Genomic DNA, 57,671 nt, shown 5'->3' with positions numbered 1-57,671 from the left:
CAACACCACGTCGCTGAACGCGCAGTTCGAGTTGTCCCAGGCCATACGCCGGCTGATGCTGGCGAACGATGAGGACCGTGTCGAACTGCAGCGCATCGTTGGCCTCCACAGTGGCGATCCCGATGCCCAGGCCTTGCTGGTGCAGATCCTCGCCGAAGGTTTTTCGCAGAACGATTACGCTGCCGCCAAAGCGCTGCGCGACCATGGGATTGCCCGGCACTGGGACAGCCACGACCTGCAGTTCCTGAGCTTTCTTGCCGAGCGGCTCAACCCGATCCAGGAAATGGCCTCGATGGCTGACCTGGAAAACATCAGCTTGAGTGCCGATGGCGAGTTGTGGATCCACAAGACCCTGCACGCCCTGGATATGGACCCGAGCAAGGTCGAAGCGCAGATCATGGGCAACGAGCAGATGGTTGGTGGCGTCGTCTCGGCGGACAAGAAAGTCGCCATGGTCGTCGCCGAACTGGGCACCAAACAGGACGACGCTCAGGCCCAGTTGCGTGCCTATCACCAGGTCCGCGAGATCATCGCGAAGTACCAGGCCGCTCACCCGGAGTTCACCGATGAGGTATTCATCGCCGGCATGCCGATCTTCATTGCGGCCCAGCAGGAGATCATCGATCACGACCTGGCGATGCTGTTCCCGATCGTGTTCCTGTTGGTGACTTCTCTGCTGGTTTTCTTCTTTCGCAAACCACTTGGCGTGGTGCTGCCGCTGTTCAATATCCTCTTCTGCACCATCTGGACCCTTGGCCTGATGGCGCTGCTGCGTGTACCGATGGACTTGCTCACCAGTGTGTTGCCGGTGTTCCTGTTCACCATCTGTTGTGCCGACGCGATCCACGTCATGGCCGAGTATTACGAACAGCTCAATTCGGGCAAGTCTTTCCGCGAAGCCAACCGAGAAACCCAGCGCCTGATGGTCACGCCCGTCGTTCTGACAACGGTCACGACTATTGCGACGTTCTTGATTTCCACCACCAACAACATTGTCAGCATCCGCAACTTTGGCGTGTTCATGTCCATCGGCCTGACGGCGGCGCTGATCATTTCGTTGCTACTGATCCCGGCGTGGATTTCGATCTGGGGCAAAGATGCCGTCCCGCGCAAAGTGCAACTCAAAGAGTCGCTGATCTCCCACTATCTGGTAGTGTTCTGTGCCTGGCTGATTCGCTGGCGCAAGCCGGTATTGCTGGTGACCCTGCCGTTGTTGGCGATGATGACGGTGTTCACGTTCAAGGTGGATATCGAAGACTCGGGCATTGCCTACTTCAAGAAGGACAGCCCGGTGCGGATGTCCGACGAGTTCATCAACCGGGCCGGAGTCGCGGGTACGTCGCCGGGCTGGATCGCTTTCGACACCAAGACTCCGCGTGGCGCGCTGACCACTGAAACCGTGCAGTTCCTGGAACGTCTGGACCAGTTCATCAGGGCCCAGCCGAACGTGAGTTACACCTATTCGGTGGCGACCTATATCAAGCGCATGAACCTCGTGCTCAATGACATGAACCCTGCTTTCCTGCGGGTGCCGCAGGCGGTGGAGCAGGTGACGGTGGTCGATGATGACGGGAAACCGGAGACCTTCGAAGTCGATGGCAACTCGCTCATCGAACAACACATCATGATGTTCGAGAACGGTGGCGGCACCGACTTGCAGAACGTGCTCAATGCCGATTACTCGAAGGCGGTGACGCTGTTCACCATGACCTCCTCTGTGGCGGGCGATTACCAGGCGATGCTCGATAAACTGGACGCCTGGCTGGCGATCAACAAACCGGCCAACCTGCAAGTCACCCATGCCGGTACGCCGTACATATGGACCGGGGTGTTGCAGGAAATCACCCAGGGTCAGGTGCTGAGCTTCTCGCTGGCGTTGCTGGCCGTGACCTTGATGATGATGTTCTGGCTCAAGTCAGTACGCCTGGGCATCCTCGGCATGCTGACGTTGCTGACCACGTCGGTGACGGTGTACGGCAGCATGTACCTGTTGGATATCGAGTTGAACATCGGTACCACACTGGTGACGTTCCTGGTGGTGGGCGTCGTGGATTACGCCGTTCACCTGCTGTCACGGATCAAGATGCTGGTGCAGAAGGGCGCCGAGATCGACGAGGCCATCCTGGCGGCCATGCAGGGCGTCGGGCGTTCGACGGTGGTCAATGTCGTGATCTTCTCGATGGGCTTTGTCGCGCTGCTGTTCTCCGCCTACAAACCCGTCATTGACCTGGGTGTACTGGTGATACTGGCGCTGTCATCCAGTGGCTTCATGACCATTTTGTTGGTCACGCTGATTTCGCCGTGGTTCTTTGCCTCGATTGTGCCGCAGCCAGCAGTGCAAGAGGGCGAGCAGCCGCGGGGTGAGGCTGTGCCAGGCTAAATCGCCGGGGCGCCTGCGTGTTGAAAACGGCACGGGGCGCCATGGCCGTTCAGCGGCGGCGGTGCGGATTCAGCGGGCTTTTTCCAGGTGTTCGAACTGGCATTGCATCTGAGCATCTTTGAGGCTCAGCTCAAACTCGACCAAGCCGTCATGCACTTTCTGCAACGCCTGGATCTGCCCCATCAATTCCTGCTTTTTGTTATCGATGGCCTGCATGGCCAGATCCCAGGGCAGCTCCTGGCCGCGATGATCCTGCAGAATGGCCTGCATTTCCTTGAGCTTGAAACCGAGTTGCTGAGCGCATTTGATGAAGGTCAGCAGCTCTACGCTTTGCTGGCTGTAGATGCGGTACTTGCCTTCGCGTTGCGGGGGGGGCAACAGGCCGATTTCTTCGTAATGTCGAATGCTTTTGACGGTGGTGCCCGACAGCTGGGCGGCTTTGCCGATGTACATGAAAATCCCTTTTTGACGCATCAGAAGCGAAAAGATGTCGCGCGCTCGCACAGGCGCGCGACATCTTTGCACAAGCGTCAGGGGGTTGGAAGCCAGTTTGGACAAGGTGTCGCAGCAGGTAGGCTCGGCTGGGCAGTGCAGGGGCACGGCACGACCGGGGCCGATCAGCGGCTGGCGACTGCCTGGACTTGTTTGAGCCAGGCTTCACGCTGTTCCGGCTTGGAGCCCAATACCGGACCGAAGGTCAGGGTTTTCAGGGGCTTTATGCCGCAGAACTCCAGGGTGGTCTTGCGCATTTGGTGCAGGCCCGGCATGCGATACACCCATCGGTAGTACCACGGCGGCGTGTCCATGGTCACCAAAAGGTGAGCCGTGCGACCCTTGAGCAGCTTATCCGGGAAGGGCGAGCCCTTGCGGTACTTGAAGGCAAAACCGGGCAGAAACACGCGGTCGAAGAACCCCTTGAGCAACGCCGGAATGCCGCCCCACCAGATCGGGTACACAAATGTCAGGTGTTCGGCCCAGGTAATGTCGTTCTGTGCGGCGATCAAATCGGGCTCAAGCAACTGGACCTGGTTATAGCCATCGTGCAAGACCGGATCGAAAACCAGGGTGTCCAGGCGCAGCAAGCGCACCTCATGGCCTGCTTGCGTGGCGGCCTCGACGTAACGTTCGGACACAGCGCCGCAAAAGCTGTCGTTCGAAGGGTGGCCGAGGATTACGAGCATGCGTTTGCTCTTCATGACAAACTCCAGGTAATGAAGTGCCAAGGGTAAAGTCTGCCCCTTACGGTAGAGTCAAGCGTTGCCGGTTAGCGGTAGAGACAAACAGTTCAGCAGCGCTCGGGTGTAGCCCGGCAAACCGTCGAATGAGTGGGCAGGAACGTAATGTTTCAGGGTCCCCGAAGAATATTTGGACAGGGCTCTGGGGCGGCATTTTTGCTTGATGGAAGCAGAAATGTACCCCCAGAAATACCCTTCGATACCCTCATCAGAATGCGCGATCGAGAACGGCGATTTCTGACAGCTTTCGAACAGGCCCTCGCTGGACTTTAGTGTACCTCCACGGTTGTGTGGCCGATAACGGGGCAGGGCTGGGGCCGTTTGGGAATGCTTTCACGAAGGGGTGCTTTCGACCCGAAGCTGCCTTTCGCTGAGGGCAGCAAAGGGAAAAAATATGACACAGCGAAACTTCATCCTAACGGCATTCTATGCAGACTTTGTTGAAGCCATGCAGGGAATGAAGGCCAATGCTCATCTGTGCTTCCGTTATGCGGCCTGTATCGAACAGCGCCAGATTCTAAAATTTGAGATTGGTTACCGATGCGCATATAGCATGGCATAAAGGCGTAGATTCGTGGCTACGCCTAATGCATGGATTAACTAGGGCACAATGTTAGCTCCTGACCAGCGCGATCATTTCGATTTCTACTTCAGCCCCCAGGGGCAGAGCTGCGACACCTATTGCAGCACGAGCGGGATACGGCGCGGCGAAAAACTCAGCCATAACCGAGTTTACCAGCGCAAAACATGAAAGATCAGTTAAAAAAACGTTTACTTTAACCACGTCTTTCATCTCGGCGCCGGACTCTAAAATAAGCGTCTCGGCATTCTTGAAAGCTTGGCGGATCTGCGCTTCGATGCCCGAAACCAGCTGCATGGTGCTGGCATCCAAAGGCAACTGACCAGAGAGGTACAGCATGTCGCCGGCCTTGACGGCATGAGAATATGCGCCGACGGCTCCAGGTGCGTTTTCTGACACTAAATGCTTTAGCATAAAACCCTCAGATTGGACATGTTTACTATCTTTCATCGCTATATTGAAACTTTGGCATTTCCCAGTGGAAGCGAATAGCCAAAAGCCGGAGAGCAAAACCTCCTAGGAAGGTGAGGAGAATCGCTTGATTATGTGAAAACCCTAAGCAGTCACAGGCGAAGTAGAACCAAGAAGCAACGAATGCAACACCCGCATAGAGCTCACGCCTGAACACCAGTGGAATATCATTGCAAAAGATATCGCGAAGTACGCCACCAAAAACACCTGTCACAACGCCACTCAAGGAAGCAATTAATAATCCATGCCCCATATCGAGAGCGGTCTGGCATCCGATCAAAGTAAAGGCAATAAGGCCAATTGCATCCAGAACCAGAAATAGAGATCTCAAGCGTCTCATTAATGGTGCGATCATGACCGTGAAAAGTGCTGCAATACTGGTGAGAATCAGATACTCGGGGTGTTTCACCCAAGTAAGCGGATAATGACCGAGTAAAATGTCTCGTACCGACCCACCGCCTAGCGCTGTTACACAAGCCACCAGTATTACGCCAAACCAATCCATGCCTCTCCGCCCAGCAGACAACGCCCCTGTCATCGCTTCTGCGGTGATCGCCATTAGATATATGTAAAGAAGCATAGGTAGTACCTGAGTGTTCAGGTGGATAACTCTACCTTCTGACTTCATTCAAAAACATCGACATTCAATAAGCCACGCTTATCACCCTATAAGCACAGAATATTGATTCGTTCTAGGTCGGGGAATAGCCTCTGCCCACCCCTTCGAAACGAATGAAAAAAATGAAAACCCAACCGTTTAAAAGCCTCGTGCCAGCCATTCACCGGGCGTCCACAGTCGTCTTTGACAACTTCGCCGACTTTGCAAACCGTCGCGAGCGTCAGCCTGATGGCTTCAGCTACGGCCTGACCGGAACCCCGACGAACCGTGAGCTGGAGCAGGCAATCTCTAGGCTGCACGGTGCAGCACATACCGTGGCTTTGCCTTCTGGGCAGGCCGCCCTGGTACTTGTCCTGCTGAGCTTCCTGAAGGCTGGCGATCACGTGATCGCACCAGACAACTGCTATGGGCCCACTCGCGAGTTCCTCGCCAACAACATTCGCTCGTTCGGTATCGACGTCACTTTCCTCCCAGATGGATCGCCACAGGCCATCGAGGACTTTGTCAAGCCCAACACCAAGCTGATTCTCGTGGAATCTCCTGGGTCGATCACCATGGAGATGCAGGACGTTCACAGCATCGTGCGGACTGCGAAGAAGCATTCCATCCTCACGCTGATCGATAACTCCTGGGCGAGCCCCCTTAACTTCCAGCCCATTACGCATGGGGTCGACCTGGTTGTCGAGGCGCTTTCGAAGGTAATCAGCGGGCACTCCGACCTCCTGATGGGAAGCGTCACGACCAACGACACAGAGCTCTACAAACGCATGCGTCTGCAGCAAGACCTACTGGGTATGTACGTGAGTCCGGATGATTGCTATCTGACCCTACGGGGCCTGGAGACTTATCCACTGAGGCTCGAGCACCAGAGCAAGAGCACACTCGCTATCGCCAACTGGCTGGAATCCCACCCGCTGGTTGAAAAGGTGTACTACCCGGCATTGGAAAGTGCTGAAGATCACCAGTTGTACAAAACCCTGTTCAACGGCCCAGGATCGCTGTTTTCCTTCTCGCTCAAATCAGACGAGCGTATTGGCAACTTCTTTGATGCCCTTCGCACCTTTGCAATTGGTGCAAGTTGGGGCGGTACACATAGCCTCGCTGCATATTATCCACAGCAAGTTATGGCTGGTCGGCAACACAATAAAATCAACACTTCATTGATTCGGCTATCTATCGGCCTGGAGCCAGTAGATTTGCTCTTGGAGGATTTGGAAAAGGCACTCAATCAAGCTCAGTAAGCTTTACCAAAAAGCTTTGATCATATGACCACAAAAAGAACAAGAGACGACATAAAATGACCGAAATTACGATGCAGGCGGTAAAACCTGAAATCCGTAAGAAAAGCTTCACGAAAGATGATTTTCTTTGGGTTCTCGGCATCTATGGCTGCGCCGTCGGGGGAGGTTCGTTGTTCTGGCCTATCAGCCTTGGGCTGTCGGGCTTTTGGGCAATGCTTATTCTGACGCTAATCGCATTCCCGATTACCTACTACAGCTATCGAGTGCTTTGCCAGTATATTTCAAGTGGTACCGTAACAGCCGAATCCACCAGTAATATCGTCGACACTACGAGGGAATTGCTCGGGGATCGCGCCGTTAGAGTGCTGAGTATTGCGTACTTCATGATGATTTTCCCATCACTTGTCGTCTACGCGATCACCATGTCAAACACCTTCATCGACTTCTTCAATACTCAGCTCGGTATCCCTGGGTTGAACCGCCCGCTGGTCGTAATCGGAGTTACGTTAACGGCGCTTCTGATCGCTCAAGGCAAAACAACCTTCGTTGTTAAAGCCATCGGGCTCATCGTATTCCCGTTCATTTTCTCCCTCATCTTCTTTGGCCTGATGGGTATTCCACACTGGAACACATCGTTCATGGTCACGGCGCATGACTATGGTGGAGTGAGCGGCATCATGGGCTCGGTGTGGTCGTCGTTGCCGATGGTGATCTACGCATTCAGCTTCACACCAATCGTTTCGAGCTTCGTTGCGCACTACAAGAAGCATTATGGCTCTGAAGCTCAGCAGCGAATCGGACGTACCTTGCTGATCGCAATCGTTGTGGTCGTGGTGACTGTGGTGTTCTTTGCATGGAGCTGCATTTTCGCCCTCTCGCCACAGGAACTTCAGGCAGCTCGTGGCGAGAACCTGACAGCCTTGTCCTACATGGCGAGAAAATTTGATAATCCGTGGCTGGCAATCAGCTCCCAGATCATCATCTTCTTCGCAGCCTTGAAGGCGTACCTGGCTCAGTACCTGGCTACCCGAGAAAGCCTGAAGGGCATTGCGAAAAACTACTTCGGCAGCAGCACCGAGTTTGTCGACGGTGGGGTGATGAAGGCCATTATCCTGACGCTGGTCTTCGCGATTACCGTGATCCCCGCCATTCCAAACCTCGACATCATCATGTTGATCAAATACTTCATGGTGCCGGTCAGCGTATTTGTGGTGTACTTCCTGCCACAGTATGCGTTTTACAAGTCGCCAAAACTCCAACACCTGCGAGGCGGATTGGTTAACTACTTCGTACTGACCATCGGCCTGCTTTGTCTGTTCAACGGCGTACAGAATATCATCAAATACCTCCTGCACTAAACCCAGCAAAAGGAAACGGACTTCCTTTTCAATCCAACACGCTGAATCCAAGTAGATTATCCAAGCGCTTGATATCGCCTTCCAATTGGATCCTCAGTAGACGTATCAGCTCCTTTGCTTCCAAAGACAGCCTTGAATCTTTCCGAAAAATCAACTTTGACGTAAAACGCACTTCTTTATCAAGCAACCTTGCTTCTAGTTTGTCAGGCAGGTAGCTAGACGCCACAATAGGATGCGCCAAGCCGACGCCAACGCCTTGAGCCACCAGCTCACAAACCGTCAGGGCATAGGGGGTTTGTACGGCAATATCAAGTTGCTTTGCCGCAGCGCCCATATGTGCTTCAAGCTCTAGGCGCGTGTGATCCTCAGCGTTCATGGCCACGAATGGGTACTTTAGCAAATCAGATGTCGTTAGCTCCTTAACGTGTCCACCTATAAGGCCAGGTGGTGAAACAATTAATCCTCTAGCACTGCAGAAGTTGTACTGCTCACAATCTTTCGTTTCGATTTCGTTTGCAATTATGCCGAAGTCAATCTCACCAGAGTGTACCCGTTGGTAAGCGCTGGCTGAGCTGCATACCTCAAAGAACACCGGCACATCAAACTTCTGACGAAAGCGTGCAATGGCCATTGGAGCCAAGAAATTTCCATACGCGGGATGCACAGCAAGACGTAGACTCGACTTTACACTGCTTTTCAGCGACCGAAGTTTGTGATCAATCATCGCCAAGCCGTTGAAGAAAGTCTCAACCTCCTCCATTAAGGCATGTGCTTCGCGGGTAGGAACCAAACGCCCGCGATTACGCTCAAACAACACAACATCGTACTTGCTTTCAAGCTTCTTTATTTGCTGACTTACAGCTGGCTGGGTAATCTCCAGCATTTTCGAGGCCATGCTTGTACTTCCGGCAAGCATTACGGCACGAAAAACCTCAAGCTCCCGATACATGTTGATTTTCATCGCTCATTCCTTTAAGAGGCGATTACAGTAAACGCTGAATGCATGACAGGGTTGGCGACTCTATAATGGAAAAACATATTAAGCTCAAGCAGCTATCAGTTTTTCAGCGGCATGGCTAATTTTAGGTGAAAAGCAGTTACTGGGGTTAGTGAAATATTTTCGTGCTGATCAATTTCGGTTCCCTAAACACATAAAAACTTAGTTCGATTGCTAGTCAAAAGTGGTGGAGTACCTCAAGTGAACGGTGGATATTGATCAGGCGTCAGGCATACGGAAGGTTACACACACCTCCAACGTCCGTTATGGGTGAATTCTGGCAGTGCTGAACGGCTGCAATGGGTCAAAAGCGGTCGGACGCGATCAGCTACCTGCGACCTGTAGCCGGTCAGCGGCGACACAGGCGGGGACGTTGTAATCGACCACTCGCTTGACGCTTACCAATACCCTCATAGGTTCTCCAGTCATTGATGTTGGGGCGGCGGGCAGGGGGGGCAACGACCGCAGCGCAGTATTGGCGGGTGGGGATCGTCCGTTTCGAGTAGCGGGGTGAATCAGGGGGAGCCGGGCTGGGAGGCGCAGGCATCGAGGTCTTCGAGGAACGCCTGCAGGATGGGTGGGCGCGATACACCGCGGCGGGTGACCACATCGAACGGCGAGCAGAGGTCCAGCAGGCTGGCACCCAGGCGACGCATGTCGCCCGTCTTGATCCATTGCTCGGCGAAGTGCACTGGCAAGAAGCCGATATAGGCGCCGGAAATGATCAGGATCGCCGCTGCCTCGATGTTCTCCACGGTCGCATCGGCCTTGGTGATGCCCAACTGCTCCAGGTCGTACTGCTGCATGTAGCCGCGTACCACGATCCGGCTCTGGCGCACGTCCTCCATCAGCCGACCGTTGCTCGCGTTGCTGGCGAACAGCGGGTGGCGCCGGCCACAGTAGAGTCCCAGGGCCTCGTCATACAGCGGCTGGTAGGACAACCCCGCGACCCGCAATGGGAAGTGGCCGATGGCCAGGTGCAGCCTGCCGTCGAGCACGCGCTCTTCGAGTTCCGCCGGGGCACCGATATAGATGTGCAGGTGGGCATCGTGCCCACGCGAAACAAAGCGCTGGGTGGTGCGCGGCAGGGGCGAGACGGGGTCGGTCAGGGTGGAGTCGATGATGCCCAGGTTGAGCTTGCCGCTGATGTGCTGCTTGAGCACGTCGGCGTCCATGCAGAAGCTTTCCACGGCACTGAGCAGGCGCAGGGTCGCTTCATGGATGGCCACCCCTTGCTCGGTCAGGCGAAAGCCACTGCGCCCGCGCTGGCAGAGCTTGACCCCCAGGCGGGTTTCCAGGTGCGACATCTGTTCGCTTATGGTCGACTGGCCGGCATTGAGCGCGGCCTGTGCCGCAGAAAAGCCGCCGCACCTGACGATCGTGGTGAATACCCTGAGCAGTTTGAGGTCGACATCGTGCAGCTGGATCACCGTAGCCTCCCGGTCGGGTGTCACATCGCCAGTGCTGATATGAACACCCGTGCATTGTTCTTGTCGCGCAAGCTAACCATGAGTACCTGGCCGCTGCAATGCCTGGTATCGCCGGGTTTAACCACCGGCAGATACTTCGGATACGGCGATGTATGTATCTGCACTTGCGCATTTTTCCTCGGTGGCACGGTTGCCATAGTGGATCGCAACGGTGGTCGAGCAGTCGCCCCGTCTCCTGAAACAGAACAAGAACTGGAGAAACCAGAACATGGCAAAGCACGGTTACGAGTCCGGCCGCCTGAACCTGCCCTTCGTGGGCCATTGCACGTTTGCCAAGGCCCCGGTGTGCACCGACTGGGCGGCGATCGACGCCGATGTGGCAATCCTCGGTGCGCCCAACGACATGGGCACCCAGTGGCGTTCGGGGGCACGTTTCGGACCCCGCGGCATTCGCGAGGCATCGACCCTGTTCTCCTTCGGCCATGCCGGCGCCTACGACTTCGAGGATGACGCCACCTACCTGACCGAAGACCAGGTCCGCATGGTCGACGTTGGCGATGCCGATATCGTGCACACCGACATGGCCAGCAGCAACGCCAACATCGAGTCGGCGGTGCGGCAGATCCTTGCAGCGGGGGCCATGCCGGTGGTGCTGGGCGGTGACCATTCGGTGCACGCCCCGGTCATCAAGGCGTTCGAAGGCCATGGGCCGATCCATATCGTGCACTTCGATGCCCACCTGGATTTCGTCGACGAGCGCCATGGCGTGCGCTACGGGCACGGCAGCCCGCTGCGCCGCGCTTCGGAGCTGGAACACATTGTCGGCATGACCCAGATGGGCATCCGCAACGTGTCGTCTTCCAACCGCGACGACTACGATGCCGCACGTGAGGCCGGTTCGCAGATCCTGTCGGTACGTGACGTGCGCCGCCTGGGCTGCGCGGGCGTGCTGGCGAAAATCCCCGAAGGCCGCAACTACTACATCACCATCGATATCGACGGCTTCGACCCGTCCATCGCCCCGGGCACCGGCACGCCGAGCCATGGCGGATTCTTGTACTACGAAGTGCTGGAGATCATCCAGGCACTGGCGCAGCGCAGCCACGGCCGGATTGTCGGCATGGACCTGGTAGAAGTGGCCCCGGCCTACGACCCCACCGGCATGACCTCGATCCTCGCCGCGCAACTGCTGATGAACAGCATCGGCTTCATCTTCCACGCGCGCGCCAAAGCCCGCTGACCCGGAGACTGTCCTGTGGACCACAAGGTAAAAGACTACTTGCAGGCCTTTGGTGTATCCGAGGCGACCCAGCACTTCCTCGGCAAACCGCAGCGCATGTTCATTGGCGGCGCCTGGCTCGAGGCCAGCGACGGTGGCAGTGCCGAGGTGGTCGAGCCGTCCACCGAGGGTGTGCTGACGCGCATCCCCATGGCCACTGCGGATGACCTTGATCGTGCCGTGCGCGCAGCACGTGCACAGTTCGATGGCGGTGCCTGGAGCCAGCTCAAGCCACTGGAGCGCGAGCGCCTGATCCATCGCCTGGCCGACCTGATCGAGACCCACGGCGACGAACTGGCGCAGATCGAAGCCATCGACATGGGCAAGTCGGTCGCCCAGGCACGCGCGGTCGATATCCAGGGCACGGTCGATACCCTGCGCTATTTCGCCGGCTGGGCCAGCAAGATCCACGGCCGCACGGTCGAGCCTTCGCTGCCAGGGAACTACCTGGCGTACACGCGCAAGGAGGCGGTGGGGGTGGTCGGTGCCATCGTGCCGTGGAACTTCCCGCTGCAGACCATGGCCTGGAAGCTCGGCGCGGCGCTGGCCACCGGTTGCACGGTGGTGGTCAAGCCGGCAGAGCTGACTTCGTTGTCGGCGCTGCGCTTTGCCGAGCTGGTGCAGGCCTCGGGTATTCCCGACGGGGTGGTAAACATCGTGACCGGGCGCGGCAGCGTGGTCGGCGAGGCGATGTCCCGTCACCCGGGCATCGACAAGCTGAGCTTTACCGGTTCGACACCGGTCGGCTGCTCGGTGGGCAAATCGGCGATGGACCAGATGAAACGCCTGACCCTGGAGCTGGGCGGCAAGTCGCCAGTGCTCGTGTTCGCCGATGCGGACATCGAGGCAGCGGCGCAAGCCGTGGCCAACGGGGTGTTCTTCAACTCCGGGCAGGTGTGCGACGCCGGCACCCGTGCGTATGTCGAACGCAGTGTCTACCCGGCGTTCCTCGAAGCGCTGGCCAGGTACACCGCCACCCTGAAGATCGCCCCGGGCCTGGACCCGGACTGTTTCATAAGCCCCATGGTGTCGCTCCAGCAACAGCAGCGGGTGCTGGACTACATCGCCCTGGGCAAGGCCGAAGGCGCGCAGGTGTACTACGGCGGCGAGCCGCTCGACGGCCCGGGCTTCTTCGTGCAGCCCACGATCTTCGCCAACTGCAGCAACGACATGCGCGTGGTTCGCGAGGAGATCTTCGGCCCGGTGCTGGTGACCCAGCCGTTCGACACCCAGGAACAAGCGCTGGCCCTGGCCAACGATTCGGAGTTCGGCCTGGCGGCGGCGATCTACTCCAACGACCTGGGCAAGGTCCATGGGCTGATTCCGCACCTGCGTGCGGGCACGGTGTACGTCAATGCCCACAGCACCCTGGACCCGTCCATGCCGTTCGGTGGCTACAAGCAGTCGGGCTATGGCAAGGACATGGGCGCAGAACAACTGGAGTTCCTGCTGGAGACCAAGGCGGTCTGGATCACCTTGCCCTGAGGTAACAGGGCCGTCCTGCGCCGCTGAAGGTTGGCGAGCGGCGCAGGTTTATCGAATGCATCGAATTTCAAAAACAAGAACCTGTCGAGGTGATGCCGATGAACAGCCAAGTGGATATCGAGCGAGCGCAAGACCTGGAAAGGCGCTTGCGCGCCTATGAAGAACTGGAGAACAAAGCGCACTGGCCGGGCGCATTGACGGTGGCCGACGTGGTGGCACTGGCCCTGCTGACGCTGGTGATGGTTGCCGGCGCGTACTACCTGGGAGGCCAGCCATGAGTGCTTCCCGCGAGCAAGAATTTCGCCTGAGCGCGGAACGTGGCGACACCCCCTTGCTGCCCAATGAGCGGGTTTGGGGTTTCTGGGGGTTTGCCTACGCCAACTCGGCGCTGGCGGTGGCCACCTGGGTGTTCCTGATCGGCGGCGCCACCGCGCTGTTCGTCGGGCCCTTGCAAGGGATTGCCGCAATCATCATCGGCAACATCATCGGCGTGGTCCTCGCCGCGTCGTCCACCTGCCTGCCGTGTGGCAAGTACGGCGTCGAGCAGTTCACCTTCCTGCGCAGCATGTTCGGCCTCAATGGCAGCCGCCTGGTGTACTTCCTCTCGGTGGTGGTGCTGACCATGGGCTGGCTGGCGGTGCTGGGGCTGATGTGCGGGCGGGCGCTGGACAACCTGGAAACCCTGGTACAGCAGAGCCAGCCCAACGGTGATGGCTGGCTGGTAACCGCGGGAGGCTTGCTGGCCATCGTGCTGGCGGCGCTGGTGGCCATGCGCGGGCCGGACATGATCCGCCGGCTGAGCGCGGTGATCGCGCCCAGCCTGATCCTGATCATGCTGGCACTGATGTACTTCATCTCCGGTCGCTACAGCTTCGACGAACTGCTGGCCATGCCGCCTTTGCAGCCACCGTTCGAGAACCCGCACGTCAACTTCATGGTCGCGGTGGAGATCAACATCGCCGCGGGCTTCTCCTGGTGGCCCTACATCGGCAACCTGTCGCGCCTGTGCAGCAACCAGCGCACGGCCTTCTGGCCCAACCTGGTGGGCATCTTCGCTGCGGCGTCGCTGGGCGAGTCAATCAGCCTGTTCGCCGCCACTACCCTGGGCAGCAGCGACCCTACCGCGTGGATGCGCCTGGCCGGCGGCATGGGGTTCGGCGTCATCGCCCTGAGCTTCCTGGCGCTGGCCAACCTGACCGGCATGGTCAACATCCTCTACACCGCGGTGATCGGCTTGCGCCAGCTGGCCGGCGAGCGCCTGCGCAGCGTGGGCTGGGGGGTACTGATCGGGCTGTTCTGCATCATCCCGGTATTGATCGTGATGTTCCTGCCGGGGATCTACGACGGCTTCTTCATCTTCCTGGTGTGGACATCCGCGCTTAACAGCGCCCTGGCCGGCATCGGCATCGCCGATTATTTCTTTTTGCGCAAGCAGCGCCTGAACCTGCGCCAGCTCTACGCCGAACAGAGCGTATCGCCGTTGCGCTACTGCAAAGGCTTCAACCCCATCGCGCTGCTGGCGCTGGTGGCGGGCTTCGCGATCTATGTGGTGGTGTTCAACCCGCAGACGCTGGCCCATACCGACTTCTTCACCTTCGCCACCGCCTCGCTGCCGTCCTGCCTGCTGGCCGGGCTGGTGCACTACGGCCTGACCCGGCTGCTGGCGGCGCGCCTGGGCTGGGGCGGCTACCCAAAGCGCAATGAACACAACATCCAGGCTGCCGGCCTTCGTGTACAGGACTAGAACCATGACCAAGCGATACGACTACATCATCATCGGCGCAGGCTCTGCTGGCTGCGTCCTGGCCAACCGCTTGAGCGAAGACGCCGGTACCTCGGTGCTGGTCCTGGAGTTCGGCGGCAGCGACCGCAGTGTGCTGATCCAGATGCCCAGTGCCTTCTCGTTGCCGATGAACACCAAGAAGTACAACTGGCGCTACGAGACCGTCGCCGAAGCGCACCTGGACAACCGCCGCCTGCATTGCCCGCGGGGCAAGGTGCTGGGCGGCTCGTCCTCGATCAATGGGCTGGTCTACATCCGTGGCCATGCCTGCGACTTCGATGAATGGGAAAGCCTGGGGGCGAAGAACTGGAGCTACCGTAACTGCCTGCCGTACTTCAAGCGTGCCGAGCAGTACAAGTTTGGCGGTGATGACTACCGCGGCGGCATGGGGCCGCTGGCCACCAACAACGGCAACAACATGCAGAACCCGCTGTACGGCGCCTGGGTCGAGGCCGGTGCCGAAGCCGGCTATATCAAGACCGACGACTGCAACGGCTACATGCAGGAAGGCTTTGGTGCCATGCACATGACGGTCAAGGATGGCGTGCGCTGGTCCACGGCCAACGCCTATCTGCGCCCGGCCATGAGCCGGCCGAACCTGACCGTGATCACCCATGCCATGACCCGGCGCATCCTGCTCGATGGCAAGCGGGCGGTTGGCGTGGAATATGATCACGGCGGCCAGACCCACAAGGTCCTGTGCAACCTCGAGGTGCTGGTGGCGTCCGGCCCGATCGGTTCGCCGCACTTGTTGCAACGCTCCGGCATCGGCCCCGAGGCCGTGCTGAAGAAGGCTGGCATCGAGGTGCGCCACCCCTTGCCTGGGGTGGGCGAGAACCTGCAGGACCACTCGGAAATCTACATCCAGTATGCGTGCAAGGAGCCGGTGACCCTCAACGGCAAGATGAACCTGCTGGGCAAGGCGATGATCGGTCTGCGCTGGTTGCTGTTCAAGGACGGTCTGGGCGCCAGCAACCACTTTGAGGCGGGCGGTTTCATCCGCTCATCCAAGGGCCTGCGCTGGCCGGACATCCAGTTCCACTTCCTGCCGGCGGCCATGCGCTATGACGGCGACAAACCGTTCAAGGGCCATGGTTTCATGGTGCTGACCGGGCCCAACAAGCCCAAGAGCCGCGGCCATGTGCGGGCGCTGTCGGCCGACCCGTACCAACATCCGGAAATCCGCTTCAACTACCTCGAGAGCGAGGAAGACCGGGAGGGCTTCCGCCGCTGTGTGCGGCTGACCCGCGAAATCATCGCCCAGCCGGCCATGGACCGTTTCCGCGGTGAGGAGCTGGCACCCGGGCCGCAGGTGCAGACCGATGAGCAGATCGACGCATTCGTGCGCGCCAACATGGAAAGCACCATGCACCCGTGCGGCTCGTGCCGGATGGGCGAGGATGACATGGCAGTGGTCGACTCGACATTGCGTGTGCATGGCCTGCAGGGGCTGCGGGTGATCGACTCCTCGGTGTTCCCGAGCGAGCCCAATGGCAACCTAAACGCGCCGACCATCATGCTGGCCGAACGCGCTGCCGACCTGGTGCGCGGGCGCCAGCCGCTGGCACCGAGCGATGTGCCGGTTGGCCTGGTTGGGGGCTGGGAGGAGCAGCAACGCAGCCGTGCGCCGCTGCGCGAGATGCCTGTCCGCTAAATAGCCGGGCTGACGCATTCGGTGCAGGAGCGCCCGTGTGTCGCGATAGGGCTGCGCAGCAGCCCTAGGATTTCAGCGCAGAAGCGAACATTGCCGGGGGCCGCTTTGCGGCCCTATCGCGACACAAGGCCGCTCCTACAGGGGATCGCGTCAGCCTGGCGGACTGAATGCGCTCCATTGGAATGATTTCGATACAGAATGGGGAGGGGCAGCGCTCAGTGTGCCCAGGGCTGCTCGAACGCCTGATTGGCATGGTTTTCTGGAGTGACTTCTTTACAGCCACGAAAGCCCTGATTGAATAAAACCACGCCAACTAGCGCTATTGGCGTTTGGCACAGAGCTTGCTCTCTACCTTGCACGCGATCGGATTTGAAAGTTGTTCATCCGGTCTCGAGGTTTGAACTTGTGACGTTATAAAAACAATTAGACTAGCAAGGTAGAAAACAATGAATAACTTGCCCCACGGTCACCGCCCGCCTGATGGTGACGCACACGAACTCAAGCGTAACCTGTCCAACCGCCATATCCAGTTGATCGCCATTGGCGGTGCTATCGGCACCGGCCTGTTCATGGGCTCTGGCAAGACCATCAGCCTGGCGGGGCCCTCCATCATCTTTGTCTACATGATCATCGGCTTCATGCTGTTCTTTGTCATGCGGGCAATGGGCGAACTGTTATTGTCCAACTTGAAGTACAAGTCGTTCATCGATTTCTCGGCTGACCTGCTCGGCCCGTGGGCAGGGTTCTTCACCGGCTGGACCTACTGGTTCTGCTGGATTGTCACCGGTATCGCCGACGTGATCGCCATCTCTGCCTATTCGCAGTTCTGGTTCCCCGACATCCCCTTGTGGATACCGGCGTTGGCGTGTGTCGGCCTGTTGCTCAGCTTGAACCTGATGACGGTGAAGATGTTCGGCGAAATGGAGTTCTGGTTCGCCATGATCAAGATCGTCGCCATCTGCGCGCTGGTCTGCACCGGTTTCTACATGGTGGCGGTGGCTTACCAGTCGCCGGCCGGGCATGCGGCATCGCTGGCCAACCTGTGGAATGACGGTGGCATGTTCCCCCATGGCGCCATGGGCTTCTTTGCCGGCTTCCAGATTGCGGTGTTTGCCTTCGTCGGCATCGAACTGGTGGGGACCACCGCCGCCGAAACCAAGAACCCGGAACGCAACCTGCCACGGGCGATCAACTCGATTCCCTTGCGCATCATCGTCTTCTACGTGCTCGCGCTGGTCGCCATCATGGCCGTCACACCCTGGCGTGAAGTGGTGGCCAACAAGAGCCCCTTCGTCGAGCTGTTCGTACTGGCCGGTCTGCCGGCAGCCGCGGGCATTATCAACTTCGTGGTGCTGACCTCGGCCATGTCGTCGGCCAACAGCGGGGTCTTCTCGACCAGCCGCATGCTTTACGGCCTGGCAGTGGATGGCGATGCGCCTGGCAAGTTCGGTGCGCTGTCCCGCCGCGCGGTACCTTCCAACGGCCTGATCTTTTCCTGTGTGTGCCTGACGGGCGGGGCGCTGGTCATCTACCTGGTGCCGAACATGCTCGAGGCCTTCACTCTGATCACCACGGTGTCGGCACTGCTGTTCATGTTCGTCTGGTCGATCATCCTGCTGTCGTACCTGGCGTACCGCAAGCAGCGTGGCCCGTTGCACCAGGCGTCGATGTACAAGATGCCGGGCGGCACGTTCATGTGCCGGGTGTGCCTGGTGTTCTTCGCCTTCATCCTGGCCTTGCTGGCGCTGGAGGCCGACACCCGCAGTGCGTTGTACCTGATGCCGGTCTGGTTTGCCGTGCTGGGCCTGGCCTATCGATCGATCTGGCGGAAAAGGCAGCAGGCCATGCAGCTGTCATTCGATGCCGATTGATCACCTTATTCACGTTTTGCCCAAGGGGGACGGCGCGTTGCGCTGTCCCCCTGTCGTCTTTTTGCCAAGCAGGGAATCTTTATGAGAATCCACGTCAACTTTGTCGACCGTGTTGGTATCACTCAGGAAATCCTCTCGCTGCTTGGGGCGCGCAACCTCAATCTTGATGCGGTGGAGATGATTCCGCCCAACGTCTACATCGATGCCCCAACCTTGTCCCCGGTGGTGCTGGACGAACTCTACGCTGCCCTGATGGACGTGGACGGCGTGCAGGAGGTGGCGCTGGTCGACTTCCTCCCCGGCCACCGCCGGCGCCTGCAGCTGGAGGCATTGCTGGCGGCGATGAGCGACCCGGTGCTGGCTGTGGACCCTGGGGGTCATGTGCTGCTGGCGAACCCGACCCTGGTCGCCCTGGTGGGGCGCGAGCCGGCCGGTGAGCCGTTGAACAGGTTGTTTGCCGAGCCGGACCTGGCCAAGACCCTGATCGACAAGGGCTTCCGCCTGCCAATGTGCGAGGTGGGCTTTCAGGGCCAGGCCCTGCTGCTGGAGGCCACGCCGATCAGCGGTGGCGCCGATGGCCTGGTGGGTGGCCTGCTGACGTTGTACCCACCCAGCCGCATCGGCGAGCGCCTGGCCTCGCTGCTGCATGACAACAGCGAAGGCTTGGGGGCGTTGCTGGGAGAGTCGGCGGCGCTGCAGGCGCTCAAGGCCCGCCTGCACAAGGTGGCGAGCCTGGAGGCGCCGGTACTGATCCAGGGCGAGACCGGTACGGGCAAGGAACTGGTGGCCCGTGCCTGTCACGCGCTGAGTGCCCGGCGCGATGCCTCGTTCCTGGCGCTGAACTGCGCGGCATTGCCCGAGAGCCTGGCCGAAAGCGAGCTGTTCGGCTACGCCGCCGGTGCCTTCACCGGCGCCCAGCGGGGCGGCAAACCGGGCCTGCTGGAACTGGCCGATGGCGGTACGGTGTTTCTCGATGAAGTGGGCGAGATGTCGCCGTACCTGCAGGCCAAGCTGCTGCGTTTTCTCAATGACGGCAGTTTTCGCCGGGTGGGTGGTGGCAGCGAAGTGCAGGTGAATGTGCGGGTGGTCTGCGCCACCCACCGCAACCTGGAAAACATGGTGATCGAGGGCGGCTTTCGCGAAGACCTCTACTATCGCCTCAATGTGCTCAACCTGCAGGTGCCGCCGCTGCGTGAGCGCGGCAAGGACATCCTGCTGCTGGCCGAGCATTTCCTGCGCCAGGCCTGTGCGCAGATCCAGCGCGCCCCGTGCCGGCTGGCGCTGGCCACCCATCCGCTGCTGCTGGGCAATCGCTGGTCCGGCAATGTGCGCCAGTTGCAGAACGTGATCTTCCGTGCGGCGGCCATCAGCGAAGGGGACGTGATCGACTGCGATGACCTGGAGCTGGCTGGCACCGCCCTGAGCAGCCAGCAAGCCGAGGGGCTGGAGATCGTCAGCCTCGAAGCGGCCGTGCAGGCATTTGAAAAATCCTTGCTGGAAAAGCTGTACACGAGCTACCCCTCGACTCGGCAACTGGCGGTGCGCTTGCAGACTTCGCACACGGCGATCGGCCAGCGTTTGCGCAAGTACGGCATCGCCAGTCGGGTCTCGTAGCCGGCCCGGAGCGAATACGCTCCGCTGGAGTGATCATGCTCCAGGCGGGCGTGGTCCCGGGTTCATTGGCCCGTGCTGTCAGGGTTGGCTGCCGGGCCCGGGCCACGGAGCGAATACGCTCCATCGCGCAGGCTTGGGATGGACCGAAATAAAACAGTAAGCCATTGATATATAAGAGTTTTAAAGAGTTGGCATCACCCTTGCTCTGTATCAGTCAGTCCTGCATCAGGACCTATCTGATAACAAGAGAGGAAGATCCATGAGCACGCTGCGTTTTACTCCTGAACACGAATGGCTGCGTCTGGAAGCGACTGGCGAGTTGACCGTCGGCATCACCAGCTATGCCCAGCAGGCCCTGGGTGACGTGGTGTTCGTGCAACTGCCGGAGCCGGGCGAGTACGGAGAGGGCAACGAAGTCGCGGTGCTCGAGTCGGTCAAGGCCGCCAGCAACATCACCATGCCTTTGCGCGGCACCGTGGTGGCCGTCAACCAGGCCCTGGCCGACGACCCCGAGCTGGTCAACACCTCGCCCATGCAGGACGGCTGGTTCTTCCGCATCCAGGCGGCCAACCCGTCGGAGCTCGACGGCCTGATGGACCAGGACGGCTACGACCGCTTCCTGGCCGACAACGCCTGAGCCAGGGGGCAGAGATGACCAATGCATCCATCCCGCTGGGCACTGACAACGAGTTCATCGCCCGCCACATCGGCCCGCGCGAGGGCGATATCGACGCCATGCTGGCGCTGGTCGGCCATGACTCACTTGAAGCCCTGATCGACAGCGTCATCCCCGCCAGCATCAGGGGCACCAGCGTGCTCGAGCTGAGCAAGGGGCAGGGCGAGGCTGAAGCCCTGGCCGCACTCAAGGCCATCGCTGCGAACAACCAGCTGTTCAGCAACCACATCGGCCAGGGTTATTACCCTTGCCACACGCCCACGCCGATCCTGCGCAACCTGCTGGAAAACCCGGCCTGGTACACCGCCTACACGCCGTACCAGCCGGAAATCTCCCAGGGCCGCCTGGAGGCGTTGCTGAACTTCCAGACCCTGGTCAGCGACCTCACCGGCATGCAGATCGCCAACGCCTCGTTGCTCGACGAAGCCACCGCCGCCGCCGAGGCCATGACCTTCTGCAAGCGCCTGGCGAAGAACAAGGCCCCGGCATTCTTCGCGTCCAGCCATTGCCACCCGCAGACCCTCGATGTGCTGCGTACCCGTGCCCAGCCACTGGGTATCGAAGTGGTCATCGCTGATGAAGCGTTGCTGGATGGCCAAGCCCTGGACGGCTATTTCGGCCTGTTGCTGCAGTACCCGGCCAGCACTGGTGCCATCACCGACCACCGCGCCCTGGTACAACGCGCCCATGCGGCGGGTGCGCTGGTGGCTGTGGCCGCCGACCTGCTGGCACTGACCTTGCTGACCCCACCGGGTGAGTTCGATGCCGATGTGGTGCTGGGCAGCGCCCAGCGCTTCGGCGTGCCGCTGGGCTTTGGCGGCCCGCATGCGGCGTACTTCGCCACCCGCGATGCGTTCAAGCGCGACATGCCCGGCCGCCTGGTCGGCGTATCCATCGACCGCTTCGGCAAGCCGGCCCTGCGCCTGGCCATGCAGACCCGTGAGCAACACATCCGCCGCGAAAAGGCCACCAGCAACATCTGCACCGCGCAGGTGCTGCTGGCCAACATCGCCAGCATGTATGCGGTCTACCACGGTCCCCAGGGCCTGGAGCAGATCGCCCGGCGGGTGCACCGCCTGACCGCGATCCTGGTGCAAGGGCTGAAACAGCTCGGGCACAAGGTCGAGCAGGCGCACTTCTTCGACACCATCAGCGTGGTCACCGCGAGGCCTTTGGCCGATGTGCTGGCTGCCGCCAATGCGGCACGCCTGAACCTGCGCCTGATTGACGAACTGCGGGTTGGTGTGTCGCTGGATGAAACCTGCGAACAGGCCAGTGTCGAGGCCCTGTGGCAGGTGTTCGCCGAACCCGGCCAGGCGCTTCCAAGCTTCACCGCGTTGGCCGCCGGCAGCAGCGATTGCCTGCCCGTGCCACTGCTACGCGCGACCCCGTTCCTGCTACACCCGGTGTTCAACCGCTACCATAGCGAAACCGAACTGATGCGCTACCTGCGCCGCCTGGCCGACAAGGACCTGGCCCTGGACCGCAGCATGATCGCGCTCGGCTCGTGCACCATGAAGCTCAATGCCGCCAGCGAGATGGTCCCGATCACCTGGCCCGAGTTCGGCGCCCTGCACCCATTCGCCCCGGCTGAGCAGTCGCAGGGTTACCGCCAGCTGACCGATGAACTGGAGGCCATGCTCTGCGCGGCCACCGGCTATGACGCCATGTCGCTGCAGCCCAATGCCGGTTCCCAGGGTGAGTATGCCGGCCTGCTGGCGATCCGCGCCTACCACGCCAGCCGTGGCGAGGCAGGGCGCGATGTATGCCTGATCCCGTCGTCGGCCCATGGCACCAACCCGGCCACGGCGCAGATGGCCGGCATGCGGGTGGTGGTGGTCAACTGCGACGAGCGTGGCAACGTCGATGTCGCCGACCTGCAGCTCAAGGCCGAGCAGCACAGGGCGCAGCTGGCTGCGCTGATGATCACCTACCCCTCGACCCACGGCGTGTTCGAAGATGCCATCACCCGCATCTGCGACATCATTCACGAGCACGGCGGCCAGGTGTATCTGGATGGCGCCAACATGAACGCCATGGTCGGCCTGTGCGCCCCGGGCAAGTTCGGTGGCGACGTGTCGCACCTGAACCTGCACAAGACCTTCTGTATCCCCCATGGCGGTGGCGGCCCCGGTGTCGGCCCGATTGGCGTCAAGGCGCACCTGGCGCCGTTCCTGCCCGGTCACGCCCATCTGGCGAGCCCGCAGGGCGCGGTCAGCGCGGCGCCTTATGGCAGTGCCAGCATCCTGCCGATCACCTGGATGTACATCCGTATGATGGGCGGGGAAGGGCTCAAGCGCGCCTCGCAGCTGGCTATCCTCAATGCCAACTACATCGCCCGCCGCCTGGAGGAACATTACCCGGTGCTGTACACCGGCGAGAACGGACTGGTCGCCCACGAGTGCATCCTCGACCTGCGCCCGCTCAAGGACAGCAGCGGCATCAGCGTCGAGGACGTGGCCAAGCGCCTGATCGACTTCGGCTTCCATGCCCCGACCATGTCCTTCCCGGTGGCTGGCACGCTGATGGTCGAGCCGACCGAGAGTGAGTCCAAGGAAGAACTGGACCGCTTCTGCGCAGCGATGATCTGCATCCGCGAGGAAATCCGCGCCGTGGAAAACGGCACCCTGGACAAGCTCGACAACCCGCTGAAGAACGCCCCGCATACCGCCACCGAGCTGGTGGGCGAATGGCCCCACGGCTATGCCCGGGAGCTGGCGGTGTACCCGCTGGCCGAACTGCGCGACAGCAAGTACTGGCCGCCGGTGGGGCGCGTGGACAACGTCTACGGCGACCGCAACCTGGCCTGTGCCTGCCCGCCGCTGTCGAGCTATCAAGATGCCTGACCCTGCCGGCCCGGACGCTTCCGGGCCGTGCTTGCCGACCGAACAACAAGGAATCTCACCCATGTTCCACAAGAGCCTGACCCTGTCCGATTTCGACCCTGCACTGTCCGCGGCCATCGGCCGTGAAGTGCAGCGCCAGGAAGACCACATCGAGCTGATCGCTTCGGAAAACTACACCAGCCCCCAGGTGATGCAGGCCCAGGGCACCGAACTGACCAACAAGTACGCCGAAGGCTACCCGGGCAAGCGTTACTACGGGGGCTGCGAGCATGTCGACGTGGTCGAGCAGTTGGCCATCGACCGCGCCAAGCAGTTGTTCGGTGCCGGTTATGCCAACGTCCAGCCACACTCGGGCTCCCAGGCCAACGCGGCGGTCTACCTGGCCCTGCTGCAGGCCGGTGATACCTTGTTGGGCATGAGCCTGGCTCATGGTGGCCACCTGACCCACGGGGCCAAGGTGTCGTCCTCGGGCAAGCTGTACAACGCCGTGCAATACGGCATCGATGCCAACGGCCTGATTGACTACGACGAAGTCGAGCGCCTGGCGGTCGAGCACCAGCCGAAGATGATCGTGGCTGGTTTCTCGGCCTACTCGAAGACCCTCGACTTCCCGCGTTTCCGGCAGATCGCCGACAAGGTCGGGGCCTACCTGTTCGTCGACATGGCCCACGTCGCCGGGCTGGTCGCGGCAGGCCTGTACCCCAACCCGCTGCCGTATGCCGATGTGGTCACCACCACCACCCACAAGACCTTGCGCGGGCCGCGTGGCGGCCTGATTCTGGCCAAGGCCGACCCAGAGCTTGAGAAAAAACTCAACTCGGCGGTGTTCCCAGGCGGGCAGGGCGGGCCGCTGATGCACGTGATCGCGGCCAAGGCGGTGTGCTTCAAGGAGGCCCTGGCGCCTGGTTTCAAGGATTACCAGCGCCAGGTCATCAGCAACGCCCAGGCCATGGCGCAGGTGTTCATGCAGCGCGGTTTCGACGTGGTCTCCGGTGGCACCGACAACCATCTGTTCCTGGTCAGCCTGATCCGCCAGGGCATCACCGGCAAGGATGCCGACGCCGCGCTGGGCCGTGCGCACATCACGGTGAACAAGAACGCGGTGCCCAACGACCCGCAGTCGCCGTTCGTGACCTCGGGCCTGCGCATCGGTACCCCGGCAGTGACTACCCGTGGGCTCAAGGAGGCGGAATGCCGCGCCTTGGCGACCTGGATCTGCGACATCCTCGACCATCTCGGTGATGCCGACGTCGAGGCCCAGGTGGCGCGCCAGGTGGCAGCGCTGTGCAAGCTGTTCCCTGTCTATCCGGCCTGACCTCAGGGCTTGGCGGCTGTCGGCAGTGTGCCGGCAGCCCATATCATCTAAGGCCAGGAGCCAGCCATGACCACAGAACAACTGCAACAAACCCCGCTGCACGACCTGCACCTGGCGCTGGGGGCACGCATGGTGCCATTCGCCGGTTATGCCATGCCGGTCCAGTACCCGCTGGGTGTGCTCAAGGAACACCTGCACACCCGTGAACAGGCTGGTCTGTTCGACGTTTCGCACATGGGCCAGATCCGCCTGCGCGGCGCAGAGGCCGCCAGGGCGTTGGAAGCGCTGGTGCCGGTCGACATCATCGACCTGCCGGTGGGCATGCAGCGCTATGCGCTGTTCACCAATGACGATGGCGGCATCCTCGACGACCTGATGGTGGCCAGGCTGGGTGACGACGAGCTGTTGCTGGTGGTCAACGCCGCCTGCAAGGAGCAGGACCTGACCTACATGCGCCAGCACCTGGAAGGTTATTGCGAGGTCGAGTCGTTGTTTGCCAGCCGGGCCTTGCTGGCCCTGCAAGGCCCGGCGGCGGCCAAGGTACTGGCGCGACTGGCGCCCCAGGTTGCCGGCATGACTTTCATGCAGTTCGCCAATGTGAGGCTGCTGGGTGTCGACTGTTACGTCAGCCGCTCGGGCTACACCGGCGAAGACGGCTACGAAATCTCGGTACCGGTCGAGGCGGCGCCCATGCTTGCCCGTTCGATGCTGGCCGAAGCCGAGGTCCAGCCCATCGGCCTGGGGGCCCGTGATTCGCTACGCCTGGAGGCCGGGCTGTGCCTGTACGGCCATGACATGGCGGTGCACACCACGCCGATCGAGGCCAGCCTGGGCTGGGCGATCTCCAAGGCCCGGCGTGCCGAGGGTGAGCGCGCTGGCGGCTTCCCCGGCGCCGAGCGCATCCTTGCCCAGCAGCACGAAGGCGTGGCCAGCAAGCGCGTGGGCCTGCTGCCTGCAGAGCGCGTGCCGGTGCGTGAAGGGGCAGTGATCGTCGATGCTCGGGAGCAGGTGATCGGCCGGGTCACCAGTGGCGGTTTCGGACCCAGCCTGGGCGCGCCGCTGGCGATGGGCTACCTGCAGAGCGAGCAGGCAGCGCTGGGCACGCAAGTGTTCGCCCAGGTGCGCGGCAAGCAAGTGCCGATGCAGGTGGTGCGCACACCGTTCGTGGCGCAACGTTACTACCGTGGCTAAAGGCCAGACTGTCGGAGCATGAGCATGAGTGAAATCCAGACTGCCCCTAAGCGCCCGCAGCCCTTGCAGGCCGGGGTGAAACTGCGCGGCGCCGACAAGGTGGCGCGCATCCCGGTGAAAATCCTGCCCACCGAGCAGGTGCCGCGCAAACCCGACTGGATTCGCGTGGAGATTCCCACCACGCCGGAAGTGGCACGGGTCAAGGCCCTGCTGCGCAAACACAAGCTGCACAGCGTGTGCGAAGAGGCGTCCTGCCCGAACCTGGGCGAGTGTTTCTCGGGCGGCACGGCGACGTTCATGATCATGGGCGATATCTGTACCCGCCGTTGCCCGTTCTGCGATGTCGGCCATGGCCGGCCCAAGCCACTGGATGCCGATGAGCCGACGAACCTTGCCATCGCCATTGCCGACCTTGGCCTGAAGTATGTGGTGATCACCTCGGTGGACCGTGACGACCTGCGCGATGGCGGTGCCCGCCACTTCGCCGATTGCCTGCGCGAGATCCGCAGGCTGTCGCCGGGTATCCAGCTGGAAACCCTGGTGCCGGATTACCGTGGCCGTATGGACGTTGCTCTGGACATCACTGCGCAAGAGCCGCCAGACGTGTTCAACCACAACCTGGAGACCGTGCCGCGCCTGTACCGGGCGGCACGGCCGGGCTCGGACTTCGAGTGGTCGCTGGACCTGCTGGAGCGCTTCAAGCAACGCCTGCCGGCGGTACCGACAAAGTCCGGCCTGATGCTCGGTCTGGGCGAGACCGATGCCGAGGTGGTCGAGGTGATGCAGCGCATGCGTGAGCATCAGGTTGACATGCTGACCCTGGGGCAGTATCTGCAACCGTCTCGCAGCCACCTGCCGGTGCAGCGCTTCGTGCACCCTGACACCTTCGCCATGCTTGCCGAGCAGGCCTTGGCGATGGGGTTCAGAAACGTGGCCTCCGGGCCGCTGGTGCGCTCGTCTTACCACGCTGACCGGCAACTGCAAGCAGTTTAAGGGTTCAGATCAGCATCATTCGCGGTAAGTGCCTTTTTGCTTGGCGGCGTGAACCGCGAGTGCATCCATGAGTGGGGGCGACAAGCAGTCGTAAGGTTCCAGGCCAAGTTCACGCAGACGCTCGCGAATCGCCGCCATCAGTGCCGGTGGCGTGCCGCTTTCGATCACCGAGGACACGAAAGCGGCAAATGCCAGGATGAGGCCTTAGTTAACCATCACTTCGTCCAGTGCCTGCTCAAGGGTGCTGACCGTGCGCTCGATATTGTGCAGTTTTTCGAGCCCGAACAGACCGATGCGGAAGGTCTGGAAGTCGGCCGGCTCGTCACATTGCAACGGCACTCCGGCGGCTATCTGCAGGCCGTGCTCGACAAATTTCTTACCGCTCTTGATATCGGCATCATCGGTGTAGCTCACCACTACGCCCGGGGCCTGAAAGCCGGCTGCGGCCACGCTCTTGATGCCTTTGCCGGTCAACATGGCGCGCACCCGATCGCCCAGAGCCTGCTGTTCGCCGCGGACCTTGTCGAAACCGTAGGCTCGCATCTCGTCTATTACTTTGCTAAATCGCGCGAGAGAGTCGCTGGGCATGGTCGCATGGTAGGCATGCCCGCCCTGTTCGTAGGCCTGCATGATCTGCAGCCACTTTTTCAGGTCGCAGGCGAAACTGCTGCTTTGCGTCTGCTCGATACGCTCCAGGGCCAGAGCACTGAGCATCACCAGGGCGCAGCAAGGGGAGGCGCTCCAGCCTTTCTGTGGAGCGCTGATCAGCAGGTCGACTGCGCACTTTTGCATATCAACCCATATCGTGCCTGAGGCGATGCAGTCGAGCACGAACAGGCCGCCCACCGCATGTACAGCGTCGCCGACGGCCCGCAGGTAATCGTCGGGCAGGATAATCCCGGATGAGGTTTCAACGTGGGGGGCGAAGACAATCTGCGGCTTGTGCGCCTTTATCGCCGCCAGCACTTCGTCCAGAGGGGGCGGAGCGTAGGCAGCCTGGCGACCAGTGTCGACCGGTCGGGCTTTCAGCACCGTGGTGGCCGCCGGGATGTTGCCCATCTCGAGGATCTGGCTCCAGCGATAACTGAACCAGCCGTTGCGTATCACCAGGCATTGCTGACCGGTGGCAAACTGGCGCGCTACCGATTCCATGCCGAATGTACCGCTACCGGGCACTACCGCAACAGCCTGGGCGTTATAGACCTGTTTCAGGGTACTGGAAATGTTCTTCATCACGCCTTGGAACGTCTGCGACATGTGATTGAGCGAGCGGTCGCTGTACACCACCGAGTACTCGACCAGCCCCTCAGGATCAATGCTGGGATAAAGCTTCGACATGGGTGACTCCTTTGGCAGAGATGTCATTGGTATCGACCCTGTCCTTCGCCTTGTCAAATGCCAAGATTGACCGGGACTGATGAAATCCATGTGATACCGCGGCGCCTGCTTCGCGGCTGAAGCCGCTCCCCCAGGGGGTGTGGCGTTCTTGCCGGCCAAGCGTGAAAGCCCATGCTGGGCCAAGGTTGCAGCAAAGCATCGGCCGCTGGGCCGCCTGGCATCGTGTTGATCTGCGACCGATTGTGGGTGACTTTCGTCAGCTTGTATTGGCTGGTGTGGTGCATTAAGCACCATCGAGGAACGTCTCGGCGTGCCGCTGTTCGTGCGCCAGCACAATGCCCTGTTGGCGAATGATGCCGGGCTTTGTGTGGTGCACTATGCACTGTTGATCCATAGCCTGGGCCATTTGCGCGATGAGGTGTTGGGGATCGTGCTCAGGGGCTGTCAGGATCCCCGAAGAACATTTGGACATCCATATAAATCAAAAGGTTATGAATGGGGAGTTGATTTTGTACCCCAGATGTACCCTTTTTTACAGCAGCTACGAGTGGATTACAGTGCACGCACCGAGGGGAGGGCCGGTGTCAAACGTGCAATCCCTCACCAGTCGCGCAGCTCATGCTTTGGGCTCATCCCAGTCGCTACGCGTTGCAGTAATCAGCGCATCCCAGTCATCAGGAGGGTTGCCGCGGCCGAGCATCTTCTCGAATACGACGTAGGGATCGGATTTGCTGCCTGCGGACCGTAAGGTGTTTTCGTCGTTGACCCATGCATAGACGATGACCTTGGACCTTGAGTCGTAGCGAAAGAACAGCCGAAAGCGCCTGCCGATTTTTGCGCGGCGCCAATGTCTGTAGGCGGTGCCCAGCGTGTTGCCTTGGCGGAACTCATCACGGCCCGGGTCGGCAGGCACAGCCTCCATGATCAGATGGCTCAATGCCCGAAGCAGCTTGACGTTGGCGTTGCTTTCAAAACCTTGCGGATCGTTCTGCTCGGCCCGGGCGGCGGCTTCTTGCAATTTGCGTAGCTGTAAAGTCACACCCTCATGGAACAACAGTGTCCAGCCATGTCGCAGCATCAGATCGCGACCTCACCGTCGATATCTTCGTCCAGGTTTACAGGGTGGTTTGCATTGGCGAGCATGGTTTGCGCCAAGTCTTCCGGCAGGGTGGTGAGGTTGCGTCCGTTTCGGATATCAGCCTCCAGCAAACCCAGGAACGCACCGATGGCAGGGTCTTCGTGGGTGGTTTCTACGCGGCTGACCACGATTTCACCCCCGCGCACGTCGAATGCAATCTTGCCACCTGTGTCAACGCCCAGTAGCTGGCGAACGGATTTTGGCAGTGTGACCTGTCCCTTCGAGGTCAACGTGGCGATTTCGTGGATGGCAGGCATGAGTGTTCTCCCGGATGTATTGATCGGATGGTAAGGAATAATCCTTACTCGGTCAATCTTGGTTTCTGCTGATCAGGCACTAATAGGGTTACCGACCAATGCGGCGAGTGTCGACAGCAAGGGTTTCCTGCCCAACCCTTTCGCAGGTGAAAAGCCATTCTTCATAATCACTGCGCAGAATGCCGAGTAGTACCGGGCGTATCTGAGCGAGGGACAGATGGCAATGCTGCGCCGCTGTCGTCTACGCAGCGCTGCATGCAGAGGCCTATGGTGAGAGGGTTGACGCTCTAAGTCTGATTCCACACATGCTGGAGGCGTTCATGGTAGGAGATCGGGAGGGCTGCGGAGTCGCTACGCACAAGATCAGCGCGCAAACAGGAGCTGTTCCGATCAGCCGAGAACTCCACACTGACTGACGATCTTGCTCCTCAGCAGCAGGCCACTCTGAATCGCCCCGCTGGCTAGGCGGAACTGTTGGGGGGCTGTCACACAGTTTCAGGTCGGGATAGCAAGTTCCACTACGTTGTCGCCTCCAAAAAGACGATTCACCGCTGCGAGAGCTGTATCCGGCATGGCCTGTGTGGCCAGCACGGCGAGTCGCGTCATAGGTCGGGAGATGGATACATAAAAGAGATTACGAGCACGATAGAAGCCCTTTGTGTTCTTTGCATTCAGCGCATTTGTCTCAATTAGCTCGAGTAGTTGTGGCCAGTTATAGTGGTTCCAACCGCCTCCCAGCACTACAAGAACGTTCTCAAACTCGGCGCCCTTGACGCTATGTTGCGTGGCAAAGGATGTCTGCTTTTCGATGAACTTGACCACCTCAACGACCTCTCCGTAAGGAATGTCCCGCAGCTTGCTGTACCGCATAAGTGCGGATGCATCCTCAGGTATGGGGTCGCCGTTTAGTGCTATGAGTTCTTCGTCGCGCCGCAATACGCGGTCTGGTGGCGATGGACGTCTTGTCACCTTCAGGTGGTCAATGACCTGTCCGATCGTGCCTTCTGCACGCAGCTTCTGGAGGGCATCCATGTCGCGACGCCAACTGGCTTTGTCTTCATGTTTGGTTATCGCAGGACCGGAGCCGAATGCCCTGAACATATCGCCGTAGCGAGATGCGCCGTAGGCTGCACATATGGGTTCAACGACTTCTGCAAAGAACTTGATCGCCGGGTCTTCCTTTTTTGCGAATAGATCGTTACGGCCGCTGAATACCTTAGCGAGGTTGGGATAGCCCTGTTCAGCGGCTAGGACGTTGTGGGTAAGCATCAGTACCTTCGTCCTGCTCAGGTCCCAGCCCTCGGCTTGCAGCTGTTGCATCAAATCTTCCCGAGTGCATCGGGCCAGATCAGGTGGCAGATCCTCTTTGGCGTGCGGGTCATTTGTCCGTTGACCCTTGTAAGCGTTGGTGTGAAAGAAGCGCGCCTCGCCCTTTGCCTCGGGGTCATGAACGGCTTGGTGTAGTTCAGGTCGCAGCTTGTTCAGCACATCCACGACTGCGGGAACCGACCGGAAGTTGGAGCCTTTGGCAATTTCTTTGATCGGATATTCCGCGAGCTCGTATTCACTTCGATAAATGGTTTGCCAGTGGTCTCCAAATAGACCAACGAGGGGCCCGGTTGCGGGCTTTAAGAAGTGCTCGGTAATCGCCTCCATGAATTGGCGATGGGTATCTTGATACTCGTCGATAAAAATCACTGGAAACTGCTGGGTCAAGATGCGTCGAAATTTTTCCTTCTGCAGAAGCTTGGCCATCATCTCTGGGATGTCGTCGTGACTCAGCGTGACTCTGTCCATGTCGACGCCGAAGAATCCTAGGTCGTAATCCACGGGCTTTGAGCCGATACCTCCGCCTTGTTCGACTTTCTCTTTCCGATCCTCCATTTCCCCCACGAGGTCACGTAGCGCCTTCTGAAACTGGCGTAGGAATGCCCACGAGAAGCCGTGGATGGTATTGACCAGAATGGCGGGATGATCCTCAATCTCTTGGGCAATCTCATTACGGGCAACTTCGGTGTAGGTGATGCAGGCTACCTTTTGCCCCGCTCGAACCAAGGCTGGGCCTCGCTCCGCAATCAATCGCTTCAGCGCGGTGACCAGGGAATACGTCTTGCCTGCGCCGGCACCAGCTTCAAGGCGAAAGCTGTGACCCGTATCAAGGGCCTCATTGATCTTTCTTTGAGCCTCTTGTGCAGCGATGAGTGCGGGATTCTCGTCAGGTTTAGTCATACTGCCTCCTCCTTGGCTGGCGCTTCCACGTTCTGTGCGGGTGGAGGAGGGGGTTCGGAAAGCCATGCCAGGCCTTCCTGGATATAGCGGGGTACCACCCATTCTTTCTCGCGAATGGCGAACCGCAAGGCCGTATCCGCTTTCGCGAGCCCCTGGGCTATCTCCCACGCTTCATTGGCCTCGTCCTGTTCCTTTAACCACTCAAATCGATCCGGGTTTGCTAGAACGAGCGCGTCTTCATAGCTGCGGGCGCATACGTTCGTACCAGGTTTCTCTGCAATCTGATAGGCAATGCGACGGTAGCCGCTTTGCTTCTCCTCGGCAGTCTTGGCAACAAGCTCGGCAGGAGTGATTTGCCAGTCATCCTTTCCCTCGGTATCTTCGGGGCGAAACCATTCCTTGATAGCCGCGTTCGACGTCCGCTCGCCTTCAGCCACAGGGCACTTGTCCCAAGTCGTAATCGTCTTTCCTTTCTTGTTCTGCTTTTCCACCGGTTTGGTTGAATCCAGATCGGTGACGACCAAGGTCTTGAGTTCGAGAAAGTCGAGGAGTGGATAGAAGATGTGCGCATAAGCTCCGCCGACCTCGACGCAGGTTACGTACTGTCTGGCCAGCTTGTGCTTGTCGTCGAGCGACCTATCAACCAATTCGCACAGCCGAGGCATCAGCAGCCGCTCCGTCGTCCCTTCGACCATAATGGCCTTGTCCGCAAAGTACAGATCGCACTTGGTCAACGTCATGTACTGGTGCAGGAAGTTCTGGTCGTCGGGAGAGATACTGCTCATGCCCTTCTTGAAATCTTTAACCTTGGTCTGACGAGCATTTGTCTGGCCCGGCGACTCATTTAGGAAATACCGTACTGCTTCAAACGATGCGGCATTTGCAACATGCGGAGAATGCGTCGTGATGACGAACTGAACGTTCCACGCAGCCTCTTCGGGGTAGCTCGCCGACAGCTTTCTAATGGCGGCATTCAGTTGGCCGATGAAAACTTCTTGCATCTGCGGATGCAAATGAGCCTCAGGTTCTTCAACGAAGATTAGATGTGTGGCTGGGCGGGTTGCCTTGGCTCGGTAGGCCTTGTGGTAGCTTTCGAGCTGCAACAACATGTAGATCAGATTGCGAGTGCCGAGGCCGTTGTAGCCTTCCGGAAGATGTACCCCGTCTGTGCCGGTGTAGACCACCTTTGTGTGGTCCGACAGCAGGGCCTCAACATTCAATGAGGTCTCGGGCCGGAGCTCGGTATCGTTGAGGCTTGGAAAGCCCAGTACTTCCATGGCCGGCAGCAGCTTCTTCAGCATTTCATCGAAGTTACCTTGAATGCTGCGTTCGATGCCTTCGACTGACGCCTTCAGCTTTGCCGCCAGCTCCTGATCTCCTGCTGCGGCCGTTGGTGCGGAAGCAGTCTTGAATAGCGCGCTGAGCAATTTGCCAATGACATCGGCGTCGCCATGCTTTGCATGGTCGAGAGTTCTTTGTGCGCGAACGAAATTGCACTGCAGTAAAGCCGCTAGTGCGGTCGTACCCTCAAAGTCACGCCGATTGGTATCGTCCGTGGGGTCGATGGCGAACACATGGATGTTGTATGCCTTGGGCAACGTGTCGCGTAATGAGCGGAAGAAGTGTGTTCTTAGCTCGACACCTTCTGGCTCGGCAGGTACATCAAGCAGAGTGTGGAGAGTTGCCAGCGTCGCTTTGTACTCGACGCGCACAATGGCTGTGGTGGAGTCTACGTCCAGGTCAATAACGAAAGGCGCAAGAGGCCCTAAATTCGGGGCGGTGCTGTCGTAGCGGAAGGTTAGAGTAAGAGAGAGCGTCGGGAGTGCTGCGAGTACGTCCTCTGGCTTTGCCGACTTTTCTCTCAGCGTCTTTGCATTGAAGAACCGCTCGCGTTGGGGGGGGCGAAAAGTCTTCCAGACGAAATCGCGCTCCGGTCTCCCCGGTGAAGCGATCAAAAATGTCGGTAAACGATGTCTTCCCGCTATTGTTGCGCCCTACGATTACTGTGGAATTTCCTTCCAGCATGATCTCAACATCCTGGAGGAGTCGAAATCCCTCGACCCTAACCTTCTCGATTCGCATGTTTGCTCCCGATTGATTGCCTCTAGTCGTTTCCTGTTTGCCGCCTGGTCTTAGATGCTCTGTTGATGATCGGGCGGATTACTTTTCCCCATGGCTCAGATCGTCTAAGAGAGTGCTGGCAACCGCTTCCTCTGGAATTGCGAGCCCTTGGGTGTCCATGGCGGTGTGCAGCTCTTTGTCCCATAGAGCCTCGACCCCGTTGAGGGCCAAATCGCGCGGTCGCGTCTGCACTACCATCACCGCTTCGAGGTAGTCTCTGCAGCCGAATCGCCAAGGGACTGCCTGCCAAGTACGCATGACGTGATTGCCGATGACGATCCCTGGCCAGTCGTAGTCGCCATGGTAGTGCAGGCGCGCGCCGGCGGCGGCCAACTGGTCGAGTAGAATTCGCTGCGCAGCGGCGGGCATGCCATCGGTGCAGACTAATGGAGCACTATCGGCACCCAGACGGTCGGCGACGATGGCTACTATGTTCGGGTTTTCACATACGTACACATTCCGTCCGTCTACTGCCCAGGAATACGGCTTGCGAACCAATTGCCGCAGTGAGAGGTAGGCGGGCTCGCCAGGCAGCCAGGTGTGGGCTGTGTCTGGCAGCGCAGGCAAGTTAAGAAAGAGAGCAGGGCGGGCCAGCTCGTTGACGAGAACTCCCGCCCTCGACCAGACCTCCCGCACACGCTCTTCGGCTCCACCGCCAGTCTCGGTTGTTGCCTCATCTTCTTGAGAGCCGCCCGTGCGCTCGTGCAGGCGCCAGGCCGACAGTACCAGGGTCGCAACAGGACGGCCGGGATCCAGCGCATGGGCATCGCCCAGCGTTTCGGCGGCAAGTTGCGAGCGAGGCAGTCCTTCCTCGGGCAGACGGCGGAGCACAGTATCAGTCGCTGCCAGTAGCTGATTGGCGCGCGCGGGATCGCGCCCAAGACGCTTGAGCAGGGGCATGCAGGTTGCCGCGTTTTGCAGCCAGGCGCAGAGGAGAGGGCTGCCTTCGGCCGACGCCGAGGTCGTGAGGGCCGACCATTGTGCCGCTAGCGTTTTACGCAGGCTGGCTTTCGCAACAATGGGGCCATCCAGTTGCGCCAGCGCATCCTGTAGCGAGTTGGCTAGCCCGGCCTCACGCAGTCGTGCATCGAGCTCGGCAATGTCCAGCGTCATCGAGCAAGCTATTCGTGAGGGGCGACCGGTCAGTTGGCAAAGAGCCGAGTACTCTTCCGCGGCAAGGTTGCTCAAGTGAACCGAGGATAGCGACTGCTCGGCATCGGCGAGCTCAAAACGGCGGCGCAGGCGCTGGCGCAGGGCGGCCAGTGCTGGCCCGCCGAGCAGGCGCTGTAGACGTAAGTCGGGGCTGGTCTTCATGCCAAGGGGAACCTGCGATCAGGATCTTCTTCGAGTCGCTTAGCCCGTCCATCCCAGGTCCAGCGCGAGACGAACACCGCATCGATACCTTCGCGACGCTGCAACTGGCAGATCGACACGCCAGGTAGCTCCGCATAGCAGGCCCACTCCCGCTCGCTGGTGATGACGAAATCCAGGTCGAATTCCCGCACCAGGCCCATGCAGTGGGCGCGGGCGGTATCGTCGATACCGGCGAAGGCTTCGTCGAGCAGCATCAAGCGTGGCGCCAAGGGACTGCCGCCGTGGCCGTAGAAACTGGCGATAGCGGCGAACAATGGGACGGTCAGGCCTAACGCGCGTTCGCCACTGGAGGCCGGTCCAGACAGCTTGCGCCATTGACCATCCTGCTGACGCTGGATGCGGAAACGATGCCAATAGCGATAGTCCAGCGCGTGGGCGAGTTGATCGAGAAGACTTCTACCTGCGCTGTCAGCGTCGGCCAGGGCGCGTTCGGCGGCGATCTGCTGTTGCAGCATGGTACCGACCGCACGCCGGTCTTCGGTCGACCAGAGGTCGGCGCTGGTATTGAGCAGGCTCTTGCGTGCGGCCTCCAGGCCTGCCGGTGCGCCTTCCTCGACTGATAGCGGCTCCCATAGCAGGCGGTAGCGTACGCCAGTGGTGGTTGGGCGCTTGTGCAATTCGTTGTTTATCGCCTCGACGCGGTCGTCGGCAGCTCGCATCAGTCGCTGGAGCTCGGCGGCGATTTCTGCCTGGAGGTGATTTTCCAAAACTTCACGCTCACGAGCCGACAACAGTTCGCTGCGCTGGGCAATATCCTCGGCCAACAGTAGCGCGAGGGTATCGGGGCGCTCGGCACGGTTCTGGTACTGGATTGTGACGGTGATGCCCCAATCGTTGGGTTCTGAGATGGCCTGGTGGTTCAAGGCGCTCAGCCCGCGCTGCAGTTCACTTAGGTCTTCGGCGATCTGTTTCTGTACGCGCGCCCAAGTGGCTTCGTCATCGGCGATGTCAGCCAGCGCCTGTTCGATGCGGCGGGCTAGGTTCAGCGCCGGGTCGATGCTCCAATGCTCAGGCAATTGCAGGTCCGGCAATGCGGCGGCCAGCAGGCCGCTGGCGCTGAAATGGCGAAGGCGTTCGACGGCCATGGCGCGCTCGTTGCTACGCTCGCTCAGAGTCTGCTCAGTGCGTTCGACGTGCGCTGCGATCACGGCCAGCCGTTTTTCCGCTTCGCCCAGCGCCGTGCGGCGTGTTTCGGCGTCCTGCTCGGCCTGGGTACGTCCGGCGAGCGCGGTGGCCAGTTTGGCCAGCAATTCTTCCACTTGCTGGCCGATGGACTGGCGTAGTGTCTCCAAGCGGACCCGGGCCTGTTCAGCCTGCTCGTCGGCGACCATCAGGGTTTCCTCAGCCTGTTCCAGCACCCTGCGCGCTTCGCCTTCGCGCTGTTGCTGCTGACACTGATCGGGCCATGCGCGCTGCCACTCGCGTGCCGCCTGGACCAGGTGCGCCTGGACGGTGGCAAAGTGTTCCAAGGCCTCTTCGGTTGCTGGTAGCAGCTCGAGCTCTGCCGGCAGGCTCAGGTCGGTCGCGTCGTGGTGTAACTGCTCGCGTGCCGATTGCCATGCGTCTTTGGCTTCCTGGCTGCGTGTTTCGGCCAGCACCAACAGCTGCCGGATCCGATCGACATCACGAGCGGCCTGCAGCGCGACAGCAATCGCATCGTGCAGTGGGCGCTCGGAGGGTATGCTTTTCCGTTCCCGTTCGGCTTGGCTGCGCTCGGCGGCCAGGGTTTCGTATTGTCGTTCGAGCTTGGCTTGCGCCATGTCGAGTTCGGCAAGGAGGGTGGCGAGTGCTTCCAGCCGTCGTTGTCGTGCCAGTTCCCGTGCACTGCGGCCGATGTAGCCTGCTTCGGTTTTTTGCCAGGCACCTGCCAGCGGCCCCAGACGATAGCGACCATCAGGCGACAACCAGGCTTCGGCATCGCTCGGCTCCTGCGTGCCGTAAGCCACGCCCTCCAACAGTGCAGTCAGCGTTGCTAGTGCGATCGGGCAGGCCTCGGGCAATGCCGGGATCAGTGCAGCGTTCAGGTTGGCACCATTCACTGGCGCGCGCTGGTGCCAGCTGCTATCGAGCAGCGGCGTACCGTCGCTATCGCTCAATACCCCATTTGGCGACAGCCAGGCGTCAAGTAGGCCGCTGGCTTCCAGGGCGGCTTCCAGCCCGGCCCGTTGCGCGGCATCCAGGCTCGGGTGGAAATCCACCAGGTGCCAGAGCGGCGCGCCGTGCCGTTGCAGACGCACACCACTGGCCCGGGTGAGCGGCTCGGCGGGCAGCGCATCTTCGCCGGCGGCCAGGCGGGTGCGCTCGTCCTCGATATCGGCGCGCTGCTTGTCCAGGCTGGTATGGTAACTGTCCAACTCCGCCTGTTGGGCGGCGTGTCGTTGCAGCGTCGTCTGCCAGGCGTTGTCCAGTGCCACTTGCGCCGGGTTTTCGACTTCCGGAAGGGCCACCCACTCGGCCAGTTGTAGCAAGGGCTGCTCAGCATTGAAGCGCAGTTGGATGAGGCTTGTGCAGTGCTCGGACCAGGCTTCGAGCAACGCGCTGCCTGCCTGTTCTGCTTGCTGGTCGGCCCGCTCGCGTTGCGCCAGTGCTATGTCCATTTCACCGCGAATGGTTCGAGCGTGTTCTTGCTTGTCCGCCAGTACCGCTTGGTGTTGGCTAACTTCGGCATGACGCTTACGCAGATGGGCGATGTCCTGGCGCCGACTCCTCACCAGCTCGCGCAGGGCTTCTTCAGCGGCCCTGTACTCGGGCGGATGTGCCGCGAGCGCTTCGGCTTCAAGGCTAAGCAGTGGGTTGATTGCGAGGTCTGCTGTTATAGCGAGTGCTTCGGCCGCGTCCAGCGTACGAGTACGCGACTTTTCCAGCTCATCGCGAGCTTGAATGGCCGCAGCGGTCCGTCGCTGGCTCAGTTCTACTTCGCTATTGAGTTTGCTACGCGCTTCATCGCGCTGTCGGCCTGCCGTGTGAGCTGCATGTTGCCGTTCAGTGGCATTACGCTCTTCCAGGGCAAGACGGTTGGCGTCCTGGTTGGCGGGATCGCTCTGCAGCGTATCTACCAGCTCCCGGGCCGCCGAATACTTCAGCTTCGCGGCTTCGTGCTCCGCAAAAGCCTCACCCTGCGCGTTCTGTGCGCCGGCGAGTTCAGCCTGCGCTTGATTGCGAGCCTCGCTGGCGTTGTCGAAATGGGTTTGAGCCTGGCGTAGTTCTCGTGCCTGGCGCCGCGCCAACATACCGGTATAGATTCGGTAGCGTCGTTCAAACTGGGTGACGGTTTGCTCCAGTAGGCGCGTTTCTTCCAATTGAATGCGGTCTTCCTCCAACTGGTTGAGCGCTTCGGCCACATCGCCCAGCAGCTCGGGTGGTAGCGGTGGCAGCGACTCGCTCAGAGCATTGGAAAGGCCGGTTTCGTCGGGTTTCTTCGACAGTTGTGGCTGGCGCAGCTGGATCAGCGTATCCATCAGCGCGTCGTAGCGCCGTGTCCCTAGCTGGAACAGGCGCTCGTCCACGGCACGGCGATACAGCTGATGGTTTTCGAATAGTTGACCGCGTCCGCCAAGTGCATCGCGCAAGCGTTCGCGAGTAAGAACCTGGCGCTCGGCAGTGGTAAGCCAGAGATCTTCGCCGATACGTGGGTCTAGTGTCGTGCCGTCACCTTCCAGGATGAAAAACCAGCTGTCCACTTGAGCCCGGCCATCGACTGCCGACAAACCGACCCCCAGGGTCAGGTAGCGGGGGCGGCCATCGCGCTCGCGTCGGCCGAACTCTATCCAGCTGTAGCCGATACGGCGGGGATAGTTGCCGACCAGGAGGTTCCAGGCCATCTTCTTGCCGCTATCACCGTCGGGCTCGACGCGCGACGAGCGCAATTGTGCGTCCAGCAGCAACGGTAAGGTCAGCGACAGCACCTTGGATTTCCCGGTGCCGTTATTGCCGCGCAGAAGTAAATGACCATCGTGGAACCAGAACTCCTCACTGTCGTAGTGGAACAGTTCGACGAGGCCAAGACGTAAGGGCTGCCAGCGTTCGCGCAGAGGTTTGGGCAGTGCGGGGCGGGAGGGGGTGATGAATAGGTCGCTGGTCATGCGTCAGGCTCGGTTAGAAACAGGGTTTCGGCCCCTTGGGCGTTGCGCACCTCGGTCTGTCCGAGGGAGAAGCGGGCAATGGCGGGCAACGGATGTACGCCATGCATATCACGCAGCATTAGGCCCAGACGACATAGGCGAGCGATGGCGATTTCCGCCAGCTCGTGTTCGGCGCCTGGCGAGCGCGCCGATTTGCGCCAGTAGCGACCATATCGCCCAGCGGCCTCGTGCAGGAACAGGGCAATCTCGCTTTCTGTCGCTCGCAATGGGGCACGTTTATCCCGCAGACGCCGGGCCAGGTACTCCGCTACCAGCAGCGTTACATGAGCCTCAGTGCCCTCGGCGGGCATGGCTACATCCGTCAGTTGCCCGCTCTCGTCGATCAGGGAAAGGCCTTCGGCGCGTTGCTCGGCGACCAGTCCGGTGGCTTCACACAAGCGGTTGGCGAGAACACCACGCTGATTGAGGAAATAGCTGCGCGTCTCTTCATCCAGGCTGTCGGTATACAGCACCGGATCGTCGAGCAGGCGTCGCGCCAGGTGGTGGCGTATGGCGTCGCGCCTGCCTTGCTCGCTGTCCGCTGTAAAGCCGGCCACCAGTGCATGCAGCCGCGCCTCGGTATTTCCCGGAGTCTCCTCTGTGCTCCAGGTCGAGGGCCCGCGCACCGCCGCCAGCAGGCCGGCCAGCAAGCGCCGGTGAATGTCGTAGAGCGCGTCGGACTGTGGCCCGCTGCCGTCCTGTACGTAACTCTCTTCCTCGCCAGCGACACGTTCGAGAACGCCATGAGCCAGGAGGGTACGGCACACCATGACCAACTCGCGTCTTTCGGCAGCGCAGTGCAAGGTGAAGGCGAAACCCAATGTCTGCAATGCCGGGTCGGCGGCTTGTTGTACGATCCGTTCGCCGATCTGTCGCAGGGTGATCTGCGGGTCGGCTCGCTCCAGCACTGCAGCAGCCAGACACAGCAGTACATAGCGACGCCGGTCATAGTCCGGCAGGCCGCGGGTCGGAGCGGACAGGTCGGCCGGGCGCTTGAACAGGCGGGCACCCTCGCGGTCCACATGCAGCGGCCAGCCGGTCTCGCGGGCGAACCACTCGCGCAGGCGCTCGGCTTGGCGACGTACGGCGGGGAAATCCGCGTGCCCTGGCGGCATGAGCGGGCACATCAGCAGGCTACGCAGAGCCCGGCGGAATTCGTCTTGCTGCTGCGCCTTCTGTGTTTCTCCGACATGTCGGGTGCCACGGCGGGACGAGGGTATGCTCATGATCTGTCCTCGGTGAGCCGGATCGTCAGCAGATGATCCCGGCCGGAGAACATCCCGGCTGCCGTGCAGATTTGGGCGCGGCTGTTTTCAGCCAAAGGTTCCAGGCGAATATGCAGCAGACCGTCGCCCGTTTGGCGCTCGACAGGGCTGTTCGGATCCTGTTGTTCAGCCAGTGCCTCGCCAAGCAATCCCAGAAAGAGGCCGAAGGCATGCACATCGAGCTCGCCCAGCTCCGATAAGCGTGTCGGGCGGCCGCTCGCCAATCGCCGGCGCGCGGCCTCGACCTGGCGCGATTCCTCCGCCAATTGCTGAGCCATCAGCGCCCGATCCCGGCTACGATCGCGCACTTTCGCCAGTGCGCCGCGCGGTGCGGCTTCACCATACTCGCGCAAGCGCGGATTGATGATCAGCGGAGGTGCATCCAGCCAAGAGGTGCTCGCTGGCACGTCGTCCGCATCAGCAACCTCTAGTGAGAAGTGGCGCGCTGGGTGCAGCGCGAACGCTGCTTGCGCGAGACGGTGTGCATCGTCGTCGCTGTCGCATGCAGCGAACCACTGCGCCAGCACTCGGAAATCGGCCGATCGGTCGCTGCGCCCGCTGCGTCGCTCATTAATTGCCGCGATGGCGCTAAGCAGTTGCGGAATCGCCGATCGCGCTCGGGCACGCAGTAGTTCTGCTTGAGGCGGTTCGTTGCCGGTGGCCAGAAACCAGCCACGCAATCCTTTCCAACGCTCGCGCCAGATATCCTGGCGACGCTGCGTTTCCTCTGCCTGCTCGCCAGTGTCGTCGGGGGCGGCATCACGCGCTTCACGTGCAGCGACTTGGCGTAAGACATACTCGATGATGGCGGACAGTTCATGCAGCGTGCGGGCGATGGCATCGGAGCGGCGGATCAGATCACCCATAAAGCGCTCGAGATAGTCGATCAGCCGTCGCTTGTAAGCGACCAATGCGGTGGCGTCGGCTTGCTGCAGCTCTAGACTACGTGCCACTCCAGCCATGAACGCCTGGGCGTTTTCAGTAAGACCCTCAAACACTCGCACTAGGTCGCGCAGAATCTCATGTGCCTTGGCGGTATCAAGGTCGTTGCCGGATTGTGCCTCAGCCATCAATCGCTGCAAGGCTCGTAAGCGGCTGTCTATGTCCTCCAGCGCGACTGTCTGCAGTTCTGCACGATGACGTAGGCTCTGCGCGAACGCTATCAGGCCGGCCTCTACCGCCTCGCCGCCGCGCGAGAGCCTATAGAGAAAACGTGCCCGGTAATAATCGTTGAGCGTGGATACACGCGTCATGTCCGGCTGCGATTCGAGATTGCCCCAGGTCGCCAATTGAGCTAATGCAGCGGCAACCTCTTCCTGAGCCGGTGGCGTCCGATGACTCCAGTTTGCTTCAGATAATACTTCGTCGGGCCGTAATTGCAGGCGGTACTGGCGCTTGGCAGCAGCGAACGCCTCCATGATGGCACGATAGAGGGCCGCCTTTTCCGCAGTGGCGTGGCGGAACAAATCCGCTGAAGCTTCCGGCCAGGATGAGTTGTGAATCACCAAATTCTACCTCAGTGACCTTCCGTGATCGATGAGACCATTCTTCAGTTCTCTTCGCTATTTGCCAAGCTTTCCCTGCGAGCGAAATACTTAGGAGTTTTTTGTGTCGGGGCGCTGAGCATCTTCGGTTGGGGGCATCATTTTCAAACCATCCAAAGCATGCCCTCAAATATGCCCCAAATGTAGCAATTAGCTGGAAGTAAATAGCTATTCGAGGCTAGAAAAACGCAGAAATGATCAGCTAACAAGCATACGCCAAGCCCCTAAAGACTGTCAGGATCCCCGAAGAACATCTGTATCCGCGACCGCAACCACCGCTCTGCCGGGTCATTGTCCTGCGCCCCGCGCCAGGCCATGTGCAGCTCGAAACTACGCACATCCAGCGGCAGATCCTCAGCCCGCAACCCACCCGCCGCGGTCAACGCATCCGCCGTGTAATCCGGCACCGTAGCGACAATATCGGTGCCCGCGAGCAAGCTCCCCAGCCCGTTGAACTGCGGCACCGCCAGCACCACGTGGCGCTTGCGGCCAATCTCGTCCAGCGCCTCGTCGATGAACCCCGACAGGTCCCCGGCAAACGACACCAGCGCATGCGGCCGCGCGCAGAAGTCGTCCAGGGTGATAGCGCCGGGCACGCTGTCGGCGCGCAGCAGTTTCGGCATGCTGCGGCGCAGCACCTTGCGCTTGGCGTTGGCTGGCAGTTCGCTGGTGTAGCTGACCCCCACCGAGATCTCGCCCGAGGCCAGCAGCGTCGGCATCAGCAGGTAATTGACCCGGCGTACCACCAGCACGATACCCGGCGCTTCGGCGCGGATGCGCTTGAGCAGCTGCGGCAGCAGGGCGAATTCGGCGTCGTCCGACAGGCCGATGCGAAACACCGCATTGCTGGTGGCCGGGTCGAATTCGGCAGCGCGGCTGACGGCGGTGGAAATCGAGTCCAGCGCCGGGGACAGCAGGGCGAAGATTTCGTGGGCCCGGGCCGAGGGCTCCATGCTGCGGCCGGTGCGCACGAACAGCGGGTCGTCGAACAGGTTGCGCAGGCGCGACAGGGCCGCGCTGATGGCGGGCTGGCCGAGGAACAGTTTTTCCGCGGCACGGGTCACGCTGCGCTCGTGCATCAGCGTTTCGAACACGATCAGCAGGTTGAGGTCTACGCGACGCAGGTCGTTTCGATTCATCGGTGCGCTTCGCCTAAAGTGGGGCAGAGGTGAATCTTAAGGCCAAAGGCTGGTACCCTGCACGGGTTTAGGGGGACCAATCGCAGGGAAAGTCAGGTGCCCAATCGATGACAAGCATGTCGACTATTAATGACCACTGATGGTCTAACCGGCAAAGCCCGGATAAAGTCCGTGGTAATTAGAGGTTCACAAAGGCGAGGTATGCGATGTCCCGCATGATCCGTTTCCACAAGTTCGGCGCTGCCGATGTGCTCCGTTGCGAGGAGCAGGCCGAACCGTCACCTGCTGCCGACGAGGTACAGATCCGCGTCGAGGCGGTTGGCGTCAGCTGGTATGACGTGCTCTGGCGCCAGAACCTGGCACCGTCCCAGGCACGCCTGCCGGCGGGGATCGGCCACGAGATGGCCGGGGTGGTGACCGCGGTCGGCGAAGGGGTCGAGGATATTGCGGTGGGTGACCGGGTTGCCAGCTTCCCGGCCACCAGTGCCAACGACCACCCGGTGTATGGCGATGTCATCGTGCTGCCGCGTTCGGCCATTACCCGTTATCCGGATGTGCTCACCCCGATCGAGGCCAGCGTGCACTACACGCCGCTGCTGATCGCCTATTTCGCCTACGTCGACCTGGCCCGGGCCAAGGCCGGGCAGACTGCGCTGGTCACCGACGCCAGCCACTGCGCGGGCCCTGCCTTCGTGCAACTGGGCAAGGCCCTGGGGCTGAAGGTGTTTGCCGCCACAAAAGAGGCGGATCAGCGTGAGTACCTGCTGGGCCTGGGCGCCGACAAGGTGATTGTCACCGAAGAGCAGGACCTGTTGCTGCAGGTTGGCAAGTACACCGATGGCCGTGGCGTGGACATGGTCCTCGATGGCATGGGCGGGCCGCAGATGTCGCTGCTGGGCGATGTCCTGGCACCGCGTGGCAGCCTGGTGCTGTATGGCCTGCAAGGCGGCAATCAGACGCCGTTCCCGGCTTGCGCGGCGTTCCAGAAGAACATCCAGTTCTATGTGCACTGCATCGGCAACTTCACCGGCAAGCCGGAGCTGGGTATCAGCCAGGACCAGGTGGCGCTGCAGCGCGCCTTGCGCGATATCAACCAGTTTACTGCCGACCAGTTGCTGACACCGCAGATCATCAAGGTTTACCCGTTCGAGCAGGTGGTCGAGGCGCATCGCTACATGGACCAATGCCCATGCGGCGGGCGCGTAGTGCTGGACATGGCGCAACACTGACAGCGGTCTGCGTCATCAGGAAGCCCGGGCAGAGTCCCGGGTTTTTTGTGTCTGGTACATCATGATTGATGTTCAAAAAAGGAAATTTCCTACAATAAAAAGAGATGGGGATTATATTTAAGCTATCACCGGAGGTTGGTCGAAATATCCGGCCAAGCTTTTTGCCTTGAATTGTTATTCCCTCGCGGTCAATGTGTTTTCTCACTTCTTCTGAATGGTTTTTTTACCCTGATCTGTATCTTCTATTCGCCTTGCATCCCTCGATAATGGCTCAATGATAGTTTGCGCAAGGAGCGTGGAATGAGCATGGCTATGCCCAGGCCAGGGCGGTGTATGGCAGCGGCGGGGCGTCGCTACGATGCGTTTTTCTCGATGTCTTGGCGACAGTGACTGGTTACGTCATTACTTCCAATTAGTTGTAGGAAATTTCTTCTGGAAAAGTTCAGGGCATGTTGATGTTCAGGTTCTCTGATCAACGTGCGCTGGCTGCATGAAGTTGATGAGGTGATTTCGTGACTGCTATTCACGACCAGGCAATGCACTATATCTACCAGCAAGTACTCGAGCGCTTGCTCAGTCATATGTCACAGGCGCAGCGTGCTTCCTTGCAGTTGCTGATACAACGGCTGCTGGTTGCTGCAGGCGGGCCAGAATACATCGGCACCTACCGCTTGCTGGTGCTGCAAGGCAACGATCACCGCAGCGCCCGGCTGCTGGCGATGCTGCGTGCCGCACAACTGAGTATCGCCCTGCGTGCGCCGGTAACCTTCCAGCTGCGGGTGCTGGTAGTGAGCCTGCCCGTGGCTGACAGTGCCACGCTCGAATGCCATGAGCGCGGCTTCAATGCGCTGTTCTTGCAGGATGACCCGCGGGTGCAACTGCAGATGATCAGGGGGCGTGAAGTAGTACCGTTCAGCCGGCATGCTCCTGCCGCACCCGAGAGCTGGCTGTTGGCGAGGGACGCCATGCTGATGTTCGGTCACCTGGTCGACGCCAGCCCCGAAGCGCTGCTAGGGAGTCGTCTGCACCTGGAGTTGGCGGCCGCGGTGGGCTTTGCGCTGCAGGCCCATACCCCTGCGGATGTATTGATCACCGCCATCCCGGCGTGCCAGCGCCGCCGGTACCTTGCCTGGGCACGGCGCAGCTTGCGCCTGGCAGGGGAGCGGGGTTCGCATGCGGTGCACCAGTGCCTGGCGACGCTGGCACAGGGGCTCAGTCGCCTGCACGGCAGCATCGGGGGCCCATCGAGCGCCCTGGCGGAACCGGCCGTGGGGGCGGCGCCGCAAAACACGCCGGTGCGGTTGATTGCCATTGACGACCTGCTGCCGCCATTGCTCGAAGAACAGCAGCTTGACCTCATGCTCGGTTGCCGCTTCGAGGGGGGCCAGGACGCCCGGCCATTGGCCGCGTTCGTCGAGCCGTTGGCCCCGGCGCAGTTGCAGCAACTGCACGCGCGCAGTCTCGAACCGCAGGCAAGTCGCCCGGCATTGCGGCTGGCTGGCCAGCCGGGCGCCAACAAGCGGCGCGATGTGCATCAACTGCAGTTCGGCAGGGCATACGGCATCAACCAGATCCAACAGGTGTGCCTGCTGTTCAGCCCGTTTGCCAGGCAGGGGAAGAACCTGGAGCGCTTTCTGCAGTGCTGGCATGCCGACATGCTGGTGGCGCTGCCATATCTGCATCGGGCCTTGCAGGGTAAACCCTGCCCTGAAGCGGTGAAAAACTGGCTGGTGAACACCAGCGGCCTGCCGCTGGGGCAACTCAGGTTGATCTATGGCGGGGGCCTGCCGCTGGCCTCCTGGCGCCTGATGAGCCATCTGGCCCGTCGCGATGTACAGCTGAGGTTGCTGCCGCGGCGGGCAGCGGGGCGGCGGCGTGGTCATGCGGGGCCGCCTTGATGGAGCAATCGGGCGCCGGAGAGTTCGCCTATCGCAAGGTCTATCGCTACCTGGAAGCCTTGATCGACCAGGCTCCACGAAGTGGCCCCTGCCGTTTGCCGTCGTTGCGCGAGTTGGCCCGGCGGTTGCGGGTGTCATTGGCCACCGTACAGAGTGCCTACAGCCTGCTGGAAGAGGAGGGCCGCGTGCAATGCCTGCCCAGGTCGGGCTATTACGTACAGGGCGCTGCCAAGGATGCTGCAGCGGCCATGCCCCTGCAGGCCCCCCTGCCGACACAGCCGATGCTGGAGCGAACCCTGCTCAGCCACGAACGGCGCCTGGCACGTCAGCGCACGCACAATGGTGCCCCTTGGGACGCGCCCGGCAGCGCCCGCCTGCGCAATGCCGTCGCAGAACGCTATACCCGTTCCTCCAACCGGTACTGGCGTGCCGAGGACGTTCAGTTGGCTCCGGATGTGCAGGCGTTGCTGGAGACCTTGCTGGCGGCGTTGGCTGTGCAAGGTGGAACCGTGGTGGTGCACTCGCCCTGTTGCTGGCAGGTACTGCGCGCGTTGGCCCGCGCTGGCATGCGAGTGTTGGAGGTACCACTGGATACCTGCGGCAACCCGGACCTGCGCGCCCTGGCCTGGCTACTGGATAGCGAGCCGGTGTGCATGCTCGTGATGCCGTCGTGCCTTGGCATGCCGCAGGGGCGGCTGGTATCACCGCACTATCAGCAGCAGCTTGGCCAGATGCTTGGGCAGCACTCTGTATGGGTGCTGGAAAACGACCTGGACAGTGAGCACTGTTACAGCGGGCCGCCGAATATGCGCCTGCGCGATTGGGTCGACCCCCGCTGGCTATTGGTGATGGGGGCGTTCGATGCCGCAGTGGGGAGCGAGGCGCCCTATGCCTACTTGCTGGGCCATGATGCCGGGCTGGCCAAGGCTTTCGCGGAGCGTGCGTTTCGGCTTGCACCGCTTCGCCTGCAAGCGCTGGCGCACATGTTGGGCAAAGGCGAGATCGAGACGCAACTGGTGCGGCTACGTACGGACCTGCAAAAGCGTATGCAATGCCTGGCGCGTGAGTTGCAGCTGCAGTTCGGCCAGCGGGTGGTGTTGGAAATGCCGGAGGGTGGCCGGACACTGTGGGTGCGCTTTCGCCAGCCACTGCCGTGGGCGGATATTGCCGCGTCGTTGGCGGGTTCAGCGCTGCATGCAATGCCGGGCGAGCAGTTCAGCTTGCAGGGGCGCTACCAGCAGTGCCTGGCGATGGCCTGGCTGGGTGATCACCCGGGGGAGCTGCAACAGGCGGTAGAGCGCCTGGCCCAGGTGCTGGAACTGCGCTGTGGCCGGCCCGCCGGGGTTACTCCTTGAGCCGTCGGGGTTGCTCGGGCTGCGCTGTCGTTCAGGGAACAATGCTCAAGAGCGTGTCACATTCCCTGTGGGAGCGGGCGTGCCCGCGAAGCGTACAGCTCGGTGTATGGCACCGGCTTCGCCGGTGTTCGCGGCGGTTCGACGCCTCGACATGCCCGCTCCCACAGTTGTTCCATGAGCGCCTCCTGTCAGCGATTCGCTTGCTCCTGCCCTTGCCGCAAGCGGGTACTGACCAGCGCTGCCATCACCAGCAACGCGGCGATGATCCACAAGCCATTGCGGGTACTGCCGGTGGCCTGCTCGATCAGGCCCATCACCGATGGGCCGACGAAACCGCCAAACAGGCCGCAGGTGGTGACAAAGGCCAGTCCTGCCGCCAGGGCGCTGCCACTCAGGCGGCTGGAGGGGAAGACGAAGATGATCGACTGCACCACGAACAGCATCAGGGCAGTCAGCGAAAACCCGATCAGGCCGATGAACGAGTTGGCCAGCGACGCCAGCAGCAGCCCGGCCGCCATGGTCAGCAGGCCGCCGAACAGCAGGGTGCGGCAACGGCTCGGCGAGGTGGCCAGGCGCGGGAAGGTGGCGGCGCCGATGGCGGCAGCAATCCACGGTACGGCGGTCAGCAGGCCGACCTGGAAGGGCGACAACGCGCCGTAGGTGCCGATGATGCCCGGCAGGAAGAAAATCACCGTGTAGATGGTGATCTGGTGCACGAAGTACACCACGATCGCCAGCCAGATCTGCCGGTCGCGGAACATCTGCCCCAACTTGCTCTGCTGCGGTGCGGCGGCCCGCTCCGCAGCCAGACGGCGCTCGATGTCCTCGGCTTCGGCGGGCGAGAGCCAGGGCGCCGAGGCCGGGCCATCGGGCAGTTTCTTCCATACCACATAGGCCAGGGCCACTGCCGGCAGGCCCTCGAGCACGAACAGCCATTGCCAGCCGTGCCAGCCCAGCACACCGTCCATTTCCAGCAGCGCACCCCCCAGCGGGCCGCTGAGGATGTTGGCCAGGCACACGCCCAGCAGGAAGTAACCCGTGGCGCGGGCACGCTGTTCACGGTCGAACCAGTAGGTCAGGTACAGCATCACGCCGGGGAACAGGCCCGCTTCGGCGACCCCGAGCAACAGGCGCATGACGTAGAACGAGGTTTCGCCCTGGACGCAGGCCATGCCCGCCGAGAGCAGGCCCCAGGTGATCATGATGCGGGTGATCCAGAAGCGTGCGCCCACCCGATGCATGATCAGGTTGCTGGGTACTTCGGCCAGGGCGTAGGTGAGGAAGAACAGGCCGGCGCCCAGGCCGTAGGCCGCTGCCGACAGGCCGAGGTCGATGCCCATGCTGGCCTTGGCCAGGGCAATGTTGGTCCGGTCAAGGAAGCTCATCACGTAGACAACGATGAGCAGTGGCATCAATTTGCGCAGCAGCAGGCCGTTCAGGCGCTGTTCGGTGGTGGCTGCAGGGGCGGGCGCCGCTGCAGTACCGGTGAGGATTGTCATTGTTTTTTCCCCGTGAAAAGTGCTGGTGGCGTGCCGCGCAAAGGCGGCACACCCAGGTAGGTGGGTCAGGAACGGTTGATGTCGAGCCACACCGCGCCGTTGGGGTACTGGTAGCGTTCCAGGGTCTCGGCATGCATTTCGATGCTGTAGCCCGGGCGTTGCGGTGGCATGTAGCGCCCGCGGCGGATCACCACCGGGTCGATGAAATGCTCGTGCAGGTGGTCGACGTACTCCAGCACCCGGTTGTGCAGCGAGGCCGATACCGCGATGTAGTCGAACAGGGCAATGTTCTGCACGTATTCGCACAGGCCGACACCGCCGCCGTGCGGGCACACCGGTACGTCGTACTTGGCCGCCATCAGCAGCACGATCAGCACTTCGTTCAGGCCACCCAGGCGGGCCGCGTCCAGTTGGCAGAAGTCCAGCGCGCCGGCCTGGAACATCTGCTTGAACATCACCCGGTTGTGACAATGTTCACCGGTGGCCACGCCAATCGGCGCAATGCGCTGGCGGATGGCGGCGTGGCCGAGGATGTCGTCCGGGCTGGTCGGCTCCTCGATCCACAGTGGCTCGAAGGCGGCCAGGCGGCGCATGTTGGCGATGGATTCCTCGACGCCCCATACCTGGTTGGCATCCATCATCAGGGTGCGCTCCCAGCCAATTTCGTCGCGCAGGATGCTGGCGCGGCGAATGTCTTCCTCCAGGTCCGCACCGATCTTCTGCTTGATGTGGGTCCAGCCATCTTCCACCGCCTCGCGGGCCAGCTTGCGCATCTTTTCCTCGCTGTAGCCCAGCCAGCCCGGCGCGGTGGTGTAGCCGGGGTAGCCTTCGCGCAGCATCTGCGCTTCGCGCTGGGCCTTGCCCGGGGCCTGGCGGCGCAACAGGGCGATGGCTTCTTCGGGGGTGAGCACATCGGTGACGTAGCTGAAGTCCAGGCAGCGCACCAGTTGTTCGGGCGTCATGTCGGTCAGCAGCTTCCACACCGGCTTGCCTTCGTGCTTGGCCCACAGGTCCCACACGGCATTGATGATGGCGGCAGTAGCCAGGTGGATCACGCCCTTTTCCGGGCCCAGCCAGCGCAACTGGCTGTCGCTGACGGTGAAGCGGTGCCAGAAACCGCCCATGTCGGCCGTGATTTCCTCCAGGGTAAGGCCGACGATCAGCGGCGCCAGCGATTGCACCGCCGCCGCGCAAATCTCGTTGCCTCGGCCGATGGTGAAGGTCAGGCCGTGGCCTTCGAGGGCCTCGGCGTCGGTGTGCAGCACCACATAGGCCGCTGAATAATCGGGGGCGCTGTTCATGGCGTCGGAGCCGTCCAGCGACAGCGAAGTGGGGAAACGAATGTCGCGAACGCTCAGGTGGGTAATACGTATGCTCATGGTCGGCTCTTGTTCTGTTCAAGCACTGGGGGACCTGACTGTAGGTTGTCGAGCGATACAGGCATAATCGCCAAATCTTAACCAGCGATACCGGATTCGATATGTCTCGATTGCCACCCGACAGCGCCCAGGCGCCTGCCAGCCTCGGCGCATTGAAGATCTCCAGCCGGCAGATCACGCTGCTCAACGCCTTGGGCGAGTTCGCTAACCTGCGCCGTGCTGCCGCGGCGATGCACACCACGCAACCGGCAGCGAGCCTGTTGCTGCAACAGCTCGAGGAACGTCTTGGCGTACGCTTGTTCGAGCGTTTGCCACGGGGCATGCAAGCGACGCTGTATGGCGCAGTGATGATCCGCTATGCGCAGAACGCGCTGCATGAGTTCGAGCACGCCCAGGCGCAGATTGCCGAGCTGGCGCGCGGGGCTCAGGGCCTGGTGAGGGTGGGCAGCGTCATGGGCCCGGTGCCGGGTGTGCTGACCAGGGCGGTACTGGCCTACAAGCGCGATCACCCCAAAGTGCGCATTTCCCTGCAGGTTGGCACCAGCGACACCTTGCTGCCGGCCTTGCTGCGTGGCGACTTCGACATGGTGGTGGGGCGCCTGCCGGACCAGAGCGACAGCCAGGAATTGAACATCGAACTGTTCGAAGGCGGTGAGCAGATGCGCGTTATCGCCCGCGCAGGCCACCCGCTGGCCAATGCCACCGGGCTGCAACTGGCCGACCTGGTGGCGTCGACCTGGATACTGCACCCGATCGGCAGCCCGATGCGCCGCCGCGTCGAAAGCGCGCTGCAGGCCGGCGGCATGGTGCAGTCACTGGATATCGTCGAAACTGCCTCGATCCTGGCTACCACCGCCATGCTCGAAGCCTCCGAGATGATTGCGGTGGTGCCCGATGATGTGGCCAAGCATTATGCCCGCTATGGCATGGTCGCCATCCTGCCGGTGGAACTGCCGCTGGCCATGGCCAACCTGGGCGTGCTGACCCTGCGCTCGCGGCCCAACTCGGTTGCCCTGGACACCTTGCTGCACTACCTGCGGGCGCAATAGCCCTGCCTTTTCACTTGCCTGAGGCCCTGCGTCAATGCCGCCGGACATGACCCATTCCAGCTTTTGCAACTGGATCCGCTACAAGCACCTGGTGCTGATCGACACCTTGGCGCGCACCCGCAACATGCACGCCACCGCCACGCGCATGAACCTGAGCCAGCCGGCACTGAGCAAGATGTTGCGTGACCTTGAGGAGCAGTTCGGCTTCGCCCTGTTCGAGCGCCTGCCGCGGAGCATGCCACCCACCGAACTGGGTGAATATGTGGTGCGTTATGCCCAAGGCGCGCTGGCCGAGTCGCAACAGTTCGTCGACCAGGTAAACCGCCTGCGCAATGGCGGGCACGGCTTTATCCGCGTTGGCGGGATCTTTGCCGCCACCGCGCTGGTGTTGCCGCAGGCCATCGCCGCGATCAAGGCGCGCAGCCCGTTGCTGTCGATCGAAGTGGTGGAGCATTCCAGCGATCACTTGTTGACCATGCTGGAGCAGAACAAGCTCGACATCATGATTGGCCGCTTCACCGAAGAACGCTTCAGCCAGCTGTTCGACTTTCAGCCCCTTGAGCCGGAACCGTTCAGCCTGGTGGTCAACAGCGAGCACCCGCTCAACCAGCTGGAAAGCACGCCGCTGACAGCGCTGGGCGACTGGCCGTGGGTGCTGTACCCGGTGGGCACGCCGATCCGCAACCGCCTGGAGCAGGCCTTCCGGATTGCCGGCATTGCCACGCCTGCCGACAGCGTTGAAACCATCTCCATGCCGATGTTCCTGCAATTGCTGCAGGCGGCGCCGATGATCGCCATGTTGCCGCGCTCGATGGTTGCCGCGCAGTTGGCCAGCGGCCAACTGAAAGAATTGCGCAGCCCCTTGCACCTGGCGGCGCTGGAGTACGGCGTAGTTACCCGCAAGGACGAGCCGCTGAGCGCTTCGGCCCGTGCGTTTGTCGAGATTTTGCTGGAGGGCGCGCGGCGCCGTCAGCAGGAACAGAGATAAAGCCCATGGGGCCGCTCCCACAGCGATCGCGCCAGCTTGTGGAATTTGAGCAAGACAGTTGCTCCCGCAGGGACAGCGCATGGCTTGATGTCAATGCAGTCGGTGTGGGAGCTGGCTTGCCTGCGAAGGGCTGCGCAGCGGCCCCAATGGCCCTCAAAGTGATTGATAAACGCGCTCTGATACCTACTTTTGATAACCCAAGGTTATCGCACGATCGGATCATCTCATTGGGAATGTTGCCCAAGGCTTCTTACAGTGGTCGCAGCCATAACAAGAAGCCAGCCGCACCGCCCTGAGAGGTCCCATGCAACTGATTGCCAAATCCGGTGACCTTGCCGTCATCCGCCTCAACCCGCTGGACAACGTGCTCATCGCCCGCCAGGCCCTGCCGCAAGGCATGCGCCTGGACGCCGAGGCGATTACCGTGCGTCAGCCGATCCCCTCGGGCCACAAGCTCGCTACCGAGCGTGTAGAGCAGGGCCAGCCCCTGCGCCGTTACGGGCAGATCATCGGTTTTGCCTCTCAGGCCATCGACGCCGGCGAACACGTGCATGTGCACAACGTGCAGATGGGCGATTTCGCCCGTGACTACGCCTTCGGTGTCGACACCCGCAGCCAGCCCGGCCGCGAGGCACAGTTCCAGGGCATCGTGCGCACCGATGGCCGGGTCGCCACCCGCAACTACATCGGCATCCTCACCTCGGTGAACTGCTCGGCGACCGTGGCCCGGGCCGTGGCCGACCATTTTCGCCGCGACATCCACCCTGAAGTGCTGGCTGATTACCCGAACATCGACGGCGTGGTGGCGCTGACCCACGGCGCCGGCTGTGCGGTGGACCCCAGCGGTGAAGCCCTGGGCCTGTTGCGCCGCACCCTGGCCGGGTACGCCGTACACCCCAATTTCGCTGCCGTGCTGATCATCGGCCTGGGCTGCGAAACCAACCAGATCGAAAGCCTGCTGGAAACCCAGGGCCTGCAGGCCAGCGCCCAGCTGCGCGCCTTCACCATCCAGGGTATCGGCGGCACCAGCAAAACCATCGCCGCCGGTATCGAGCAGGTCAAGGCGCTGCTGGCCGAGGCCAACCAGGTGCAGCGACAGCCGGTCAGTGCACGGCACCTGGTGGTCGGCCTGCAATGTGGCGGTTCCGATGGCTATTCCGGCATTACCGCCAACCCGGCGTTGGGCAATGCCGTCGACCGTCTGGTGGCCGCCGGCGGCACCGCAATCCTCTCCGAGACCCCGGAAATCTACGGTGCCGAGCACCTGCTCACCCGCCGTGCGGTCAGCCGCGAGGTTGGCGAAAAGCTGGTGGCCCGCATCCGCTGGTGGGAAGACTACTGCCAGCGCATGAACGCCGAGCTGAACAACAACCCCTCGGCCGGCAACAAGGCCGGGGGCCTGACCACCATCCTCGAGAAGTCCCTCGGTGCGGTGGCCAAGGCTGGCTCCAGCAACCTGGTCGATGTGTACCAGTACGCGGAAGCGGTGCACGCCCAGGGCCTGGTATTCATGGATACCCCCGGTTACGACCCGGTTTCGGCCACCGGTCAGGTCGCTGGCGGTGCCAACCTGATTGCCTTCACCACCGGCCGTGGCTCGGCCTACGGCTGCGCCCCGGCGCCGTCGATCAAGCTGGCCACCAACAACCGGGTGTTCGAGCACCAGGAAGAAGACATGGACGTCAATTGCGGCGGTATCGCCGACGGCTCCACCAGCATCGAGGAGCGCGGCGCGTTCATCTTCGAACAGATGCTGCGCATCGCTTCCGGTGAGCGCAGCAAGAGTGAGCTGCACGGCTACGGGCAGAACGAATTCGTGCCCTGGCAGATCGGTGCCGTGACCTGATCGCCAGCCCTGTCCCATTTCCGAGGCAACCGCAATGACTCAAGCCACACATTACAACGTGCAAACGCTCACCACCTTCGTCGAGCGGCTGTTCGAAAAGGCCGGCGCCGACGCCGAAGTCGCCCAGGTAGTGACCCGGGTACTGCTCGAAGGCGAATTGCTGGGCCATCGCACCCATGGCCTGAATCTGGTCAGCCGCTACATCGACGGCATGCTCGGCGGCCAGGTCAAGGCCCGCGCTCAGGTACTGGAGCAGGTGTCGGACAGTGGCATTTCCAGCCTGTTCGATGGCCACTACGTGTTGGGGCCGTACTGCGTCAGCCGTGCTCTGGACTGCGCGGCAAAGGGCGCCACTTTGCAGGGTATCGGTATCGCCGTTGTGCGCCGTGCCGCGCATATCGGCTGCCTGGCAGCCTACCTCAAGCCTTACACCGACCAGGGCCTGGTAGCCATGCTGTATTCCTCGGACCCGTCGGTAGGGCTGGTCTGCGCCCATGGTGGCGTCGACCCGGTGTACACCCCCAACCCGATTGCCGCGGGCATCCCGACCCAGGGCGAGCCGATTCTGCTGGACGTGAGCATGTCCACCGTCACCCTCGGCCTGGTCGGCCAGTGCCGCGACGCCGGCAGCCGCCTGCCGCACCCGGTGCTGGTGAGCAATGACGGGCAACTGAGCGACGACCCGCGCGACTTCTTCACCAGCCCGCAAGGCAGCATCCTGCCCTTGGGTGGCCAGGCTTTCGGCCACAAAGGTTTCGCCCTGGCGCTGCTGGTAGAAGCCCTGACCTCGGGGCTGGCCGGCCATGGCCGCAAGGACGCACCAGACCAGTGGGGTGCCTCGGCCACCGCCGTGGTCATCGACCCGCGTTTCTTCGGCGGCCTGCAAGCGTTCACCGACGAAACCAGCTTCCTCGGCCGGCTGGTCCTGGCCAGCCGGCCACTCGACCCCGAGCGCCCGGTGCGCCTGCCTGGGCAGGCTGGCCTTGCCTTGCGCCGCCAGGCCCTGGAGCAGGGCGCAAGCCTTTCGTCACAGCTGGTGGCCGACCTTGACCGCCTGGCCGGGCAGCTGCAACTGCCGGCACTTTCCCAATGAATGACAGTAAGGGTACACACATGACTGATCGAGCGAACGGCAAGCGACCGCTGCCACTGAATCACGATGCCAGCGCGTTCGACAGCGGCAGTTGGGTAGGGCGGGTCTGGCTGCCGGAGCAGGGCCCTGCGGTGGTACTGGTGAAGGCCGGTGCCGTGCACGACATCAGCGCCCATGTAGCCACCGTCTCGGCCCTGCTGGAGTTGGCCGACCCGGTGGCCTACCTGCGCGGCCTGCCGCTGGCCGAGCCACTGATCGGGCTGCCAGCCTTGCTGGGCAACAGTGACCCGGCCCGACGCGACCCGCGCCAGCCATGGCTGCTGGCACCCATCGACCTGCAGGCGGTGAAGGCCGCTGGGGTGACCTTCGCCACCAGCCTGCTGGAGCGCGTGGTCGAAGAGCAGGCCAAGGGCGACCCGGCCAAGGCCGATGCCATCCGTGACACCCTGGCCAGCCGCATCGGCGCCGACCTGTCGCAGATCGTGCCGGGCTCGGCCCAGGCCGAGGCGCTGCGCAAGGTGCTGGTGGAGCAGGGCCTGTGGTCGCAGTACCTGGAAGTGGGTATTGGCCCGGATGCCGAGGTGTTCACCAAGGCCCAGCCGCTGTCGGCGGTCGGCCACGGCGCCGACATCGGTATCCACCCCAAGTCGAGCTGGAACAACCCCGAGCCGGAAGTGGTGCTCGCGGTGTCGAGTGATGGTCGCATCAAGGGTGCGATGCTCGGCAACGACGTCAACCTGCGCGACTTCGAAGGCCGTAGCGCCTTGCTGCTGTCCAAAGCCAAGGACAACAATGCCTCCACCGCGGTTGGCCCGCTGCTGCGCCTGTTCGACGAAAGTTTCGGCCTGGACGACGTGCGCGCCGCCGAGGTGGACTTGCAGGTGGTGGGCGAAGACGGTTTCATCCTCGCCGGCCGCAGCTCCATGCGCCAGATCAGCCGCGACCCGCAGGACCTTGTGCAGCAAACCCTCAACGAGAACCATCAGTACCCCGACGGCCTGGTGCTGTTCCTCGGTACCTTGTTCGCCCCCAAGCAGGACCGCGACCAACCGGGCAACGGCTTCACCCACAAGCCGGGCGATGTGGTGAGCATCAGCAACCCGCAACTGGGTACCCTGTGCAACCGCGTGACCACCAGCGACCTGGCACCGCAGTGGCACTTTGGCCTGCGTGCGCTGATCGACAGCCTCGGCCGACGCGGGCTGCTGGAAGTTGCAACCACCGCGCGCCAGCCTTGAGCGGCGCGCTGCGTCAGGGAGGGCGCAGCTTGAACGAAGGACCGCCAAGGCGCTGACAGCGCGGCAACAATAATAATAAAGGTCATCACATGAACCCTATGAAGAAGTACCAACGCATCACCGTCGTGTTCCTGCTGTTGATCGGCATCGTCAACTACCTGGACCGTAGTGCACTGTCGATCGCCAACACCTCGATCCAGAAAGACATGATGATCAGCCCGTCGCAGATGGGCATCCTGTTGTCGGCGTTCTCCATTGCCTATGCCTTTGCCCAGCTGCCGATGGGCATGATCATCGACCGTCTGGGCAGCAAGATCGCCCTCGGCGCTTCGCTGCTGGGCTGGTCGTTGGCCCAGGCAGCGTTCGGCATGGTCAACAGCTTCGCCGGCTTCATGGGCCTGCGGGTGCTGCTGGGGATTGGCGAGGCGCCTATGTTCCCGTCGGCGGCCAAGGCCCTGTCGGAGTGGTTCGATGCCAATGAACGCGGTACCCCGACCGGCGTGGTCTGGTCCTCGACCTGCCTCGGCCCGTGCCTGGCGCCACCCTTGCTGAC

The 57,671-nt window shown here is 61.4% G+C and carries 42 protein-coding genes and 3 pseudogenes (2 of these 45 only partly in view); 26 read left to right on the top strand and 19 right to left on the bottom strand.

Annotated elements, in window-relative coordinates; genetic code table 11:
- On the top strand, positions 1 to 2,380 hold the 3' portion of the coding sequence (locus MJ643_RS00775) for an MMPL family transporter (RefSeq protein ID WP_015270144.1). 230 nt of this gene lie to the left of the window's left edge; the window shows 2,380 of its 2,610 coding nt (coding positions 231-2,610); its start codon lies off the left edge, out of view; it ends in the stop codon at positions 2,378 to 2,380.
- 69 nt (positions 2,381 to 2,449) lie between these two features.
- Here MJ643_RS00775 and MJ643_RS00770 read toward each other — a convergent pair whose 3' ends face one another.
- From MJ643_RS00770 to MJ643_RS00755, 4 genes are all read right to left on the bottom strand, one after another.
- Positions 2,450 to 2,833, bottom strand: coding sequence for a MerR family transcriptional regulator (locus MJ643_RS00770; protein WP_003256870.1), 384 nt, complete (start codon positions 2,831 to 2,833; stop codon positions 2,450 to 2,452).
- Positions 2,834 to 2,997: 164 nt separating this feature from the next.
- A complete protein-coding gene (locus MJ643_RS00765; protein WP_024086893.1) occupies positions 2,998 to 3,576 on the bottom strand; it encodes an NAD(P)H-dependent oxidoreductase in 579 nt (192 codons plus the stop codon).
- Positions 3,577 to 4,228: 652 nt separating this feature from the next.
- Complete coding sequence (locus tag MJ643_RS00760) at positions 4,229 to 4,609, bottom strand: Rid family detoxifying hydrolase (protein WP_123084336.1); 381 nt, start codon at positions 4,607 to 4,609, stop codon at positions 4,229 to 4,231.
- Between the two features lie 25 nt (positions 4,610 to 4,634).
- Positions 4,635 to 5,246: a trimeric intracellular cation channel family protein gene (locus MJ643_RS00755; RefSeq protein ID WP_023662739.1), complete on the bottom strand. Its 612-nt coding sequence runs from the start codon at positions 5,244 to 5,246 to the stop codon at positions 4,635 to 4,637.
- 161 nt (positions 5,247 to 5,407) lie between these two features.
- Here MJ643_RS00755 and MJ643_RS00750 point away from each other — a divergent pair, with 161 nt between their 5' ends.
- Together MJ643_RS00750 and MJ643_RS00745 are read left to right on the top strand one after the other, a co-directional pair.
- Positions 5,408 to 6,526: a PLP-dependent aspartate aminotransferase family protein gene (locus MJ643_RS00750; protein WP_023662740.1), complete on the top strand. Its 1,119-nt coding sequence runs from the start codon at positions 5,408 to 5,410 to the stop codon at positions 6,524 to 6,526.
- 56 nt (positions 6,527 to 6,582) lie between these two features.
- Complete coding sequence (locus tag MJ643_RS00745; protein WP_208209225.1) at positions 6,583 to 7,884, top strand: hypothetical protein; 1,302 nt, start codon at positions 6,583 to 6,585, stop codon at positions 7,882 to 7,884.
- 28 nt (positions 7,885 to 7,912) lie between these two features.
- On the opposite strand, the gene MJ643_RS00740 is transcribed toward MJ643_RS00745, so the two are convergent.
- Positions 7,913 to 8,845 (bottom strand): LysR family transcriptional regulator, encoded by a 933-nt coding sequence (locus MJ643_RS00740; protein ID WP_023662742.1) that lies wholly within the window; start codon positions 8,843 to 8,845, stop codon positions 7,913 to 7,915.
- Positions 8,846 to 9,396: 551 nt separating this feature from the next.
- Positions 9,397 to 10,311, bottom strand: coding sequence for a LysR family transcriptional regulator (locus tag MJ643_RS00735; RefSeq protein ID WP_085663894.1), 915 nt, complete (start codon positions 10,309 to 10,311; stop codon positions 9,397 to 9,399).
- 268 nt (positions 10,312 to 10,579) lie between these two features.
- Here MJ643_RS00735 and speB point away from each other — a divergent pair, with 268 nt between their 5' ends.
- From speB to lipA, 12 genes are all read left to right on the top strand, one after another.
- Positions 10,580 to 11,551 carry an agmatinase gene (speB, locus tag MJ643_RS00730; RefSeq protein ID WP_023662744.1) on the top strand — a complete coding sequence of 324 codons (972 nt, stop codon included), beginning with the start codon at positions 10,580 to 10,582 and terminating at the stop codon, positions 11,549 to 11,551.
- Positions 11,552 to 11,566: 15 nt separating this feature from the next.
- Complete coding sequence (locus MJ643_RS00725; RefSeq protein WP_169774773.1) at positions 11,567 to 13,075, top strand: aldehyde dehydrogenase family protein; 1,509 nt, start codon at positions 11,567 to 11,569, stop codon at positions 13,073 to 13,075.
- Between the two features lie 98 nt (positions 13,076 to 13,173).
- A complete protein-coding gene (locus MJ643_RS00720; RefSeq protein WP_031325569.1) occupies positions 13,174 to 13,353 on the top strand; it encodes a hypothetical protein in 180 nt (59 codons plus the stop codon).
- Positions 13,350 to 14,819 (top strand): cytosine permease, encoded by a 1,470-nt coding sequence (locus tag MJ643_RS00715; protein WP_023662747.1) that lies wholly within the window; start codon positions 13,350 to 13,352, stop codon positions 14,817 to 14,819. Before MJ643_RS00720 ends, MJ643_RS00715 begins: the two co-directional genes overlap by 4 nt.
- A 4-nt stretch (positions 14,820 to 14,823) precedes the next feature.
- Positions 14,824 to 16,512: a choline dehydrogenase gene (betA, locus tag MJ643_RS00710; RefSeq protein ID WP_041506064.1), complete on the top strand. Its 1,689-nt coding sequence runs from the start codon at positions 14,824 to 14,826 to the stop codon at positions 16,510 to 16,512.
- 446 nt (positions 16,513 to 16,958) lie between these two features.
- On the top strand, positions 16,959 to 18,383 hold the full coding sequence (cycA, locus tag MJ643_RS00705) for a D-serine/D-alanine/glycine transporter (RefSeq protein WP_169774772.1): 1,425 nt from the start codon (positions 16,959 to 16,961) through the stop codon (positions 18,381 to 18,383).
- 81 nt (positions 18,384 to 18,464) lie between these two features.
- Entirely contained in the window at positions 18,465 to 19,997 is a 1,533-nt protein-coding gene (locus tag MJ643_RS00700; RefSeq protein WP_169774771.1) for a sigma-54-dependent transcriptional regulator, read from the top strand.
- A 259-nt stretch (positions 19,998 to 20,256) separates the two neighbouring features.
- The gene (gcvH, locus tag MJ643_RS00695; protein WP_085663889.1) at positions 20,257 to 20,634 is read left to right on the top strand and encodes a glycine cleavage system protein GcvH; all 378 of its coding nucleotides are present in this window, start codon (positions 20,257 to 20,259) and stop codon (positions 20,632 to 20,634) included.
- A gap of 14 nt (positions 20,635 to 20,648) precedes the next feature.
- Positions 20,649 to 23,519 (top strand): aminomethyl-transferring glycine dehydrogenase, encoded by a 2,871-nt coding sequence (gene gcvP, locus MJ643_RS00690; RefSeq protein ID WP_169774770.1) that lies wholly within the window; start codon positions 20,649 to 20,651, stop codon positions 23,517 to 23,519.
- A gap of 61 nt (positions 23,520 to 23,580) precedes the next feature.
- Complete coding sequence (gene glyA / locus MJ643_RS00685; protein WP_085663887.1) at positions 23,581 to 24,834, top strand: serine hydroxymethyltransferase; 1,254 nt, start codon at positions 23,581 to 23,583, stop codon at positions 24,832 to 24,834.
- A gap of 66 nt (positions 24,835 to 24,900) precedes the next feature.
- Complete coding sequence (gene gcvT / locus MJ643_RS00680; RefSeq protein WP_169774769.1) at positions 24,901 to 26,025, top strand: glycine cleavage system aminomethyltransferase GcvT; 1,125 nt, start codon at positions 24,901 to 24,903, stop codon at positions 26,023 to 26,025.
- A gap of 18 nt (positions 26,026 to 26,043) precedes the next feature.
- Complete coding sequence (gene lipA / locus MJ643_RS00675) at positions 26,044 to 27,018, top strand: lipoyl synthase (protein WP_169774768.1); 975 nt, start codon at positions 26,044 to 26,046, stop codon at positions 27,016 to 27,018.
- A gap of 15 nt (positions 27,019 to 27,033) precedes the next feature.
- Here lipA and MJ643_RS00670 read toward each other — a convergent pair.
- Both MJ643_RS00670 and MJ643_RS00665 read right to left on the bottom strand, forming a co-directional pair.
- Positions 27,034 to 27,207, bottom strand: a pseudogene (locus MJ643_RS00670) (glutathione-dependent formaldehyde-activating protein); the annotation flags it as partial.
- 15 nt (positions 27,208 to 27,222) lie between these two features.
- On the bottom strand, positions 27,223 to 28,356 hold the full coding sequence (locus tag MJ643_RS00665; protein ID WP_196184986.1) for an aminotransferase class V-fold PLP-dependent enzyme: 1,134 nt from the start codon (positions 28,354 to 28,356) through the stop codon (positions 27,223 to 27,225).
- Between the two features lie 280 nt (positions 28,357 to 28,636).
- Here MJ643_RS00665 and MJ643_RS31540 point away from each other — a divergent pair.
- Positions 28,637 to 28,789 (top strand): annotated as a pseudogene (locus MJ643_RS31540) (LysR family transcriptional regulator); the annotation flags it as partial.
- Between the two features lie 183 nt (positions 28,790 to 28,972).
- On the opposite strand, the gene MJ643_RS00660 reads toward MJ643_RS31540, so the two are convergent.
- Both MJ643_RS00660 and MJ643_RS00655 read right to left on the bottom strand, forming a co-directional pair.
- The gene (locus tag MJ643_RS00660; protein ID WP_075045415.1) at positions 28,973 to 29,434 is read right to left on the bottom strand and encodes a type II toxin-antitoxin system YhaV family toxin; all 462 of its coding nucleotides are present in this window, start codon (positions 29,432 to 29,434) and stop codon (positions 28,973 to 28,975) included.
- Entirely contained in the window at positions 29,434 to 29,751 is a 318-nt protein-coding gene (locus MJ643_RS00655; RefSeq protein ID WP_075045414.1) for a type II toxin-antitoxin system PrlF family antitoxin, read from the bottom strand. Before MJ643_RS00655 ends, MJ643_RS00660 begins: the two co-directional genes overlap by 1 nt.
- A gap of 242 nt (positions 29,752 to 29,993) precedes the next feature.
- On the opposite strand from MJ643_RS00655, the pseudogene MJ643_RS00650 reads away from it, so the two are divergent.
- A pseudogene (locus MJ643_RS00650) lies at positions 29,994 to 30,167 on the top strand (DUF2274 domain-containing protein); the annotation flags it as partial.
- A gap of 79 nt (positions 30,168 to 30,246) precedes the next feature.
- Here MJ643_RS00650 and MJ643_RS00645 read toward each other — a convergent pair.
- The 7 genes from MJ643_RS00645 to MJ643_RS00610 form a co-directional block, all read right to left on the bottom strand.
- A complete protein-coding gene (locus MJ643_RS00645; RefSeq protein WP_208209327.1) occupies positions 30,247 to 31,980 on the bottom strand; it encodes a UvrD-helicase domain-containing protein in 1,734 nt (577 codons plus the stop codon).
- A complete protein-coding gene (locus MJ643_RS00640; RefSeq protein ID WP_243899845.1) occupies positions 31,977 to 33,935 on the bottom strand; it encodes an AAA family ATPase in 1,959 nt (652 codons plus the stop codon). Before MJ643_RS00640 ends, MJ643_RS00645 begins: the two co-directional genes overlap by 4 nt.
- A 205-nt stretch (positions 33,936 to 34,140) precedes the next feature.
- Positions 34,141 to 35,415, bottom strand: a complete 1,275-nt coding sequence (locus tag MJ643_RS00630; RefSeq protein WP_208209328.1) for a TIGR02679 family protein — start codon at positions 35,413 to 35,415, stop codon at positions 34,141 to 34,143.
- Positions 35,412 to 39,557: a TIGR02680 family protein gene (locus MJ643_RS00625; protein ID WP_208209329.1), complete on the bottom strand. Its 4,146-nt coding sequence runs from the start codon at positions 39,555 to 39,557 to the stop codon at positions 35,412 to 35,414. The genes MJ643_RS00630 and MJ643_RS00625 overlap by 4 nt, the downstream gene beginning before the upstream one ends.
- Positions 39,554 to 40,822, bottom strand: a complete 1,269-nt coding sequence (locus tag MJ643_RS00620; protein WP_208209330.1) for a TIGR02678 family protein — start codon at positions 40,820 to 40,822, stop codon at positions 39,554 to 39,556. Before MJ643_RS00620 ends, MJ643_RS00625 begins: the two co-directional genes overlap by 4 nt.
- Positions 40,819 to 42,366 carry a TIGR02677 family protein gene (locus tag MJ643_RS00615; RefSeq protein WP_208209331.1) on the bottom strand — a complete coding sequence of 516 codons (1,548 nt, stop codon included), beginning with the start codon at positions 42,364 to 42,366 and terminating at the stop codon, positions 40,819 to 40,821. The genes MJ643_RS00620 and MJ643_RS00615 overlap by 4 nt, the downstream gene beginning before the upstream one ends.
- A 263-nt stretch (positions 42,367 to 42,629) precedes the next feature.
- Positions 42,630 to 43,544 carry a LysR family transcriptional regulator gene (locus MJ643_RS00610; RefSeq protein ID WP_038409468.1) on the bottom strand — a complete coding sequence of 305 codons (915 nt, stop codon included), beginning with the start codon at positions 43,542 to 43,544 and terminating at the stop codon, positions 42,630 to 42,632.
- Positions 43,545 to 43,750: 206 nt separating this feature from the next.
- Here MJ643_RS00610 and MJ643_RS00605 point away from each other — a divergent pair, with 206 nt between their 5' ends.
- The 3 genes from MJ643_RS00605 to MJ643_RS00595 all read left to right on the top strand — a co-directional run bounded on the left by MJ643_RS00605 (position 43,751) and on the right by MJ643_RS00595 (position 48,026).
- Positions 43,751 to 44,773, top strand: a complete 1,023-nt coding sequence (locus MJ643_RS00605) for a zinc-dependent alcohol dehydrogenase family protein (protein ID WP_038409469.1) — start codon at positions 43,751 to 43,753, stop codon at positions 44,771 to 44,773.
- Positions 44,774 to 45,285: 512 nt separating this feature from the next.
- Positions 45,286 to 46,671, top strand: coding sequence for a hypothetical protein (locus MJ643_RS00600; protein WP_013972369.1), 1,386 nt, complete (start codon positions 45,286 to 45,288; stop codon positions 46,669 to 46,671).
- Positions 46,671 to 48,026 (top strand): aminotransferase class I/II-fold pyridoxal phosphate-dependent enzyme, encoded by a 1,356-nt coding sequence (locus MJ643_RS00595; protein WP_024086927.1) that lies wholly within the window; start codon positions 46,671 to 46,673, stop codon positions 48,024 to 48,026. Before MJ643_RS00600 ends, MJ643_RS00595 begins: the two co-directional genes overlap by 1 nt.
- Before the next feature lie 188 nt (positions 48,027 to 48,214).
- Here MJ643_RS00595 and MJ643_RS00590 read toward each other — a convergent pair whose 3' ends face one another.
- Both MJ643_RS00590 and MJ643_RS00585 read right to left on the bottom strand, forming a co-directional pair.
- Positions 48,215 to 49,525: an MFS transporter gene (locus MJ643_RS00590; RefSeq protein ID WP_038409470.1), complete on the bottom strand. Its 1,311-nt coding sequence runs from the start codon at positions 49,523 to 49,525 to the stop codon at positions 48,215 to 48,217.
- A 65-nt stretch (positions 49,526 to 49,590) separates the two neighbouring features.
- A complete protein-coding gene (locus tag MJ643_RS00585) occupies positions 49,591 to 50,904 on the bottom strand; it encodes an L-fuconate dehydratase (RefSeq protein WP_038409471.1) in 1,314 nt (437 codons plus the stop codon).
- A 101-nt stretch (positions 50,905 to 51,005) separates the two neighbouring features.
- Here MJ643_RS00585 and MJ643_RS00580 point away from each other — a divergent pair, with 101 nt between their 5' ends.
- The 6 genes from MJ643_RS00580 to MJ643_RS00555 form a co-directional block, all read left to right on the top strand.
- Positions 51,006 to 51,953 (top strand): LysR family transcriptional regulator, encoded by a 948-nt coding sequence (locus MJ643_RS00580; RefSeq protein WP_247726579.1) that lies wholly within the window; start codon positions 51,006 to 51,008, stop codon positions 51,951 to 51,953.
- A gap of 34 nt (positions 51,954 to 51,987) precedes the next feature.
- Positions 51,988 to 52,941 carry a LysR family transcriptional regulator gene (locus tag MJ643_RS00575; RefSeq protein WP_023663019.1) on the top strand — a complete coding sequence of 318 codons (954 nt, stop codon included), beginning with the start codon at positions 51,988 to 51,990 and terminating at the stop codon, positions 52,939 to 52,941.
- Positions 52,942 to 53,245: 304 nt separating this feature from the next.
- Complete coding sequence (locus MJ643_RS00570; RefSeq protein WP_013972439.1) at positions 53,246 to 54,787, top strand: altronate dehydratase family protein; 1,542 nt, start codon at positions 53,246 to 53,248, stop codon at positions 54,785 to 54,787.
- A gap of 34 nt (positions 54,788 to 54,821) precedes the next feature.
- The gene (locus MJ643_RS00565) at positions 54,822 to 55,880 is read left to right on the top strand and encodes an Ldh family oxidoreductase (RefSeq protein ID WP_013972440.1); all 1,059 of its coding nucleotides are present in this window, start codon (positions 54,822 to 54,824) and stop codon (positions 55,878 to 55,880) included.
- A gap of 20 nt (positions 55,881 to 55,900) precedes the next feature.
- On the top strand, positions 55,901 to 57,118 hold the full coding sequence (locus MJ643_RS00560) for a fumarylacetoacetate hydrolase family protein (RefSeq protein WP_038409573.1): 1,218 nt from the start codon (positions 55,901 to 55,903) through the stop codon (positions 57,116 to 57,118).
- Between the two features lie 98 nt (positions 57,119 to 57,216).
- A protein-coding gene (locus MJ643_RS00555) for an MFS transporter (protein ID WP_013972442.1) crosses the window boundary here: on the top strand, positions 57,217 to 57,671 show its start. Its footprint extends 853 nt past the window's final position; 455 of the gene's 1,308 nt are visible here — the first part of the coding sequence; the start codon lies at positions 57,217 to 57,219; its stop codon lies beyond the right edge, outside the window.

Source organism: Pseudomonas sp. PNPG3, assembly GCF_023093815.1.
GTDB lineage: Bacteria > Pseudomonadota > Gammaproteobacteria > Pseudomonadales > Pseudomonadaceae > Aquipseudomonas > Aquipseudomonas asiatica.
This window is presented reverse-complemented; position numbering and strand designations above follow the sequence as displayed.

Excerpts from the sequence above, each read along its gene's own strand:
- cycA (WP_169774772.1), top strand. The coding sequence starts at position 16,959 with ATGAATAACTTGCCCCACGGTCACCGCCCGCCTGATGGTGACGCACAC.
- MJ643_RS00605 (WP_038409469.1), top strand. The coding sequence starts at position 43,751 with ATGTCCCGCATGATCCGTTTCCACAAGTTCGGCGCTGCCGATGTGCTC.
- MJ643_RS00630 (WP_208209328.1), bottom strand. The coding sequence starts at position 35,415 with ATGAAGACCAGCCCCGACTTACGTCTACAGCGCCTGCTCGGCGGGCCA.
- speB (WP_023662744.1), top strand. The coding sequence starts at position 10,580 with ATGGCAAAGCACGGTTACGAGTCCGGCCGCCTGAACCTGCCCTTCGTG.
- MJ643_RS00760 (WP_123084336.1), bottom strand. The coding sequence starts at position 4,609 with ATGCTAAAGCATTTAGTGTCAGAAAACGCACCTGGAGCCGTCGGCGCA.
- MJ643_RS00720 (WP_031325569.1), top strand. The coding sequence starts at position 13,174 with ATGAACAGCCAAGTGGATATCGAGCGAGCGCAAGACCTGGAAAGGCGC.
- gcvT (WP_169774769.1), top strand. The coding sequence starts at position 24,901 with ATGACCACAGAACAACTGCAACAAACCCCGCTGCACGACCTGCACCTG.
- MJ643_RS00745 (WP_208209225.1), top strand. The coding sequence starts at position 6,583 with ATGACCGAAATTACGATGCAGGCGGTAAAACCTGAAATCCGTAAGAAA.
- MJ643_RS00750 (WP_023662740.1), top strand. The coding sequence starts at position 5,408 with ATGAAAACCCAACCGTTTAAAAGCCTCGTGCCAGCCATTCACCGGGCG.
- MJ643_RS00660 (WP_075045415.1), bottom strand. The coding sequence starts at position 29,434 with ATGCTGCGACATGGCTGGACACTGTTGTTCCATGAGGGTGTGACTTTA.
- MJ643_RS00575 (WP_023663019.1), top strand. The coding sequence starts at position 51,988 with ATGCCGCCGGACATGACCCATTCCAGCTTTTGCAACTGGATCCGCTAC.
- MJ643_RS00740 (WP_023662742.1), bottom strand. The coding sequence starts at position 8,845 with ATGAAAATCAACATGTATCGGGAGCTTGAGGTTTTTCGTGCCGTAATG.
- MJ643_RS00770 (WP_003256870.1), bottom strand. The coding sequence starts at position 2,833 with ATGTACATCGGCAAAGCCGCCCAGCTGTCGGGCACCACCGTCAAAAGC.
- MJ643_RS00560 (WP_038409573.1), top strand. The coding sequence starts at position 55,901 with ATGACTGATCGAGCGAACGGCAAGCGACCGCTGCCACTGAATCACGAT.
- glyA (WP_085663887.1), top strand. The coding sequence starts at position 23,581 with ATGTTCCACAAGAGCCTGACCCTGTCCGATTTCGACCCTGCACTGTCC.
- betA (WP_041506064.1), top strand. The coding sequence starts at position 14,824 with ATGACCAAGCGATACGACTACATCATCATCGGCGCAGGCTCTGCTGGC.
- MJ643_RS00625 (WP_208209329.1), bottom strand. The coding sequence starts at position 39,557 with ATGACCAGCGACCTATTCATCACCCCCTCCCGCCCCGCACTGCCCAAA.
- MJ643_RS00715 (WP_023662747.1), top strand. The coding sequence starts at position 13,350 with ATGAGTGCTTCCCGCGAGCAAGAATTTCGCCTGAGCGCGGAACGTGGC.
- MJ643_RS00620 (WP_208209330.1), bottom strand. The coding sequence starts at position 40,822 with ATGAGCATACCCTCGTCCCGCCGTGGCACCCGACATGTCGGAGAAACA.
- MJ643_RS00565 (WP_013972440.1), top strand. The coding sequence starts at position 54,822 with ATGACTCAAGCCACACATTACAACGTGCAAACGCTCACCACCTTCGTC.
- MJ643_RS00570 (WP_013972439.1), top strand. The coding sequence starts at position 53,246 with ATGCAACTGATTGCCAAATCCGGTGACCTTGCCGTCATCCGCCTCAAC.
- lipA (WP_169774768.1), top strand. The coding sequence starts at position 26,044 with ATGAGCATGAGTGAAATCCAGACTGCCCCTAAGCGCCCGCAGCCCTTG.
- MJ643_RS00645 (WP_208209327.1), bottom strand. The coding sequence starts at position 31,980 with ATGACTAAACCTGACGAGAATCCCGCACTCATCGCTGCACAAGAGGCT.
- MJ643_RS00595 (WP_024086927.1), top strand. The coding sequence starts at position 46,671 with ATGGAGCAATCGGGCGCCGGAGAGTTCGCCTATCGCAAGGTCTATCGC.
- MJ643_RS00585 (WP_038409471.1), bottom strand. The coding sequence starts at position 50,904 with ATGAGCATACGTATTACCCACCTGAGCGTTCGCGACATTCGTTTCCCC.
- gcvH (WP_085663889.1), top strand. The coding sequence starts at position 20,257 with ATGAGCACGCTGCGTTTTACTCCTGAACACGAATGGCTGCGTCTGGAA.
- gcvP (WP_169774770.1), top strand. The coding sequence starts at position 20,649 with ATGACCAATGCATCCATCCCGCTGGGCACTGACAACGAGTTCATCGCC.
- MJ643_RS00580 (WP_247726579.1), top strand. The coding sequence starts at position 51,006 with ATGTCTCGATTGCCACCCGACAGCGCCCAGGCGCCTGCCAGCCTCGGC.
- MJ643_RS00655 (WP_075045414.1), bottom strand. The coding sequence starts at position 29,751 with ATGCCTGCCATCCACGAAATCGCCACGTTGACCTCGAAGGGACAGGTC.
- MJ643_RS00765 (WP_024086893.1), bottom strand. The coding sequence starts at position 3,576 with ATGAAGAGCAAACGCATGCTCGTAATCCTCGGCCACCCTTCGAACGAC.
- MJ643_RS00665 (WP_196184986.1), bottom strand. The coding sequence starts at position 28,356 with ATGTCGAAGCTTTATCCCAGCATTGATCCTGAGGGGCTGGTCGAGTAC.
- MJ643_RS00700 (WP_169774771.1), top strand. The coding sequence starts at position 18,465 with ATGAGAATCCACGTCAACTTTGTCGACCGTGTTGGTATCACTCAGGAA.
- MJ643_RS00610 (WP_038409468.1), bottom strand. The coding sequence starts at position 43,544 with ATGAATCGAAACGACCTGCGTCGCGTAGACCTCAACCTGCTGATCGTG.
- MJ643_RS00590 (WP_038409470.1), bottom strand. The coding sequence starts at position 49,525 with ATGACAATCCTCACCGGTACTGCAGCGGCGCCCGCCCCTGCAGCCACC.
- MJ643_RS00755 (WP_023662739.1), bottom strand. The coding sequence starts at position 5,246 with ATGCTTCTTTACATATATCTAATGGCGATCACCGCAGAAGCGATGACA.